This window comes from Algoriphagus sp. NF (assembly GCF_028823735.1).
GTDB classification, from domain to species: Bacteria; Bacteroidota; Bacteroidia; order Cytophagales; family Cyclobacteriaceae; genus Algoriphagus; species Algoriphagus marincola.
Genome location: NZ_JAPEIB010000027.1, coordinates 1 through 56,024, shown reverse-complemented (window position 1 = coordinate 56,024; position 56,024 = coordinate 1). Strand labels below are relative to the sequence as shown.

The window sequence follows — 56,024 nt, the reverse complement described above, 5'->3', positions numbered from 1 at the left end:
CTAGAAAAGAAACTATAGCCGAAAATATAACGGCCATAGTTTCAACTGTTAAACGGTTCTTCTTCATTGAATTACAATTACTCTACCCTTGCCTCGGTAAATAGTTCCTAACTCATCGTGAGAATCTAGGCAAATATATTTGTCACCAGAAGGGCAAACAACCTGTTGTTGAGCTTTAGCGGTTTGGGATTTAATTGGAGCGATCAACAACATAGAAGCCCCATACACCATAAATAAAAGAATTAGAGGCTTTTTCATGGTGCTATAGTAACAATAGTTTTTCCTTTTCCTTTTCTTACATTTAACCCCTCAGCATTTGTATAGCAAAGGTATTTGTCTCCGTTAGGACATTCTACTGTAGTAGTAGGACCATCAACTTCGATTGCATTTACATTTTGAGATTGACCCAATAGAGCCAGGGTAGCGACAATACCCAATCCAAGAATTTTGCTTTTCATTTTTTCAAAGATTTAAAATTAAACGATTGATTAAAAAAGCTCTCAGCGCTGAAAACTTGAACTAAAAGTAGCGTCCCCACCATGAGAAAAACAAGAATTTACTAAATATTTTTTACTGATTTATCCAAATTTAGTTAATAATTTCTAAGTAGCACTGGTCTAAAGGAGTCTGCGCTTTCCTTTGATTCCCATATTCTAGGTTTATGGCTGAATTTCAGATCATGTGTCGGCTGCATTAACCTTTGGGGTTTTAGAAACCCCGAATGTTTTTGTCAATTTTTCCTTGTGCGGCTTCTGGAAAAGCAGCAAAGCAGCATACATTTTCTTTTGAATGGAAGAAGGTAGGAAATCGGAAAGGAATTAGTTAAAGTCAGTCTCAGAGGTACATTTTTGACCAAACACCTTGAAATCAAAGGTATAGCAGCTTCGAATAGTGGAGATAAAATCTGGATATCCGATTAATTCCTTTTATTTTGAACAAAACTTGCGTTTATGCGTGTTTTAGACGCTGATAAGCTCAATAGCCTGAAAATGAAAATAGGAATTGTTTGTTACCCTACCTTCGGTGGTAGTGGAGTCGTCGCAACAGAACTTGGCAAAGGGCTGGCGAAAGTCGGTCATGAAGTTCATTTTATCACCTATCGACAACCGACAAGACTGGATTTTTTTAGTGAAAATCTGTTTTATCACGAAGTAGATATCAAAAGCTATCCACTTTTTGAGCATGCGCCATACGAATTGGCATTAGCAAGCAAGATGGTCTCTGTAGTGAAATATGAAAACCTGGATCTCTTGCATGTTCACTATGCCATTCCGCACGCTTCTTCGGCCTACATGGCCAAGATGATCCTCGCCGAGCAGGGAATCCACATTCCGGTGGTGACGACCCTTCACGGTACGGACATTACCCTAGTAGGAAAAGACCCAAGCTATGAGCCGGTGGTCACTTTCAGTATCAATCACAGCGATGGCGTGACGGCAGTTTCCCAGGACCTAAAGGAGGAGACCTACGCTTATTTTGGTGTCAAGCGTGACATTGAGGTGATTCCCAACTTCATCGACCTGGAGCGGTTTAAAAAGCAGAAGAAAGAACATTTTAAACTTGCAATCTGTCCGGATGGTGAGAAGCTACTAGTACACACTTCCAACTTCCGAAAGGTAAAACGCGTTGAGGATGTGATTCGGGTATTCTACGAACTCCGAAAAGAAATCCCCGCCAAACTGCTTCTCGTAGGAGATGGCCCCGAGCGGGACAAAATGGAGCGGCTTTGCCGGGAATTGGGCACCTGTAATGACATCCGTTTCTTGGGCAAACTGGATGCAGTGGAAGAAGTTCTTTCAGTTTCGGACTTATTTATCATGCCTTCTGAAAAGGAAAGCTTTGGATTGGCTGCCCTGGAGGCTATGGCCTGCGAAGTACCTATTTTGACTTCCGACGCGGGAGGTATTCCTGAGCTAAACATTGACGGAAAAACAGGGTTTGTTTGTGCAGTGGGAGATATTCAGGATATGAAGGAGAAGGCTAAAATCATCTTAGATGACCAAAACCTCCAAACTTTCAAAGACAATGCGCTGGCAAGAGCCAAGGAATTTGACATTTCAAACATTCTCCCTCGATATGTAAAATACTATGAAGAAACCATCGAAAAGTCGATGGCGAAATCTCTCTAATTCAAGCAAAAAGAAAAAATCTGACAAAAATCAATAAGGTTTAGAATCATAATTAGTTAATTTTGCAAGCGATGAGACCAACTGTTGCAACCCATAGTCCCATGAAAAAGATAGGAAGACTGGATAGACCGGATAATAACGGTTCTGCCAAAATGTTTGAGAATCCGATCTTGGAACGAATTTCAAGAACCCATATCTCTATCCCCATTACCATGTTCCTTGTTTTTGCAGGGATATCCATTTATTATGGAATAACCACTACGGTGATTTCTTGGCCATTGGCTATCGGACTATTTTTTATTGGATATATCTCCTTCACTTTCGTGGAATACATGATGCATAAGCATTTCTTCCACATGGAGCCGGATACGCCCGTGAAGGACAAATTGCAGTATTCCATTCACGGAGTACATCATGACTACCCCAAAGACAAAGATCGATTGGCCATGCCTCCTTTTGTGAGTGCTGCTTATGCTGCGATTTTCTATTTGGTGTTCAAATTGATCATGGGCAATTTCGCCTTTTATTTCCTGCCCGGATTTTTATTTGGATATGCAAGTTATTTGGGTGTACACTATATCGTACATGCATTCAACCCTCCCAAAAACTTTCTAAAGATCCTTTGGGTCAACCATGCCATCCACCACTACAAGGACCCTGATGTGGCTTTCGGAGTAAGTACCCCACTTTGGGATTACATTCTGGGCACTCTCCCGAAAAAAGATTAGAATTAAGAGGCAATCTTAAAAGATTTCCGTCATTGCGAACGAAGTGAAGCAATCTTTCCTGATTTCAATAAATCAACTTTAAGATCCCTTCTCTCGACCTTTTCGAGATCGCGATGACGGAATTATATTTTTTCCAGACAGAGGTTTTTTTATTTTCACGTATGCAAAAAATATCCATTATCGGTTTGGGTTGGATCGGTTTGCCCTTAGCAAAAATCCTTCAGGAAAAAGGTCATCAGGTTATCGGCAGCACAACCACAGCCGAAAAAGCCAATCTGCTGCTAAAGGAAGGAATCAATGCCATCCAATTTTCACTCGACCCCTATCCCTCAGGTGTGGGCTTTCAGCAGCTATTCCAATCAGAAACTCTAGTGATCAATATCCCACCGAGAAGCCGCTATGATGGCGGAGAAAAATACTTGGAGCAATTAAAGTTTTTGAAAGACTTACTTTCAAGCTCAGCGATCAAAAAGGTGGTCTACGTGAGTTCGACAGGAGTTTATCCGGACGAAAATAATCAATCGGGATACACCGAAAATGATATTCTAAATGCTGAAAACTCCGGGAACCTCAACCTTTGGAAGGCAGAGAAATACCTACAAGAAAACCTCAGTCAAAAGCTGAGCATTATCCGCTTTGGGGGACTGTTGGGTGATGATCGAATCCCGGGGAAATATTTCTCAGGAAAGGAAAACGTAACAGGCCATACTGGGGTCAACTTCATCTACCGACTGGATGCGGCTCGCTTGATTGCCTATGTCATCGAAAAGGAACTCTGGGGAGAAACTTTCAATGGTGTAGCCCCAAAACATCCACTTCGCAAGGAAATCTATGAAAAGAATGCCCGAGAATTGGGGATCGATCCTCCACTTAGCTATGCCCCTGAAAAAGAGAATGATCAGCGAATCATTTCTGGTCAGAAAATCTTGGAAAAAGGCTTTGATTTTCTCTATCCGGGCCCGCTAGATTTTCCGTATTCTTATCCAAATCAGTAATTTCCTACCCTCAAACCAAAACCCAATGAAAAGTAGAATTACCCTTTGGGCTGCCATTATTTTAATTTCCGCTTGTAAGTCCGAACCAAAAAAAATCGATTATACCGATTGGTCGTATTACGGAGGCCCGAAAGATGGAAGCCGGTATTCTGCTTTGACTCAAATCACCCGAGAAAATGTGGATCAGCTTTCCGTAGCCTGGACCTACCAAACTGGCGATGCCACCGAGCGATCTCAGATCCAATGTCAACCTATCGTCAAAAATGGATTTCTTTACGCAACCACGCCCGGCTTGGATGTTTTTGCTTTGGACGCAGCCAGTGGAGAGGAAATTTGGCGTTTTGATCCCTTTGAGATTTTAGGAGGGGAAAACTCCTGGGCCGGAACCAACCGAGGTGTAAGCTATTGGGAAAAAGGAAAAGATAAACGGATCCTCGTTGGGGCAGGAAACTGGCTCATGGCGGTGGACGCACTGACAGGAGCACCTATTCAAAGCTTTGGAGATGGCGGAAAAATAGATCTACGAAAAGGACTGGATGATAAACGAGAGGATTTTTTGATCGTGGCCAATGCACCCGGCGTGGTTTTCGAAGATCTTTTAATCATCGGAATGCGACTATCCGAAGGCCTGGATGCTGCACCGGGACATATTCGGGCTTATCATATCCCTTCTGGGAAAATGGAGTGGATATTTCATACGATTCCTAAGGAAAATGAATTCGGCTTTGACACCTGGGATCCCAGCTATGTTTCCCAAATCGGTGGTGCCAATAATTGGGCAGGAATGGTGGTCGATTACCAGCGGGGAATGGTATTTATACCCACGGGGTCAGCCACTTATGACTTTTGGGGAGGCTACCGTCACGGAGACAATCTCTTCGCCAATTCACTTTTGGCTTTGGATGCCAAAACCGGGGAGCGAATCTGGCATTTTCAAGGAGTTCATCATGATGTTTGGGATCGGGATTTCCCCTCTCCTCCTACCCTTATTCGCGTGAATCATGATGGCAAATGGATCGATGCTGTCGCCCAAACTTCCAAGCAAGGTTTCACTTTTGTCTTCGATAGGGAAAGTGGAGAGCCCCTCTGGCCCATCGAAGAGCGAGCTGTCCCACAGAGCAGTTTACCAGGTGAGAAAAGCAGTTCCACTCAACCATTTCCGACGCTTCCTGAGCCTTTCATGAATTTGGTTTTTGAGGAAAAAGATATCCTAAACCTCAAACCCGAATGGGAGGCTGATATTCGCGATCAGCTTCAAAATGCACTTTATGGAGACATGTGGTACCCTCCAAATGCTGAAAAGCCTCTTGTACTTTTCCCAGGAATGGATGGCGGAGCAGAATGGGGTGGAGCAGCTTTTGATCCCGAGACACAGACATTCTATGTCAATGCCAATCAAATCCCATGGATGATTGAAATGACCCCTAATTCAGATTTTGAAAATGTAGGTAAATCAGTTTACACCAATTACTGTGGCAATTGCCATGGTCTAGAGCGAAAAGGCAACCTCCCGGCTATCCCTGCTCTATTGAATCTAGACGCGAAATACAGTCCTGATTCCCTCACTGCTTTGCTAAAAAAGGGACGAGGTGCCATGCCTGCCTTTGACTATCTCTCCGAAGAGCAGCGGGATGTTTTAGTCGATTATTTGCTGGGCAAAAGTCAGGAAGGAGACAAAAAGGAACTGGAAGCAGAAAATGCGGCCCTCAATCCTCGATACTACATGAATGGCTACAAAAAGCTCGTCACAAAAGATGGGCTCTATGGGTCCAACCCACCTTGGGGAGTTTTGACAGCCATCGATATGCAAACCGGACTGCGCAAATGGCAGATGCCTTTGGGAGAAATTGACTCTTTAAGTGAGCAAGGCTTTGCGCCAACAGGGACAGAAAATTACGGAGGACCAGTAGTCACAGCCGGAGGCTTGCTCTTCATTGCAGCGACAAAAGACGAGAAGATCCGTGCATTTGATAAGGAAACTGGCGAGCTTCTGTGGCAGGCTGAGCTCCCCGCTTCGGGTCATGCTACCCCGGCGATGTATGAGCAAAATGGAAGGCAGTTTTTGGTGATTGCATGCGGTGGAGGAAAGGGCACCAAAAGTGGGGATAGCTATGTGGCTTTTGCCTTGCCGGATTGATCAGAGCTTAGCCTCACCCGAATTTTTATCCAAAGACTTTATCTGAAGTCGGATCAGCTCCAATCGTTGATCCGTCTTCTTTTTTATTTTTTTCAAAATCGTACTGCTTTGATCCAAATTCCGTGAGCGCTGTATCTCTTCCTGCACCAGAATTTCCAAGTCCTCCAATCGCTTTTTTTGAATCCGCTTTTGCTTGGCATACTCGCGAATGAGCAAAAAGTGAAAGGCTGCCAGGACAAAGAAGATCAAAAAGATCAATACAGAAAGAGTCAGATCGGATAGAGGCATTGCGACAAAATCAGAGGAAAAGGCAATTCAGGCTTTTCTTCAAAATTAAATCGAAACACATCGCTTCGAAATACGACAAATCACCTATTTAACCTTGACAACACTACAGCAGGAGTAATAGGCTAATTTCTGTTCCTCGCCCGATTTCAGATTTCACAGATAGACTGGCCTCTATTTCCTCAGCTCTTTTTTGCATATTTCCTAAGCCATTCCCCGCTTTGACCTTTTCCAGATCAAAGCCCTTCCCATTATCGATGACCTGAAATTGAAGCTGATTTTCACCGAGAGAAAAAATTACTAGAATTTGACTTGCATCGGCGTATTTGACAGCATTTTGAACAGCTTCCTGCAAAATTCTTAAGATCTGAATACTATTCGCCGAGCTGATTTTCTTCGAAAGGTCCAGCCCCTCCTCCTGTACAAAATCGAGTTTGACATCTGTTGATTGTTTTCCCTGTTGAATGAAATTTTTGACCCTACCGACCAAATCTTCCAAAGTAACAGCCCCACTATTCATTGCCCAGATAGTATCCCGGAGTTCGCGGATCGTCTGCTTCGTGAAATTGGCAATCGACTCATAGCGCGGAGTCAGGGTTTCCTTGATGGGTTCAAAATATTTGAGGTTTTCGATCGACGAAATAATAAAGGTCAATTGCGCCCCAATATTATCATGCAAGTCGCGGGCGATCAAAAGCCTTTGTTCCTGCAGTTTATTTTGAGTCTCGATTTGAGCCAAAGCCTCCTTGAGTTCTACCTCCTGCTCCAATTGTCGGTTTTTCAGCTTTTGCTGCTTGTAAAGAAGGTAGCCCACCAGTCCGAGCACCAAGGCCATAAGAAGCGAACCATAAAGTTGAAAGTTTTTATTGCGGATTTGCAGTTGCTGCTCCGAAATTTGACTGTCCTTGAGGGCTGTTTGATATTTGGTCTCCAGTTCGGCAGTCAGTTCCTTTGCAGCTTTTTCTTCCTTGCTTCGCAGGGTGGATTGATAGAGGTTTACATAATACCTCGAACTGTCGGCATCTCCTAGTGCGGCAAAGCTTGTGATCAACTCCAAATAAGGCCCGAACACATCATCCTCGGCACCTTGGCTCACAAACTTTTCAGCTGCCGATTCTAGGTAGTCTTTCGCCTTTTTGTAGTTCTTTTTTGTGTTTTCGACCACTCCCAAAGCATACTCCATGGTAGCTTCCTCATAGAGTGCATTGACAGCTTTGGCAGCTTCGAGACCTTTTTGAGCAACCTCTTCTAGTCGACTCATGTCTCCTTTTTCTTGAAGAAAAAAGGCATACATCCGATAGGAAACCGCCAAATTGAGAGGATCATCTTCCCGAATTGCCAAGTCAATGGCTTTCTGAAAATATTCCTCAGCCAGTTCAAAATCACCCAGATACTTGTAAGCCGTCCCCAGATTGGCATAGCTCCCAATCAGATTCCTGAAATCCTTTTGAGCCTCTCGCATGACAGCAGCCCGTTCGTAAAACTCTATGGCCTTGGGATAATTGGACATGTTTTGGTAGATCACTCCGATATTATTCAGAATAGTAGCGGCATTGAGCAGCGCCCCTTCCTTCTCGAAAATGGGTAGGGCTTTCAAAAAATAAGTGATCGCAGAATCTGATTCGTACTTCCGCTGAAGGATAAAGCCCAAGGCATTGTAAACTTTTGCCATTCCGAGCGAATCCCGATTTGCCTCTCGAATTTCAAGGGATTTTAGATATACCTCACCTGCCTCCTGAAGCTGACCTTTTTGCAGGTATCCACTGCCCAAATCACTGTAAGATTGTGCCAAGAGCGTCTCATCTCCTGTTTTCTCAGACAGTTCGACCGCCAGTTGACCATAGTAGATCGCTGAATCCAAATTAATAGCGGCATAGGTCCAGCCCAATTCCCCATAGATCGCAGCGAGAGTTTCATCAGTGTTTTCCTGCTGTGCGCTATTCAGCAAACTGTCGACAATCTGTCGAGGAGATTGTCCAAATACGTATGAACTAAGTACTAAAAAAAGGAGAAAGCTAGACCAAACTCGAAGTTTCATATGATTATAATTTTTTATAAGGCCAGATAGCTTGTCCCGAGAATCGGGAGAATCTCTGCTGTAGGCAGGCTCGATTTCATGACAGTAGATTTTTTTAGGAAGGTAATAGACAAATAAAAACCCAAGCAGAGCAATATTTCATAGCAATTAAATAATAAAAAGAGATTTTTTGTAGAAAAAAAAGTATCCTTTTTGGAAAAGAACACAATCTTCTATGGAATTGGACGATTTGCTTGAACCAAACTTATTCTGAATCTTAGGGTTTGATATACAGCATATAAACCCAAAGAATACCATGAATTTCAACATGAATGAGAATCAACGGATGATTGCCGAGATGATCCAGGATTTCGGAGCGAAAGAAATCACCCCTTTTCGCAAAGAATGGGATGATAAGCAGCATTTCCCCTTAGAACTTTTCAAAAAACTTGGAGAATTAGGACTGATGGGCGTATTGGTCCCTACCGAATACGGAGGTTCCGGATTTGGCTATTTTGAATACGTCACAGCCATCGCAGAACTTTCTAAATTAGACCCTTCCGTAGGTCTATCAATGGCCGCCCACAATTCCCTTTGTACCGGACATATCATGATGTTTGGTAATGAGGAGCAAAAGAAAAAGTACCTGCCCAAACTCGCTACCTGCGAATGGTTGGGCGCTTGGGGGTTGACTGAACCAAATACCGGTTCGGATGCCGGAAATATGCGAACTGTCGCCAAAAAAGAAGGAGAATATTACATCATCAATGGAGCGAAAAACTTCATTACCCATGGTGTTTCGGGAGATGTGGCCGTTGTCATTGCCCGAACAGGTGAAGTTGGGGATTCACATGGAATGACTGCTTTTGTGGTCGAAAAAGGCACTCCTGGATTCAAAGGAGGCAGAAAAGAAGACAAACTCGGTATGCGGGCTTCTGAGACTGCAGAGATGATTTTTGAGGATTGTAAGGTTCACGAAAGTCAAATCTTGGGAGAAGTCGGGGAAGGCTTTATTCAATCCATGAAAATTCTGGATGGAGGTAGAATTTCCATTGCAGCATTATCTTTAGGCATAGCTCAGGGAGCGCTTGAGGCTTCTATCCAATACTCCCAAGAAAGACAGCAATTCAATCAGCCGATCAGTAGATTCCAGGGCATTTCTTTTAAACTAGCCGATATGGCTACCCAAGTGGAAGCGGCCAGCTTATTGACTTTTAAAGCCGCAGACTTGAAAAACAAGGGTGAGAAAGTAACGCTTGCCGGAGCTCAGGCCAAATATTATGCTTCTGAGGTGGCTGTATCCGTATCCAATGAGGCGGTTCAGATTTTCGGAGGCTATGGATTTACCAAGGACTATCCTGTGGAGAAATATTACCGAGACTCCAAGCTCTGCACCATTGGTGAGGGAACATCTGAAATTCAGAAGTTGGTGATTTCGAGAGAGGTGTTAAAGAAATGATGCTTTAAGTCCGGTGTCGGATGTCCGATGAACTTAAATTTTCATCTGGATTCTAAACTTCCCTGGGGATTTTCTCGGGGATTTTTTTATTTCAATCAGTCCCTAACTATCCTGATTTATTGTTTTATGTACAATTGGTGAATACAATCACCGATTATGCGTTTTTCTGATTTCTCGGATGAAAGTCCGTCAGTACTTGCCTCAGGTAATCCCGGTCTAAATGAGTGTAAATTTCAGTGGTGGTGATACTTTCATGACCCAACATTTCCTGAACTGCACGTAGGTCAGCGCCACCCTCTATCAAATGTGTAGCAAAGGAATGCCGAAAAGTATGAGGGCTGACATTTTTTTGAATGCCCACCCGCGCTACCGCCTCCTTGATGATCATAAATACCATCACTCTACTCAATTTTTTACCCCGTCGGTTGAGAAAAACATACTCCTCATGACCGCGGGCGATTGTCTGGTGATTACGTACTTCCTTTTGGTATATTTTCAGGTATTTTAGCGCATCCTTTCCAAAGGGAACCAATCGCTCCTTATTGCCCTTTCCCACGATTCGCAAAAAGCCGATATCTTCGAAAATCTGCCCCTTTTTTAAGTTAATCAATTCCGAAACACGCAAACCACTGCTGTAGAGCAACTCCAACATTGCCCGATTACGATGACCTTGGGCCTCTCCTAAAGGAATCCCTTCCAAGATTTGATTAATTTCTTCGAAGCTCAAGGTATCTGGTAATTTTCTCCCCAATCGAGGTGTTTCCAGCAGCTGAGCAGGATCTTTTTTGACCAAATCCTCATAAACCAGAAAGCGATAAAAAGCTTTAATACCCGAGATCATCCGGGCCTGTGTAAATTCGGAAAGCTCAAGCTCCCCTATCGTTCTTACAAAAGCCTGAAGCTCTTTGGAGCTAAGTTCCAAGGGACTCAAGCCCTGAAAATCCAAATCCACAAACTCTGCCAATCGCTGCACATCCCGGCAATAGGCCTCGATGGAATTATCACTTAGCGAGCGCTCGATTTTCAGGTAATGCCGAAACTGCTTGATATAGGAATGCCAGGGTTTGGACATGAATTAAAATTTATGGGAGAAGATCAAAAATGGCGCCATGAATAAATGAAATACACTTCGTGAAATACAATAGAAATAAACCTCGCTTCGCTCGGTGAAATATTTCGAGACTAGACCAAGTATTTCGCTCCGATTTATCGGAGCTTATTTCCATCGTAATTCTAAATTAAACCCTCCACTTAAAACTTTTCTCATCCATCGCCCGCATCGTACAGAGCACTCCGTCGAGATGATCGTATTCATGCTGAATCAATTCTGAAAGAGCACCGTCCACAGTCCAGGATTGCGCTTCCCAGTTTTCATCCAGGTATTCCAGAGTCAAGCTTTGATGCCGCTCTACTTTTACAAATAGATTGGGGAAAGACATGCAATCATCCCAGAGTTCGAATTTCTCATCGCTCAAATTTTTAAGCACTGGATTAATCACCACATAAGGCCGGTCGAGATTGAGGTAAAATAGCCGCTTCATGATCCCCAATTGAGGAGCCGCTATTCCCCTTCCAAATCCATAAACCCGTCGGATATCTTCCATGGCTTCATGGAGCTGCTGTGTCCATTCGGAAACTTGGGGAAGTTCAGATTGAAGTACTGGCTCGCAAGATTGATACAATCTCGGATCACCGAGCTTGAGGATATCATGAATGGTTTTCATAAAGGTAAATCGGTTTAGGTACTTCGAAGATAGCTTAGCGAGCTGCCATTTGAAAAGAATTAGCCTGAATGAAAAAAATCTCATGGGATCAGATTGTTTTGGTTTCATTGGAATCAAAAGAAAACATTAAATCTTTCAATTAAGCCTTTTTTTTGCTGAAAACCTCTTAGTTTTAAGCATGAGTTATTTCAAAAGTTTTTGCCTTTTTTCACTCCTATTTGTCCTGTTCATCACATTTGCATGCAGGGAATCCACAAAGCATAGTGAAAGCATTAAGTTCGAGGCCAGCGGAGAAATCCTCCGCATACCCATCGACAGTCTGACCGCCAATATCAGTACCGGCTTAGTTCGATACGAAGACTATTTGGTCAATGTCAACTGGAATACCAATGCACTGCAGTTTTATGCCTTAAATGCTGAAAAACTCAGCAAAGAAATATTTTACCAATATGAAGGACCACAGGGAGTGGGAAGTATTTTTGGAATATATATCCACAGCCTTGACAGCATTTTTCTATTTACACAAATGGTCCCTGTCATTACCCTAACCGATACCACTGGAATCATCAAAAACCGAATCCAATACAACAAACCAGAAGGCCACACGAATGCCTTTGTGCACAATGCCTATTTTGGGAGTGCTCCCAATTTGCAAAATGGAAAAATGCTTGTTAAAACACTTGCAGAGGGGAATTACAGACAAATGACAGAAGAGCGTCTCCATAAATCCTTACTTGCTTATGGAATTAATCTTGAGAATGGATCCTTTCAATCTACAGAACTAACCTACCCTGAAGGCTATTTAAATTCAGGATTAAAATTTTTCGAGCCAAGCCTCGTTTTTCAGCCAGAATACACCGTTTACTCTCTCTTTGGCGACCATAGACTTTACAAACAAATTCGCTTTGGGGAATTAGAAATTTTTGACGGTAAAAGCCAATACTTGGATGAAACACTCCCCTATTTTCCGGTAGATGGGGAGCGCTTTGACACCCAAAAATACCTGACCGCTTCCTCCCGCTATGAGACCCTAGTTTACGATGAATATCGGGAAGTATATTATCGCTTTGCCTACCCCACTTTGGCCATTGAAAAAGAAGAAGAGTTACTCGCTTTGCGGGAAAATCCAGGACCTTTTGTGATTCAGGTATTTAATGAAGATCTCACCTTGATCACCGAAAGCTATTTTGAAGGCGGAATTTATTTCCCCAACAATCATTTTATCACCGAAAAAGGCCTTTATATCTCTGCAAACAACCCTGAAAACCCCGAGGCAGAGGAGGATGCATTTCGGTTTGAGTTGATTAAATTGGTTGATTGAGCATTAAATGCCTGATTCCCGAGAAGCTCTAATGGATAAAAGTTGGATTTGCTTTTTCCTAGGTTGATATCGATAAACTACCACGGTGTATTTATTTAAAGGGCCTCTATAAAGATTTTTTTGTGAGGAACTTTTGGGTAGTAATTCAGGATGCACTTTAATCATTTCAAAAAATCTAGATGCATCATTTAGAAATCGTTTCTTTTCCTTGTCTGAAAAATGGATTTCCAAATAATTGAGAATCCTTTCAAAACCCTTGATGGCTTGAGGGGTCCATAAAATTTCTAAGTCCATTTTTGATACTTGCTCATTACATCTTTATGTTTGGTTAGGTCGCCTCCTTCGGCTTGATTCATTCCAATTTCAATTTCCTCCCGTTCTTCATTCGATAGATTCTCCCACCAATCCTGTCCAGAATTCTCTTTTAAAGCAATCAATTCTTTCAAAATCCTGACATCTTCAAGGCCTGCAAGCCATTCGATCAATTTTATTTTTTCCAATGCGATATCCATAGTCAAAATTATATTAATCTAAATTAGCTATTCTGGATCACAGATTCAAGCATCTCTTTTTCCAATCAATTTAACCAAGAAATTTTCGGCTCAATTCCAATCAACTTGGTGTTGATACGGCTCATCATACGTAATAAATGAGCCGTATTTCTAAACTTTTTGAGCCGAATCAAATCTGTTTCCATACTATGTCACCCGACGAAGGAGGGTGTGTTTTATTGTATTTCCACAGTGTTTCAGCCTCCGAACGATGCCCTATTTCTATTGTACTTCCATCGTATTTCCCCAGTATTTTCCCGTACTTTTGCCCCATGAATTACCTTTCAGTTGAGAATCTCAGCAAAGCCTTTGGCGAGCGTAAGCTTTTTTCCAATATATCATTCGGTATCTCCCAGGGACAAAAAATAGCTCTAGTCGGCATCAACGGAGCTGGCAAATCCACCCTGATGAAAATCATCATGGGATTGGAAATCCCGGATACCGGACAAGTGGCGCTCAACAATGCCGTCAAAATCGCCTATGTGCATCAAAACCCTGTTTTCGATTCGAATCTGAGCATTTATCAAACGATTTTTGATCAAAGCAATTCGGAAGTACTTCGGGTTATCGAAGAGTATCACAAAGCCATGTTGGACTCAGAGCGCGGGATAGACAATTCCGATAAAATGGCTAAGCTTTTTGAGCAGATGGATGCGCTGCAGGCTTGGGATTTTGAATATCAAGTGAAAGAAGTTTTGGGCAAACTCGGCCTTCACGACACGGATTTGCCCGTGGGAAACCTCTCAGGAGGTCAGCGAAAGCGGGTAGCTTTGGCGAAAGCCATTCTCGAAAAACCGGATTTGCTACTGCTCGACGAACCCACCAACCATCTGGACCTGGAAACCATAGAATGGCTTGAAGATTACCTAGCCAAAGCCAATCTAGCCATCTTTATGGTAACTCACGACCGCTATTTTTTGGAAAAAGTCACCAATGAAATCCTCGAACTCGATCAGGGCAAAATCCATCGATACCAAGGCAATTATGGTTACTTTCTGGACAAGAAAGCGGAGCGAATGCAGATCGAGGACATCGAGATCGAAAAAGCCAAAAGTTTATACAAAAAGGAACTGGACTGGATCCGCCGACAACCCAAAGCACGTGGAACCAAATCCAAGTATCGTGTGGATGCTTTCGAAGAGACGAAGGAAAAGGCATTTACCAAGCGGGAAGAGCGGGATATTGAGTTGTCCGTATCTACGCAACGCTTGGGTAATAAAATCCTTGAAATCGATAAAATCAGCAAGTCTTATGGAGAGAAGAAACTGATTGAAGATTTCTCTTACATCTTCAAGAAAAAGGACCGTATTGGGATAGTAGGCCCCAATGGAGCCGGAAAGACGACATTTCTGCAGATGATTACAGGGCTTATCGAACCCGATCAGGGGAAAGTTACTCAAGGGCAAACCACCTTATTTGGCTACTACAGACAGGAAGAGGACCGATTTGATGAGGAAAAACGACTCATTGACGTGGTGAAGGAAGTGGCCGAAGTAGTCACGCTTAACAAAGGACAAACTATCACCGTCGGACAGTTTCTAAATCAATTCGGCTTTCCTCCCAAACAGCAGTTTACACCCATCGGGAAAATGAGCGGAGGGGAACGTCGAAGACTGCAATTGCTGATGATTCTGATCAAGAATCCCAACTTCCTGATACTGGATGAGCCTACCAATGATTTGGATCTGATGACCTTGAATATTCTGGAGGAGTTTTTGGATACTTTTCCGGGCTGCCTGATCATCGTTTCGCATGATCGATACTTTATGGACAGATTGGTGGAGCACCTCTTTGTGTTTGAGGGAGAAGGGGTGATTCGAGATTTTCCGGGGAATTATACGGATTATAGAGAGTATCTAGAATCAAGTAGCAAAACGCTAGAAGCGAGAGATAAGAGACAAGAGACAAGGGAAGAAAATAAAGTTGAGGAGACTGAGAAGTCTGTATCAAAAATCAAGGCGAGCTTTAAGCAAAAGCAGGAGTTCAAAAAGACGAATGAGCAGATTGCAAAGCTAGAGGGCGAGAAGGAAATAATCACCACGCAAATCGCAGCTGGAATTGAGGAGCATGAGGAACTTTTGAAGCTTTCGAATCGGATTGCTGAAATTGACTCCCAACTGGAAGAATTGGAAATGACTTGGTTGGAATTGAGTGAATTGGAGGGGATTGAAGACTAAAGTCTTGAAATATGGTGGATATACTTCTCGATAAATCGGGACGGAACAAGACTCCCTTCGGTCGCCGAAATATTAGAAAACTCTATTTCTCTCGCTTTAAAAGCCTATTTCTTCGAGCATAGCGAGATATATTTCAATTGTATTTCCACCATATTTCTAAATCCTGCCCTTCAAAAAATCCTGCCTCAATTCTTCCGGAAACTTCTCAATGGCATAGCGTAAGGCTGTTCGAGGCAGGGATTGGTAGTGCTTTTTCAAAAATCCCATTTCCACATCAAAATCCTGGTTTCCAATTTCCCGAAGCATCCAACCCACAGCTTTGTGCATCAGGTCATGGGGATGATTTTTAAGCTGCTCCGCCAAAGCCAAAGCATCCTTGAAATCACCTCGCTTGATCCAATGATAAGAACTAATCATCGCCACTCGCTGCCTCCAGAGTTGATCTGAGTTTGCTAAATCATAAAACAGATTTTTTTCTCTTTTGAGATAGTATGCTCCCAAAATATGATGGCAACTTGTATCTACTAGATCCCAGTTGTTCACATAGTCCAAATGAGCCAAATAAAAGTCAACCAGCTCCTTTTTTCCAGGTTCTGTTTTAGTCTTTTCATAGCGATACACCAATGCCAAAAGCCCGGTCAGTCTCATTTCGTGATAAGGGTTCTGGACCAATTCGGATAACTCTTTCAGACTAATTTCTTTGAAAAACTGCTTGGCTATCTTTCGCTGATCAGGCACCTTCACACCCAAAAACAAATCACCTTCTCCATATCCTCCCGGAAAGGCCTTGAAAAACTTGGGAAAAAATGCGGCTTTCTCGGGAATTGACTTTTCTCGCAGGGCAAGTTCAATCTGTTCGGTCAACTGACTCATGCCTCAATTTATCAGATTTTTCCAAAAAGAAACAATAGCAACATAAAGGCCTCTTATTCGGATCATTATGTATATTTGAGCTATGCCCTTTCGATATTTTTACTCTATTGTTTTAGGATTGGCCTTTTTTAACAGCTCTGCTTTCGGTTTTCAGAAGCAGGAAAATCCCCCGACCGCTGAGCAGGCTGAAAACTGGACCCGAATAATCAAAGAAAAGGATACTCCTGACAGCGTAAAAACCCAGCTCTATCTTCAATTGATCAATTTCTATGAAAGCTCAGAGGAGTATGAGAATATGGCAAGGCAAGCCATTGATTTCTTTCACTATCCTACCTTTTTGGATAGTTCGAATTGGGTCAAAAAATCTTTCCTCGAGAAAGCGCTCTCCTATCGGAATCAAATCGAGGACTCGCTTTTGCTCGGAAATCTCGAGCTAAAAATTGCGGGTGCCTGGTTCAATCTACAGGAATTTGACTCAGCTATTTCTCATTATACCCGGGCTTTGGAGCATTTGGACGAAAATGATTCACTTTACATCGCAGACACCTATTTTTTCAGAGGTCAAGCGGAGGATTATCAAGGCAATATGCTTGAAGCCATGCAAGACTATCAGATTGCAAGAGACATTTATGAATCCCAAGGTGATGAAGATTTTGCCAATTACACCAAAGGTGGTATGGCTATCCTTTTCAGTAAATATGGCATCTACGATCCTGCACAGGGTATCAGAGAGGAATTGGTGGAGTTTTATAAAACCCGAGAAATTGAAGGTGACCTAGGGGTACAGCTCTATAATATGGCTGAGACCTATCGAAAAATGGGGGAAGAAACTCTTCAGCTTCAAAAACTCAAAGAACTGGAGGCTCTCATTCCATTTGAGCCGGAGGATTTTTACTTGGAAGCCATGACCTATTTTTCGCTTTCTAGGCATTATGGGGAGAAAAATGAACTTGAATCTCAAAGGAAATACTTCCAAAAAGGTGAAGAAGTAAAAGACAAAGTACCCCAAAACTGGAATGAAAATGGAGCCTACCTGATCACCAAAGGCCTTCTTGAAATAAAGTCGGGAAACCTCGTTCAAGGCAAAGCAATTGCTCAGCAGCTTCTCGATCTATCAGCTAGCAAGGAAAACATGGATCACCGAATAGGAGCTTTGGAGCTTTTGGAAGAAGCTTATGAAAAATCAGGCCAAACTGATGAGGCGCTCAATGCTCTCCGTCAGCTTACGAGTTATAAGGACTCCATTTTTGAAGCGAATCAGGCAACATCCTTTGCTTACTACCAGACACTCTACGAGACAGAGAAAAAGGAAAGAGAAATCCTTCGGAAAAATCTTGAACTTGAAGACTTACAAACTGAAACCAGATTTCGCATTCAAGTATTCCTGGGAGTTATTCTTGTTCTAATCGTTGGGGGTATTATCTTTTTCCTATCATTGAATCTGAAAAACACCCGAAAGGCAAAGAAGCTTCAGGAGGAATTTTCGCAGGAACTACTTAAAATTCAAGAAGAGGAACGAAAGCGAATTTCAAAGGACTTACACGACGGCTTAGGTCAAAGCCTCTTACTCATCAAAAACAAAGTTGCCCTCAATCAGCCGGAAAATGCAGGCGAAATGCTCGATACCGCAATCAGCGAATTGCGATCCATCGCCAGGTCACTCCATCCCATGCAACTGGAAAAACTGGGATTAGCTCAGGCATTGATTCATCTTTTGGATCAAATAGATTCGGAAACAGATATTTTCGTTTCGCATGAAATAGAACCCTTGCCCCAAACATTAGACAAAAATGTGGAGTTGCAGCTATATCGAATCGCACAAGAAAGCATCAACAATATCCTGAAGCATTCGGAGGCCAAAGCCATGCGCGTGCTTCTTGAACAACGAGAAAATCATATCGAGTTGAGCATTGAGGATAATGGAAAAGGATTTGATTTTTCGGAGAAATACCAAGACTTTCATAGTCTAGGCCTCAAAACTCTCAAAGAACGTACAGGATCTATCAAAGGCACCATGAAGGTAAACAGTGAGAAGGGAAAGGGAACCAAACTAAGTTTTTTTATCTATGGATAATCAGCGTCATCAGGTAATCATTGCAGACGATCATCCGATACTTCTGAAGGGACTTCATGAATTTTTGGCAGATCTTGGACTTGAAGTGATTGGAGCCTTCCATAATGGTAAGGATGCATTAGATGCCATCGTAGACAGTCAGCCTCCGCTTGCTATTCTCGACTTGGAAATGCCCGAAATGACCGGTCTGGAAGTAGCAGCGGATTGCAAAAAATTAGGCTTAAAAACCCGAGTAATTCTACTGACCCTTCACAAAGAATTGAAATTTTATCAGCAAGCGAAGGAACTCAACATCAGCGGATATATCCTTAAGGAATTTGCTCTCAATGACCTTCGAAAAGCCATTGACACCGTTCTATCTGGACAGGAGTTTTTCAGTGAAAAACTATTTGAAGGTCTGAAAAAGGAAGATTGTCTCTCTGACCATTCTTTGACCCCTTCTGAACTCAAAATTCTCCGCTTGATCGCAGATGGTCATTCGACCAAAGAAATTGCCGAGCAGCTTTTTATTTCTGAGCGAACGGTTGACAAGCATCGTTCAAATATTATTTCCAAGCTTAATCTGGAGAAAAAGCACAACTCCTTATTGATCTGGGCACAAAACAACAAGGATAACCTGTACTAAGCATAGCGCTTATATTTTATTTTTTAAAACAGTTTTCTGACTCTCAAAAGCAGTTTCTACGCTGTAAGACTGAAAAATAGGTATTTCTACGTATTGTTAGATGTACGGTGATTTCATAAGTTTGAATATCATTAATCATTTTTAAGCTATGAAAATTTCAAGTCAACTTGGAAATTTTAAGATAATTCAAACTATCAAGGATAGAGACGAATTATTGATTTTGGGTAGTTGGGCGGACTTGGTCAAACTCTTTGATAGCAAACGAACCTTTCGAGTTAATGAGAATCAAAACTTGTTTGGTATATATGTTTGCAAGCAAGAGTGTGCTGAGTTTTTGACTAGGATTTTACAAGACATTGATTACCACGAATGGGAAGATTTTCAATTGGAAAAATCTTCCCTCTCTCGTCGGTATCTCGCGTAAGGGTGATCACTTTTTAAGCAACGAATAATTCTAAGGCTGTGTGGATCAACGTATCCACGGTTTTTGCAGCGTTTTTATCAAATTCATTTTTGGGACGATTCGCTACGATAGCATTCAGGCTTAGCATCTCATGTCCAAGAAGTCTTCCCATGGCATAATAGCCCGCCGTTTCCATTTCAAAATTGGTTAAGCGCTTACCCTTTGATTCGATAGATGACAAGCTTGAAATCATATCTTCAAATCGAGGTTTTAATCGAACTTCCCTTCCCTGGGGAGCATAAAATCCGGGACAAGTCAGCGTGACACCTCTAAAAAATCGTTTATCGAGCTTACCAAGCAAATCTGATGAAGCCGATGCCTGATAAGGCAAAAAACCAAGCCCCAACTCCTGTCTAATCAGCTCTGCTATGGATTGATCATCAGCTAAAGATGGGTAAAACTGCATCAGGGTATCCATTCCTATCCCTATTTCAGAGGCTAGAAGACTTCCTACCGGGATATCCGCCTGCATACTACCTGATGTTCCTAAACGGACGATTTTCAAAGCAGTCTTTTCATCCTTGACTATTCGATTATCAAGGTCTACATTGACTAAAGCATCCAATTCTGTCATGAGAATTTCGATATTATCTGTACCCATTCCTGTACTCATGACTGTCACCCGCTGCCCCCGGAGATAACCCGTATGCGTCACAAATTCGCGCTTTTGCTTTTTGATTTCTATCCGGTCAAAATACTGGGAAACCTGAGCAACCCGATCCGGATCGCCCACTGTAAAAACAAGTGAAGCCAGGTCTTCTGGCTTCAAATGCAAATGATAAATACTTCCATCCGGATTGATAATCAACTCAGATGCAGGAATCCTGTGTTTCTCCATGTAGTTTTAAGATCTGATCCTTATTTGGCTTTCGGTGAAGTCCTTTGTAAGGATTGTAACCGTTGGTATTTTTTTGATAGTATCCTGTACCATCATAGGGACGCTTCTCGGGATGCTCTTTGCACTCAGGAGAGCAAGCACCTTCCAATTCCCATCCGCATGATTCACAGATAGGCACATGGATATTGCAGACCGAGTTGGCACAATTGACCATGCGGTCGGAGGGAGTACCACAGACATGACACTTGGATACGATGGTCGGATTCACTTTGTTGACATCTACAGCGATCCGATTGTCAAAGACATAGCATTTACCTTCGAAATCCTCTCCGCCAGCTTCCATTCCGTATTTGATAATGCCACCATGAAGCTGGTAGACATCTTCAAAACCCTGCTCCAAAAGAAATGCGGATGCCTTTTCACACTTGATTCCTCCAGTGCAATAGGTCAGGACTTTCTTGTTTTTCAAATGCTCCAGTTCCTTCACTTTTTCTGGGAAATCCCTGAAATTGTCAATATCCAAAGTGAGTGCATTTTTGAAGTGCCCTAACTCATGCTCGTAGTTTGAGCGGACATCCAAAATGACCACGTCTTCCTGATCTTTGAGCTTTTTAAACTCTTCCGGCTCCAAATGCTTACCGGTTCGGACATTGGGATCCAAATGTCGAAGGGAAGAGTGCACAATCTCCGGCTTATACCTTACGTGGATTTTGGCAAAAGCATGCTTATCATGATTATCTATCTTGAACTCAGTCTTGGCAAATCGAGGATCGGCATGGACATAAGCCATGTACTTTTCACAATCCTCTTTCAGCCCGGAGACCGTTCCGTTCAATCCCTCATCTGAAATGATGATTCGACCCCGGATGTTGTTTTCCACGCAAAATAGGTGGTGCTGCTCCCTGTACTCTTCGGGGTTTTCGATTTTTGCATAGCAATAGTACAGGAGAATTTGGTATTCGTTGTTTTGTTCCATAACTGAAGCCCTGTTTCGGCAGGGTGTTTGGTTTTTGTTTGATGTCCGATGCCGGATGTCCAATCATTCACTTCATTGTTCAGTATTCGACATTCAGCATTCGATTTTTATTTCCTCTTAAATTTCCTCGACAAGGGAAATGGCCTAGGTCCTTTCTTACTTAATTTTTGCTGCTGGATTTCCAAAGACCGTCTCATTGGCTCCTACTGAGCTAATTACAACCGAACCGGCTCCAATTCGGGCATTTTTTCCAATTGTCACACCTGATACAATGGTTGCGCCAGAACCGATAAAGGCACCTTCTTCGATCGTTACCTCCGAATTGATAATGCTTCCTGCACCTACTTGTACGTAGTCACCCATCTTCACATGATGATCTATGATCGCTCCGGTTTGCAAAATACAATGCTGGCCGATTTCAGTACCAGTTCCTAAAGTAACGCGAGCATTGATGAAATTACCATGGCCAATCGCGGCATCACTGGAAATAAATGCTGTGCTATGAATCGCATTGACCGGCTGTACCTTGCGTCGCTCATTCAAAAGCTCCACAATAAACTTCCGGTACTTGGCATCGTCGACCGCGACAAAAGCCTCGGTTTTCTTTCCAATCAGTTTCAGAAACCCATCATCTTCCGGATGTCCCAAGACAGGAACGGTATTGATTTCAGAGCCATGCAACTTTTCATCCTCCTCGAGAAAGCCATAGACCACCGCTTCATTGCTATTGAAAATCTCCAAAGCTGGCTGAGCTATCCCTTTTGCTCCAAATATGATGATTGGTTTATCCATTTTTCTTGATTTTGGATTGCAAAAGTACAGCAATTCATCACGACCGCCAAAAAATCAGCCCTTTGTCGACTTGATCAAACTTTGGGCGATTTTGCATTGGAGGCATTTCTTAGGCGAACAATAGGTCCGGAAAAGTCCTATCATCCCTTGGGAATCGAAGGCATTACTCGCTTTCCAGTCAGCTGACTCAAACTTTCGAATGATAAAATTCCGCTCAGCAGGTATCTCTTGAAGGAGATCAAAACATCGCTCTTGCCAGTCTGGATTTTGGAAATAGCGACCATAAGCAAACCACAGCGGCATCACAAAATTGATCGTAAGCAGCTGCAAAACTGTGCCTGAGATGCCTCTAGAGGCCATTTTTTCGGAAGACTTCCCAAAGGTGTAATGATATAACCAATAGTCTGAAGTCTGGACTTGCAGTAGTTTTTTGAAGGAAGCAAAGTCACGGGAATCTTCCATCACAGCCTGAAGTAAATTGGGAGCTTTGGCTAAGATTGCTGCGAGTTGGGCGATTCGGAGAGTAGGGAAATTACTGGGCCGCACCCCCATGAAGTTCCAGTGCTGCCGGAGCAGCTGACCTTCCCAACCGAACTTTTTCTGATAAAAATCATACTCCCGAATCAGGTGCTGCACGTAGGGTTCTTCCGTTTTTTCAGGCAATAGTCCCGCCAAACCAAAAAGCATGGCTTCCACTGCTGACAATTGGTTTCTGTGCTTTTGAAGTGTCTTATAGGGTAATAAGCCCGCCAATTGCGACATGGGCTCTGCGTTGGTTTTGAATCCAAAGCATTGAAACAACCAACGATAGGCTGTCTCTTCCCAGTCTCCTTTGGTTTGATCCAGAATTTGTAAAATCTGTTCTGATTTTTGATGCAAGCGTTCTACCAGAGCCTTTTCCAAAGCTGAAAATCGGATGATTTCGGGCACTTGGGATAAAGCATGTCCGCATGGCAAATCCTGATCATAATGCAGCAACTGCTCGTAATTCCGCCAGATTTCCAGAAAGATCCTTCCGTCGAGTTCCAAGGTTGGTATCGATGTGCCGTCTTTTCGTAGTGCAGGCTTATCATCTTTCCAGACCACATGGAGGATAACCGAATTGTAGGCTGAATCTCCATCATGTGCATGCTGCTTCCACTCTGAAGCCAATCGATGGACCTCCACGTGCCCATGGAATGTCACACCGTCTAATACTACCGTGGCATCTTTAAAATCCGGCCCTTCTCCTAGATTGTGAATTCCTACGTTCAGAATTTGGACCGATTGTCCATCTGTGGTTTGGAGGCCTTTCCGGTCAAAGTATTGATACTTCCAGACGAGTTGTAAAAAATCTTCTTTAAAATTCATAAGCCTGAGGGCTAAAAGCTTTTGAAAATAAATATTTCAAACTAAAGACGCAAATATTCCTTTTAGAAAGTGCTTATGCTGCTGTGAGTGTCCGCACTCACAGCTAGTCAAAATGATCAAGATAAGACCACAAAGCATCTATTTCAGCCTTTTAAAAAACGTGAGTAATGACACTCACGTTGGCAAGGAATTTTTGGGACCGGCAAATTTATAGGTACTGCTCTAACAAACTCTTCATTTCTACATGAAGCTTTTTTGCTTCCCTTCGTGCTGCTTGCGCAAAGTCCTTTTCAACGGAAGCGTAGATAATTCCCCGACTGGAATTGACCAAAAGTCCACAGGAGGAATTCATTCCGTATTTGGCAACTTCAGAAAGACTTCCACCTTGAGCACCTACGCCCGGTACCAGAAAGAAATGCTCGGGTGCTGATTTGCGGACCTCGCCAATCAGCTCGCCACGAGTTGCCCCGACCACAAACATGAGGTTTTCCGGGCTTCCCCAATCCTGGCTTTTTTCTAAGACGGATTGATAAAGTGGCTTTCCAGCCATGTCTTCGATCAACTGAAAATCCATCGAACCGGCATTGGAAGTCAAGGCGAGCAAGATTACCCACTTATTATCAAACTCCAGAAATGGCGAAACTGAGTCTTTTCCCATGTAAGGTGCTACTGTGACAGAGTCAAAATCCATGGACTCAAAAAAGGCCTTAGCATAAAGTTTTGATGTATTCCCGATATCCCCACGCTTGGCGTCAGCAATGGTAAAAATATCATCTGGGATCAATTCTTCTACCCTGGCTAGCGTATCCCAACCCTTTGCCCCTAGCGCTTCAAAGAAGGCAATATTTGGCTTGTAAGCCACTGCAAAATCAGCTGTCTCCTCAATAATTGCTTGGCAAAAACTAAAAATCGGATCAGGCTCAGCAAGTAAATGACGAGGAATCTTCTCCAAATCCGGATCAAGACCTACACAGAGAAAGGAAGATTTTTGCTGGATTTGGGCGAATAATTCGGATCGGGTCATGGTGCTATTTAGGATTTGGACAAAAGTAAGGAATCCGAGCGAGTTCGAAAACCCCCGAAAAATACCCACTTTTGGGTATTGACTTTTAAAAAAACAGTTTTTATAGAACTAATTTTTGGATAATAATAATAATAATAATAATATGTTGTGTTGTCTTTAGTTGTCAGGAAGGTCCTGAGGATGAGAGATAACCTTGGCCAGGGTGTTACATTTAAACTGAAACATCATGAAAAAAACAATTTTAATTTTCGGTCTTGCATTGGTTGGCTCAATCCCCATTTCCAATGGACAATCTTGTAACGTAACTCCCATAGCAGGGAAAACTTATGTTGCAGGGTTTTGTATAGAATTAATCAATCAATGTATTCAGCTACCTGCACCTCCTCCAGGCGAGGAAGGACTGCCTGGAGACTGCTTCGTTGAAGTGGAAACACCATCTATAGGTGGATAATTAATTGTAATTGTTCCTCCCTGTTCTTGGGAGGAACTTACCTATTAAATATGAAATTCAAATCACTTAGTCTCTTTCTTTATTTCGTATTAGCTGCTAGTATTCTTTCGTGTCAAACAGATAAATCCAATGAAAGCAAGCTTGCCGAGTCAGAAAAATTACAAATACGCCTTGAAAAGACGATTTCATTAGATATTTCCGGCGGGTTCCCTAAGCTGCAAGGAAACCCGATTTTTTTTTCTGACGAGAATGGGTCCTACTTCTATATTCAGACCAATGATGGAATAGGCACATTTGATCTTAGCAAGGGAGGATTACCTGTATCTAATCTTAAATTAGAGGAACTAGAAGATTATAGAGGAGATAGAACAACTGGTCAAAACAGCTTTATTCCTTACGAGAAAAACAGCTTTCTCTATTTTGACAAAAAGGCAAGAGAAATTTCAATTTTCGAAGAGGGAAAATTTACCAAGAGCCAAAAGCTAGCTCGAATTGCAATGGAAAGCCCGAATCCCCTTATAGGTGTTCTCCGCTTTGCTTTGAAAACAGACAAAATCGTATCCGCACTCAATATGCTCGAGCTATATGGAAAGCCTCCTTTCGAATATTCTAAATCGGAAAACACGATTGGTGTATTTTCAAAAAATCTAGATGAATTCCAATCAGCTCTTCCTTTACCCGAAGAATATTTGGGAAAGAAAGTTAATGCCTATGACTTATTGATTTCGATGGACTTTGACCCAAGAGCAGGTGAGTACATCCTGAATTTTCCAATTTTGGATGACTTAATCATTACAAAAGATTTTGAGAATTATCGAAAACTAAATGCTAGCCCAAAAGAGAACTTTGTGAGCTTAACCAATCGATCTGGGATAAACTTTGGAGAATGGAAAAAGGAATACTATACAGAAAACAGTTTCTTTACAACTTATTTTGATCCTTTTAGAGATCTTTATATTCGGCATTATCGGGAAGGGTTGTCAGAGGAAGATTATGAATCTTTGGCTGCAAACTCCTATAAAATGTTTGACCCAAAGAATAAAAACTTTCTTTTGTTTATCGACAAGAACGGGCAGCATTTGCATAAAATGGATGTTTCGGAATACAATCATTTGTATATTCATTTTGGAAAAGAAGGAATGTATATCTTAAATGATACTGAATTAGAAAATGAAGATTCGCTTACCTTTAGCCTTTTTACTATTGAAAAGATTTAGTTAATTCTTTTTGTCAAGTCTTTGACTTCACTTTTTTCAAAAATTCAGACAACCCTACAGCAAAAGTTCCCTCTGAAATAGGAAACGAGTCTTGGCCTGCATAGATAAAAAACCTATGGGTAGCCTTAATATCCGCAGCTGCTGTAGAAAAGCCTTTGGATAATTTCGGGCTTAGCGTTCGCTTGATTTCAATAGCCCAAAGCTCACTACCTAGCTGAATGACCAAGTCCAACTCCGCTCCTGCTGATGTACGATAGAAACCATAGTCCGCATTTTTGGGCAAAACGGATAGAATATGCTCAATCACAAAACCCTCCCAACTAAAACCCAGTACCGGATGGCCGAGCAGGCTATCTAAGGTATTGATTTGAAGAAGTGTATGGGTAATGCCTGAATCCCGTATATACACTTTTGGAGTTTTCACCAAGCGCTTTCGCACATTTGCAGTCCAAGGACGCAAGGACCTGACTAATAGTAGATCTTCTAAAAGCTCCACATAGGACTTGACCGTGGGCGAACTGAGATCTAGACTTGCCCCAAACTTAGAGAAGTTGATCAGCTGTCCCTGCTCATGTGCGAGCATGGTCCAGAGCCTTCTCAGACGATTGGTAGGAACAAACCGGGCAATCTGAGGAATATCTCTTTCCAGATAAGTAGTGATGAAATTTTGTCTCCAAGTCATACTGGACTTGTCCGAACTCGCCAAAAACGAGTCAGGAAACCCTCCCCGAAGCCAGAGCTTTTCTAAATTACCTTCATCACTTCCCACTTCTAAGATGGAGAAGCCAGCTAACTCTTCATATGCTATTCGTCCTGCTAGGCTCTCAGATGATTGTCGAATCAGCTCGAGAGAAGCCGATCCTAGAATCAGGAATTGGCAAGAGCGCAAGCCCTCTTTTCTATTTCGATCAATAACTCCTCTCAAAACTTGGAATAGATCCGGCATACGCTGAATTTCATCTAGGATGATGAGTTTGCCATCATTCAACTCAAAGTATTGCTCTGGTTCTGCCAGTTTGGCTCGGTCACTTGGACTTTCCAGGTCAAGGTAAATGGACTCCTGACCAAAGTTTTCAGCCAAAGCTTGTGCAAGCGTAGTCTTTCCCACTTGGCGCGATCCTAAGATGGCAATGGCCGGGAAATCCGGCATTAATTCTTCGAGTCTTTGGTAAAGCAATCGTTTTATCATCCTTGCAAATTTAAAATATGATTTTAAATTTGCAAGGATGATAAATTTATATCTATATAAATATCAATTATTTATGATTATTCTCCCAAATCCATCTTCACGAAAGCCCCCACCAAAGAAACCCCGGCCGTAATCAGAAAAAAGATCAGACTGAAAGCCACTGCTGTGGCCTCCTCGATTCCTGCATACTGATGGGCATAGACAAAGACCAATTCACGGGCTCCTACACCCCCAATCGTCAGCGGAAGAACCGCCACGATGGAAGAAAGCAAAAAGACCAATTGGTAAGCCAGAATCTTCTCATCGATCCCCAAAGCCATCAAAATAAACCAAGCACAAATCAACTGGGTGATTTGTCCTGCAAAGGACCATAGATTAGCTGACCAAAAAGAAGGAAGAAAATCCTTGAATCCCAGCTTCTGCACCAACCAAAACACTGGAATAGTCAAAATCAATCCTGCGATCATCAGGCCATTCCAGAGCCCACTTTCCAAAAAATCCAATTTCACATCAACAAGCAGAAAGAACCCAAAAAGTAAAAAAACAATGGCTACCAAGCCTCCCAATCGATCCAAGAGCGCGGCCTGCACGAGCTTTTTGATAGATACCTGATAGTGCTTATTCAGTAAATAAACCTTATATCCATCCCCTCCGATTCCTCCCGGCAGAAATAAATTGTAAAACATCCCGATCAGGTACAAGCGGAAGTTTAACTTTTCCGAGAGATACAAACCGATATTCTTGAAATACTGATTCAACCGAACAGCTGTGGCAACCTTACTTAAGACGAATAACAAAAGGGCGGGAATCAACCAAGGCCATTGAAGGGTCTTGAGAATCTCAAAAAGTTGCTGCGTGTCAATCTTTCGAAAAACCAGATACAAAGCCAATCCGGTGAGGATGAGTTTGAGGAGTGTTTTCAGCTGGTTTTTGTATTGTTGCAACGTATATTGGATTATTTCGTCACTGCGAACCCCGAAGGGTGAAGCCCGCCTACCGGAGGACAAGTAGTCTCATTGGTTTTCTTTTTACAAAAAAGATTGCTTCGTCGTACCTCCTCGCAATGACGCTCTTCTATAATCATCTATTTTTCCAGAAGCAGGATCAAAAAGTTCTTCACCTTTCACTTCCTGCTTTTTCCCTTCAAAAACCGACCTCACCGTGTAGGTCTTCTTATCCTGGGATTCGAAATAGGTTCTTACAATAATCTCCGCGATGATCCCAGTCGTGATCAACTGAATTCCCCCCAAAATCAGAATAAAACCCAAAATCATGATCGGTCTGCCCCAGATATCCTCACCCAGTAGTTTCAACACCAAGAGATAAAAACTTATCATGGATCCAACCAAAAAGGACAAAAGGCCAATTCCTCCGAAAAGATGAATCGGGCGTTGAAGGTATTTTTGGAAAAAGAGCATCAGAATCAGATCTGACAATACCTTGAAAGTCCGACTCAATCCATATTTGGATGTTCCATGGATTCGTGGATGATGCTTGACGTCCATTTCCGTCATTCGAGCTCCCTGCTCCTTTGCTAGGACAGGAATGAAGCGGTGAAGCTCTCCATACAATCCCATATTTTGAGCGATCTCTGCCTTGTAAACGCGGAGTGTACAGCCGTAGTCACTCAGGTAAACCTTGGTAGAATTCCGGATGATCCAGTTGGCGATTTTGGATGGAATCTTTCTTAGGACAAATCCGTCCTTACGCTTGGCGCGAACTCCGGCCACTACATCCCAGTCCTCATCGATAGCTTTTTGGAGCATTGCAGGGATATCCGTCGGGTCATTCTGAAGATCCCCATCCATGGTGACAATGTACTCACCCTTGGCATGATCAATTCCTGCTGCCAAAGCTGTAGTTTGCCCAAAATTCCGGTTGAAGATGATCAGCTTGGTCCGTTCATTGGCATACTTTTTCACCTCCGAGATAGTCCCATCTGTAGAGCCATCCTCGACAAGGATCAATTCGTAATCCAAGTCTTGAAGTGCTCGGTAGCATTGGTCAAGAAGGGGTTGAATATTTTCTTCTTCATTGTAGACCGTCACGACTACGGACAAAAGTGGCTGGCTCATAGGATAAAATTTGGTCAAAAATACTCCAAAAAGCCTGCCTTGACAAAAAAGCCTTGTCCCAATTCCAATATCCAAAGAAAATTCTGAAACTGCTACGTTTGAAAACTTATCTTTGCGCATGCTTTTGTCCTCTTCCAGCGAGCTAAAAATCAACCCATGGATCCTGATGGTAGCCTATTGCCTGTTGATAGGTCCCTTTGTCCTGAATTTTCACATGCATTACCCAGATGAGATTTACTATCGGGATGCTGCGGTCAAAATGCTTCAAAACGGGGACTATCTGACGACCTATCTGGGAAGTGGAGAACTCCGATTCAAGAAGCCCATTCTTACTTATTGGGCGGTTTTTGCCGGGTTCAAGCTATTTGGGGTAAATGAGTTTGGATCTAGAATATTCTTCTTACTTGCCGGTGCAGGGACCGTGGGACTCACTTTCCTACTCTCAAAAATTCTTTTTGCTGACAGAAAGATCGCTGGACTCTCGGCCTTGATTATGGTTGCTAACCCGGTGTTGATTCTTTCCTCAGGACGATCGATTCCTGATGTATTGCTGGTTTTGACTATGACTTTGAGTGCTGTTGGCTTTGTAGGCTTACTTCGTGATGGGGAAAAAGCTCATTCAAAATTCATTTGGGCGATGTATTTGGGATTGGCTTTGGCCTTTGAGGTGAAAGGACTTCCTGCGGCCGCTTTAGGATTTCTTGGGATTCTCGTACTGCTATTCAATCCCTGGAACCGAGTATCATTGAAAAAGCTATTCCACCTGCCTGCTCTCCTACTAAGCATGGCGATCGCGCTTTTTTGGTTTGTCGCCATGTGGAAAATCCACGGCCCTACCTATCTGGACAGTTTCTTGGAGGACCAAGTAGGGATCCGCGTTGCTTCCCGCTTTCTCTTGATTTTACAAAATGGACTTTTAGCACTCCTGCTACTCCTGGTAATGTTTATTCCTTGGATCCTACTTATCGCTCCTAAGTTTAGACAAACAATCAAAAAGGCTTGGAAAGAAAACCCTCAGTTTTTCCTGTTTGCAATTGTGTGGGGCTTGGCGATTTTGGGAATGGGTGCTCTGACCAGTAAATTTTATGAAAGATACTTGCTTCCAGTAGCCCCAGTATTGGCTGTTTGGATTGCTTGGATTGGAATCAAAAGCGGGGTTTTGGAAAGAATAAAGTCGCTAAAGGTGGCTTCTGTATTTTTCTTGTTCATGATTTTAGTTTTGACAGGAGTCAGTCTTTGGATCAACTTCGGATTGGTGGGTAATTTTTGGCTTCGGCTTCAAGCAGGTCTTGGTGTTATTTTCTTGATTTATGCCATTTATACAGGCTTGAAAACCCCGGAGAAGCTTCCAAAAATTATTTCTTACACCCTCTTGATGATTTTTTTCCTATTGAGCTCAATCACCTATCATATCTCTCTCCCGCATCAAGGAACTCAAGCTGCAAGCCTAATCCAAGCTGAAAATATTCGAGAGCCAATTGCTTTTTATGGAAACCTCCATGCCGGAAGCAAAATCCGGATGAGTCTAGGCCCAGACTACCAATTGATCGATTTGCCCAGAGATCAGTGGCAAGAAAAAGCAAAAGATTACCAAATCCTTATCCTGGAAGATCGCTTGCTTGAAGAGATGGATTTGACAGTATACGAGGTAAAAACTGCCTCTCGGAATTGGGACTCCAAGGCTATCCCCAATCTACTTTCTCAGATCCACAAGGCTGAGTTTGAGGAATTGCTGGAAGCCAACAGTAAAAAGTATTATTTGCTGCGCAAAAAATAACCCCGGAGGGTGAATCCGGGGTTAGAGTTAAATCTGATTTTTGGGTTTATTGCTTGGCCAAGACTACTTTTTCCTTGTACTTCTTGATCTGTCTTCTCAAGCCTTCCACCGCCTCATCGGCAGCCGCTTCGAAAGAGTCTGTTTGATGCTTTGCAAAAAACTGCTTGCCAGGAACATTCAGTTTAATTTCAACGATTTTATTTTCATTTTTTTCGTTTTTGTCCAATCTCATGAATACTTCCCCGTCAATAATCCGGTCATAATAGGTGTCCAGTTTGTCAGCTTTTCTCTGGATAAAATCAATCAACTTCTGATCAGCATCGAAGTGAATAGAGTGCATTTGCAGTTTCATAGCTTTTAGCATTTTAGGTTGAACAAATGATTAATTATGCTTTAGGATGTGCCTGTTCAAACACAGCCTTCAGTTTTTCCATGGAGTTGTGGGTGTAGACTTGGGTAGCCGCCAAATTGGCATGTCCCAAAAGATCTTTCACCGCATTCAGATCTGCCCCCTTATTGAGCAGGTGTGTCGCAAATGTGTGTCTCAGCACGTGTGGGCTGCGTTTGCTAGTCTGAGCAAAGCGATCAAGATACTGCCGAACCGTGCGATAGACCATCATGGGATAGCTTTGTTTACCTGAATTTGTTATGATAAAATAGGGATTTTGGCCCAAATCCGGAAACCTTTCCTCAAATACTTTTCGGTAAGAAATAATATTCTGAATAAGGCCTTTAGAAAGCGGGATGACCCGTTCTTTCTTTCGTTTTCCGAGAACTCGGACTTGCATTTGCGGTAAATCCAAATCTGTCCATCGAAGGCCGATCAACTCAGATAATCTCACTCCGGTCAAGTACAGAAATTCCAAAATCATCTTGTCCCGCTGACCTTCAAATCCTGGCTCGTAAACGTCCGATTCTAAAACGTCCTGAATGCTGGATTCCTGTACAAATTCGGGTAGTTTTTTGGGGTTTTTAAGACTCTTTAAATTATAGGTAGGATCTTGACTGATGCGCTCCTGCCGAAGTAGAAATTTATAGAAAGAACGCAGGGTTGCTAACTTTCGATTGACTGAAGTGGTGCTAAGTCCCTGCTCCACCAAATCAATTATCCATGCCCGAATCTCCGAATGGCCTGCCAAACTCAAATCAGATTGCTCAAAGGAAAGTGAAAGGAATTCCTGAAACTGAAGTAGATCCCGCTCATAGGCCTCCACCGTATGGGCACTGCTACGTTTTTCGTATTGGAGGTAACTGATAAAAGAGTCGATCATCTGGCCTGGAATTGAATTTTAAGATAGCAGAAAAAAAGGAGACTATCTTCTGACAAAAGTCACAAATCGAAAAAGCATATTAGAAAGTGATAACCAAAAAAAACAGCTACCCAATGGATAGCTGTCTCTGTTTTTTATGATAAGGAATACAATTACTTGTTTGCTTCCTCCTGCATCCGCTGTTTGTAAGCAGCTTTGATGACTTGATCTCTTCTTTTGACGGAAGGTTTGGTGAAAGCCTGACGGGCTCTGAGTTCGCGAACCGCACCGGTCTTGTCAAACTTCTTTTTGAAGCGCTTCAGCGCTTTTTCGATGGATTCGTTTTCTTTTACGTTTACTATGATCATGTATATACACCCCCTTTCGTGGGGCAAAAGTAGGGAAATAATTTAAAATTTGAAAGATTTTTAAATTGAGACACAGTAAAAGTATTGGAAATCCCAAAACTATAGAAAAAATCGAGCTTAAATATTCTAACCACTCAAACTAAATTTTTACCCCCCCCATTATTTTCGACCGAGTATCATTTTTATTCAAAATTTTAACTGAATTAGTTTGTTTAACTAACACGTCTTTACTTACTTTTAGATCAAAGCTAGCTTTTTTAATTCTTTCTTTTCACTTCATAAACAATTAAAAAAATGAAGAAAATAATGATTTTAGCCCTCGCCGTACTAGGTATGGTCTTGGGCAGCTTTGCAGTGGTGCAACCCGTGATGGCAAATGATCCATGTACTCATTTTGAAGATGACTATGGGTGCGATGTAGCAGACTGTGGCGATTGTATCGCTTGGTCCTGTGACAATGAAGATCAATGTGCAGATGGTGATTGTAGTCCGACCATGGCTGTTTGCACCTAATTACTTACCAAAATGAAACAGTACTGTCTATTCGGAGCATTCTTTTTCGCTTTTTGGTCTTGTCAATCATCTGCGGAAAGGGATGCTCTTCCTACTTTACTAAACCTTGAAATGGTCGACTCCACTCTAGTCAAGGAAAAGGATTTTTTTATGAATGTACCCGCCAAGGTAGAATTAATCGGGGATAGTTTGTTGGCTGTTTCCTCAAATAGAACTCCCGCTGTAGGAATTATCCGAACAAATGGGGAACAAGTAGGAAACATCGCATCAGGAGATTTCCCCATAGGTGCTTTCATGCCATCATCCTTTGATGTCTCAGAATACCCTATGGTCCACATTATTGACAAAAGAAGCCAATCTGTGCTGAAATTCAATGTGGCCAGCCAAGAGTTTATCGAGAAGATCAGGCTAGATCTTCCAGAAGAAAAAATCATCAGAACAATAGGGGCAGAGTTTAAAAAAACTGAAAATGGCTTTCTGGTAGAACTATACGACCAAAAACATGACGCCTATCTACCTGACTTTTATCGCAATTCGGGTGATCTCCTTTATTTCTTTGACAATAATGGAAAAGTTCAAAAATCTATAATGGAATATCCAGAGGAATATAAAACCATGGAAGGTTCATTGAGCCCGACTAACTACTTAAAAATGAGTGATAATAACCAAACTATCCTGCTTTCCTTTCCTCATAGCAAAAAACTGTTCAGGTATTCAGAAAAGGGAGAAGAGATTGAACAAATAGATCTTCCCCCAAGTCGAATATTTGATTACCAACTGAGGGCTGCCGATCGAATCATTGATTTCAATAGCGTGATGGCGGGAGAAAAGCAAAGTACAAAGACTCCTGACAACCATTATTTTAATTCTATACACGAAGATGAAAAATCGATTTATATTGGGACTTGGATGAAAATCGGAGAAGGGGGAATCGAAAAGACACGATTTACACACCTGATGATTTACAATAAAAAAGAGGAAAAATGGTATGAAACCCAAAATCCGAAAGGCATACTTGACATCGGAATGCTTGCTGGCGTAGTGAGAGATACCTTATATTTCTACGAGGGAAGCATGATGAAATACGATGATAAATACATCAAACGAGCAGTACTAAGACCTGTAGAGGATTAAGCCAAATCGACCTTTTCCAAAGTTTTTACTTTGAAAAAGGTATCCTCAAAAACACAAAAAGTCCAACCCTTGCGAGTTGGACTTTTTTCTATCTAAACATAGCCGCTTAACCGATTATTTTTTCTGCCAAGACAACAATTACATTGTTTTTCACTTCTACCACACCACCATCTACGATCAGCGACTGCTTTCCTTCAGTTGTGGTAAAGGAAACAGTTCCTTTTGCCAAGGCAGAAACAATCGGTGCGTGACTATTCAATACCTGAAATGCACCCGATGCTCCGGGGAAGCTCGCTTCAGATACTTCTCCTTCGAAGACTTTCTTATCCGGTGTGACAATTTCTAACTGCATATCTTTTTCGTTTGATATAAACACGAAAAGTAATCGGAACAGATCTAAATTCTTACTGATTACTTTTCATCATTTGCAAATTCTTATTTGGTCTCAGCAAGCATTTTCTCACCCTTAGCGATTGCATCTTCGATGCTACCTACTAAGTTGAAGGCTGCTTCTGGAAGATGATCTAATTCACCATCCATGATCATGTTGAAGCCTTTGATGGTGTCCTTGATATCTACCAATACACCTTTCAGACCTGTAAACTGCTCAGCTACGTGGAATGGCTGAGAAAGGAAACGCTGAACTCGACGAGCTCTGTGTACGACTTGCTTATCTTCTTCAGAAAGTTCTTCCATACCCAAGATCGCAATGATATCCTGCAATTCTTTGTATCGCTGAAGAATCTCCTTCACACGCTGTGCACATCCGTAGTGCTCTTCTCCCAAAATATCTGGAGAAAGAATTCGCGACGTAGAATCCAAAGGATCCACCGCTGGATAGATACCCAACTCGGCAATCTTTCTTGACAATACCGTAGTAGCATCCAAGTGAGCGAAAGTCGTCGCCGGAGCCGGATCAGTCAAGTCATCCGCAGGTACGTAAACCGCCTGTACGGATGTAATTGAACCGTTCTTGGTAGAGGTAATTCTTTCCTGCATGGCACCCATCTCTGTTGCCAAAGTAGGCTGGTAACCTACCGCAGATGGCATACGACCCAAAAGTGCAGACACCTCGGAACCTGCTTGCGTAAATCGGAAGATGTTGTCGATAAAGAATAGGATATCCTTACCAGCTCCATCACCTTCACCATCACGATAATATTCTGCCAAGGTCAATCCAGTCAAGGCTACTCGGGCTCGTGCACCTGGAGGCTCATTCATCTGACCGAATACGAAGGTTGCTTTAGAATCTTCAAGTTTCTTCAAGTCAACTTTAGAAAGATCCCATCCACCTTCTTCTTCTAAGCTATGTACAAAGTCTTCACCGTAAGTCACGATGCCAGACTCTATCATTTCTCTCAAAAGGTCATTTCCTTCACGGGTTCTTTCACCCACACCGGCAAATACAGATAGACCTGAGTATGCTTTCGCGATGTTATTGATCAATTCCTGAATCAATACTGTCTTACCTACACCGGCACCACCAAACAAACCAATCTTACCACCTTTAGCATAAGGCTCAATCAAGTCGATTACTTTGATACCCGTATAAAGTACCTCGGTAGAAGTAGAAAGATCTTCGAATTTTGGCGCAGATCGGTGAATAGGAAGACGCTTGCCCGCAGGTACCTGAGGAAGACCGTCAATCGCTTCACCTACCACATTGAAAAGACGACCTTTGATCGCTTCTCCGGTAGGAACAGAGATAGGCTGACCCATATCTTTCACTTCCATGCCACGAACCATCCCTTCGGATGAGTCCATCGCGATCGTTCTTACTCGGTCCTCACCTAGGTGCTGCTGTACCTCCATGACGACCACTTGGCCGTTCTCTTTGGTCACTTCCAGCGCGTCTAGGATGTTTGGTAGCTTACCGCCTTCGAAGGAAACGTCCACTACGGGGCCGATTACCTGCGTTATCTTTCCAATATTTGCCATTTGATTTGATGAAATGTAAAAAGGATGTGCTTTTTGAATTCGTGCGCAAAATTAATCAATAAAGACTAATACCAAAGGATATTTGGAAAATTAATCCTTTCAAATTCAAAGACATTTAGAGCCACCGACTTTCGAGCCCCAAATGAAATTTCTTTTTATTTCGGACACATGATATAATAATAGTATCTATTGAATCTCTTACCCTCTTTTCGCTTAGATTTTTTCCTGTAAATGAATGCTTTCATCTAAAAGAAAAACCGATCCACTTGCAATACAGGCAAATGCATAAATAATTTTTGCTTTTCGATAAGGATATTCTATTATTTTTTATTTGGATTGAATCTAATTAGCAATTACTTTTGAGTCGTTATTTCAATTCAATCTAAATAAATGAGAAAGCTATTTGCTTCTTTAACCATCCTTCTAGCGGCTTTTGCCTGTGGCAGCCCTGAAAAATCTGTCGAGTCTATTGAGACTTCACTTCCCAAAATCATTACTGCCGGGGGGACTATCAGTGAAATTGTGGTTGGTCTGGGACTCGGTGACCAAATCATTGCGACAGATCGTACTTCTACGTATCCTGAATCGCTTCAAAGCCTGCCTAGCATTGGATACCGAAATCAAATCAAAGCAGAAGGGATTCTTTCCTTGGGCCCCGATATGATTCTGGTGGAAGAAGGCTACCTCAATGAAGAAGTAATCGCTCAGATTCAAAGTATCTCAACGATCAAACTGGAAGTCTTTCCTAAGACACAATCAAAAGAGGAAACCATTGCCCTGATCCAACAGATCGCCGCTTTTTTTGAGATGGAAGATCAAGGACAGGCAATGATTGCAGAACTCGAACAAGACCTACAAAACCTGAACGATTTTCTTTCCAATTCAAAACCAAATGGGAAAGCCGCCTTTGTAATGGCTAGAGGACCTGAGTCTTTATTCATCGCTGGTGATGGAAGTTTTTCTGAGTCCATCTTCGGAATCGCTGGCGTGGAGCAGGTAGAAACAAATTTTGAAGATTTTGTGCCACTTACTCCCGAGGCTTTAATCAGCCTAAATCCGGATTACTTAATCCTATTCGAATCAGGTCTCGAAAGCCTGGGAGGAAAATCCGGCTTGACCAAAATACCCGGAATCACCGAAACTACGGCTTTTCAAAAAGATCAAATCATCGCCATGGATGGACTTTACCTATCTGGTTTTGGTCCGAGAGTGGGAAAAGCAGCGCTTGAACTCGCAAAAGCAACAAGAACGCTAAAAAATTGATCGCTGGACTCTCCATATCGAAGAATTCCTATCAGGTACTAGTGCTTTCAGTTCTGGGAGGAGCATTGGTATTAATTATGCTGCTTTCTCTGTCACTTGGAGCCTATGCCATTCCTTTCTCCTCGGTTCTAAGCATTTTGGGAGAGCAATTTGGATTAAGCTTGGAAGAAGTAGACCGAAGTGCAGCTAACGTACTCCTGCAAATCAGACTTCCTCGCATTATCATCACCTTATTAATAGGTGGTGGATTGGGCATAGCCGGAGCAGCACTTCAGGGCTTGTTTAGAAATCCACTGGTAGAGCCTGGTTTAATCGGAGTCAGCAGTGGCAGTGCACTTTTTGCAGTGGTTTTCATTGTCTTGATCCCCGGTCTTGCGGGTAGCAGTAATTTGATTCAAAATCTAGGAATGCCGCTTTTCGCCTTCTTGGGTGGATTGACGCATGTTTGGGCTGTCTATCAATTGGCCAGAACTCAAGGAAGGACAGATACAGCAACTCTGATTTTAGCAGGTGTTGCCATTAATGCCCTTGCCGGTGCATTGATTGGCCTCACGCTATTCTTTGCTGATGATTCCGCATTGCGAAGCTTTACCTTCTGGAGTTTAGGAGATTTGGGAGCCTCCTCTTGGAGCAAATTCCCCGTAGCGATTTCCCTCATTGGCATTCCTTCGATCATGCTGATGCTGGAATATCGAAATCTGAATGCCCTTTCTCTCGGCGAGCGGGAAGCCTTTCACATGGGAATTTCCGTACAGCGTGTCAAAATAAAAATATTGATCCTCTCCGCACTGATCGTGGGCGTGGGAGTATCCCTTGCGGGTATGATCGGCTTCGTCGGGCTAGTCGTTCCGCATTTGATACGAATAGGATTTGGAGCTAATCACCGCTTGGTATTACCGGCCTCTTTTCTGCTGGGTGCCATTTTATTAAATGTAGCTGACCTGATGGCTAGAACAGTCGTCTCACCGGCTGAATTACCTATTGGGGTTTTGACGGCACTGATTGGTGCTCCTTTCTTTATTTATCTGATTTTCAAACTCAACAAAAACAACCAATAATGCTGCAAGCCGAGGACATCCATTTTTGTATTAGACAGCGGCCTATCGTCAAGAAGGCAAGCATATCCGTCAATCCAGGCGAAATTCTTGCAGTCTTAGGCCCCAATGGTGCAGGAAAATCTACCCTATTCAAAATCCTTGCAGGGGAAATCTCCTGCACCCGAGGCCAGGTAGATTACAATGGCCAAAACCTACGGGCTCTAAAAACCCAACAATTGGCCAGTGTTCGGGCAGTGATGCCGCAGCATTCTACGGTAAGCTTTCCATTCACCGCCCGAGAGGTGGTTGAGTTGGGCCTGCCGAAAGATTCCAAGAAGAATTCAGAGAAAAATATCCGTGAAGTCATGGAGCTGACAAAAGTCCAACACTTGGAAGACCGGCTCTATCAACAGCTTTCTGGAGGGGAAAAGCAGCGCGTGCAGCTGGCCAGAGTGCTAATCCAGATTTGGGAGAAAAAGCCCTTCCCACGTTACTTGCTTTTGGACGAACCAACCTCAAGCCTAGACATTTCCCAGCAGCACATTGTCTTGGATATTCTTAAAAAACTAAAATCTCAAAATATAGGCGTATTGATCGTACTGCATGACCTGAATCTAGCAGCACATTACGCAGATCGAATTGCCATTGTAAAAGATGGATTGATCGCCGGAGTAGGCAAAGTGGAGGAAGTCTATTCCGAAGCCCTCCTTTCTGAAGTCTTTGATCATCCGATCAGACTGGTCAAAGATCAAGAAACTCAGCAAATCCTCGTCAGTAGCAATTCCGCTTTTCATTCAGAATTAAAAATATCAAAACAAGCACAAGCATGAACACCGCAATCGAAACTTCCACTCTCAAGCAAGCTTGGGAAAACTTAAAAGAGCAAGAGCCAAAACTTCGAATTCGTGACGCTGCCAAAAAATTAGGCGTTTCTGAAGCCGAATTGTTAGCAACAGGAGTCGGTGAAAATGTGATCCGACTATCCGAAGACTTTGTGGAACAGCTTGAAAAATTTCCAAAACTGGGTCGGGTGATGTCCTTGACACGAAATGAAGGCTGTGTATTGGAGCATAAAGGCACTTTCCAAAAGATCGAGATACATCAAGCTGGCCCTCAGAAAATCGCTACGGTAATCGGACCAATTGAGCAGCGAGTATTCTTCGGAGGATGGAAATTTGGCTTTGCGGTAGTTTCAGATACTCCACGTGGCCCAATGTTTAGTCTTCAGTATTTTGACAAAGCAGGTGATGCCGTGATGAAGGTATTTTTGCAAGAGGATTCTGATTTTGACTTCTCTGAAGAATTGGTCAAAGCACATACCCACGCGAACCAGACCTCTGATTTGGTAACTGAGACTTTTGAAAAAGCAGAATACGTCAGCAAGGAAGACTTGGATTTTGAAAGCTTCAGTTCCGATTGGGAAAATATGAAAGACACCCATGATTTCTTCGGAATGCTTCGCAAATATAAATTGAACAGACTCAATGCAGTCGAATGGATCGATGATAAGTGGGCTTATGAAGTGGATCGGCTTTCTGTAAGAAAAGTGGTTGAAGTTGCTGCTGAAATCAAGTTACCTATCATGATTTTTGCTGGAAACAAAGGCAATATTCAAATCCACCAAGGAAAGGTAAAAACCATCAAGCAATTGGGAGATTGGCTCAATGTCATGGATCCGGAATTTAATATGCACCTCAATGAATCCGTTGTGGACCGTGCCTTCGTAGTTCATAAAAATACGACCGAAGGATTGGTCTCTGCTCTCGAGCTTTTTGATGTGGAAGGAGAAATGGTGGCTCAGTTCTTTGGATTGCGCAAACCTGGAATTCCTCAAAAGCCCGAATGGAAAGCAATTCTCGACAGTTTGAACTAAATCAAACAAGCGGAGCTACAACTCCGCTTAAATTTTAAACCTATGTTTAGAATTAATCTAATTAAAATAACAGCTATTTTTCTTCTAATTCCCCAACTTGTATTCGGGGCTTTTCAAGAGGGGGAAAAGATTATTCTGGATGAGAAGGGTAATCCAATTCCCTTCGCCCTAGTCAAAGTGGACGGCCAAAAGCCTTTGTCTGTGGATGAAAATGGGCAGGTAGATTCTCCTTCAAAAGGTGATCGAGTGGTGGTTTTTGCACTCGGCTATGAAACCCAGCAGCTCACTTGGGAAGAGTGGCTAGCATCCGAGAAAATTATTCTTCAAGAGAAAACAGGAAATCTTCAAGAAGTAGTAGTGGCAGCCACACGAACTGAGCGAAGTGTGGAAGACCTTCCCATGCCGGTGACTGTCTTGAATACAGAGAAAATTCAGGAAACAGGGGGAATGCGCCTTTCGGAAATTTTGCGTGAGCAAACTGGCCTCCAAATCGCCTCCGACCATGGCGCAGGACTGCAGATGCAAGGGCTCGACTCTGATTACATCCTGATTCTTTTAGATGGCGAACCATTGATCGGTCGTACAGCAGGCACCTTTGATTTAGACCGCATCTCCGTTTCCAATATTGAGCGAATCGAGATTCTTCGGGGCCCATCCAGTGCCTTGTATGGAAGTGAAGCCATGGCTGGCGTGGTCAATATCATCACCAAAAATAACTCGGGACAGCGCAAAGCAGATATCGCGCTACGCCATCGGTCTTTCAACAGTTGGAACCCATCGCTCGAACTCGGTACCGGAGGAGAAAAGTGGGATGCAAATGTATTTCTGGACCACTTCCAAACGGAGGGTTTTGACTTGACTCCAGAAACTATCGGACAAACTCAAAACCCCTACCAGGCTACTACCGCTCAGGTAAAAATCAATGGGGAGTTAGCTCCAAAATGGGATTTGAGTCTATTCGTCCGAGGCTATTCAGAAACTTCAGACGGTCTGATGCAAACAGGCGGCGAAGGCAATCCTGAGCTTTTGGAAATGGATAATGCTCGCCGGGACGTCAACCTCAACCCTACTCTTCGATTCAAGCCTAATGAAAAATGGCTATTTACTCTCCGCGGAATGAGTTCTTGGTTTAGCACGAATTCAACCACCCAATTTCAATCCAGCGGAGAAGTTTTCGACCTGCAGGACTTCCAGCAGTTATATCACCGAACCGAACTTCAGACAGACTATCAAATCAGAGCCAATCAGCTTTTGACACTAGGCTTGGGGCAATTGATCGAGACGGTAGAAGCGACTCGATACGATGATTTAAATCGCTTTGACGCAGGATATTTCTTCCTGCAGCATCAATGGGACCCCGGGCAGCGGGTAAACATCGTTTCTGGTTTGAGGGCTGACTTTCACAGTCAATATGGCAACCGACTCAGCCCAAAAGTTTCTGGACAGTACAAGATTTCTGAAAAACTCAGTTGGCAGGCATCTGTCGGGGCAGGCTTCAAAGCTCCTGATTTCCGCCAACTCCTCTTGAACTTTAACAATGCTGCTTCGGGATACTATGTCTTTGGAGCGACTTTAGCCCAAGAAGGAATTACAAGACTTCAAGAGCAAGGCCTGGTGGCCCAAATATTATTCGACCCATCTACCTTGGGGGATTTGCAGGCCGAGACTTCCTGGGCTTTCAATACAGGATTTAGATGGAAAGCTAGCGAAAGAGCCAACCTTCAGGTAAACGCCTTCAGAAATGCCATTGACAATCTGATTGAAACGGCGCCGATTGCCCAGCTAAACACGGGACAGAATGCATTCTCCTATTTCAATGTGCGGAGTGTCATCACCCAGGGAGTAGAAGTAGACGCCTCCTATCAAGTACTCGAAAACTTATCTCTGAGTGCAGGTTATGCCTTTTTGGATACTCGTGATTTGGATGTGGTGGACCGAATTGAGAATGGGGAAGTTTTCAAGCGAAATAGCCAAAATCAAACCAGAAGGGTCACGCTTGAAGATTACGGTGGCCTGTTCAACCGAAGTCGCCATAGCGGAAACTTCAAGATCAATTACCGAGAGTTGAACACCGGAATTGACTGGGCCTTGCGCGCCATTTACCGAGGAAAGTTTGGCTTTGCTGACCGCAATGGAAATCTCATCCTCGACGATGAGAGCGAGTATGCAGATGGTTGGGTTTCGGTCAATCTTACTGCCTCCAAAACCCTTTCGAACGGGATATTCTTCGAAGCCGGCGGAACCAATTTATTGAATACAGCCACGCCTGCACAACCCAATAATCCCGGCCGAGTGCTTTTCCTGGGGATTAAAATTCCAGTATTAAACCTTACAAACTAATAGATTAAATAAAACCAAGTAAAACAAATGAAAACTATCCAAAAACTCCTATTTACAGCAGCTATTTCAAGCTTCTTGTTTTCTTGCGACAGCAATGATGATCAACTACCCATTGTTCCTTTGGAAGCAACTTTGGTAGAGGATTTAGCTGCACCCAATGATGTCATTGACAGGACTACTGGAGAAGTGACTGAAGAGCGACCTTTCCAGTTTTTCAGCCTAGAACAGAATGCCCTAGTATCTGAAAACGAAGATTGGGATTTAGCATTCAAAGGAACGACCATTCGGGTTAACAGCAGTAAAAATGTAAGTGCAGCTGTGGTTAATGGTATCTTTGAAGAAATCACCGAAGTGCCTGCAAATGCCACCTTTGCTACCGATACAGAGAATAGTTTTGCGATCCCTACAGGAAGCGGAAGCGGTTGGTACAACTACAACCCAGCTACTTTCACCGTGACACCTATTCCAGGTCGAGTTATTTTGGTGCAAACCACAGCCGGCAACTACAGTAAAATCGAAATTCTCAGCTATTACAAAGGAAACCCACCTGCAGATCAGATCAACCCAATGACCACTCCGAGTGCTCATTATACCTTCCGGTATGTGTTGAGGCCTGATGGCACTACAAATCTTTAATTTTAATTCATGGGGCTATATACGAAAAAGGAGCGCTTCGGCGCTCTTTTTTATTCCAGCAATCTTCTTGCAAATAAAAAAGCCTTGTTCCAATAGCGATTGCTCAGATAATCCTCCGATACGCCGAGTGAAGTAGATGCATGGATAAAGCGAATATCTCCCTTATTCACTTCCGTGACGATTCCTGCGTGGGTCACTCTTTTTTTCCGCCTGCTTGTTGCAAAAAAAAGCACATCTCCGGGTTTTAAGTCTCTAGTATTGACTTTTACGCCTTGTTTGGCCTGATCTGCGGACATGCGAGGCAAATTGATCCCCACTGAATAAAATGAGTGGAAAAGTAAGGCCGAACAATCCATTCCTGCCCTTGTCGTCCCTCCAAACTTATAGGGGGTGCCGTAATAGGATTTTGCTGTACTGATGACCTTGAAAGCCGGGTCATCTTTTGCTACTTTTGAAGACTTGCAGGAGGCAAATACAAAAACGAATAAAAAAATTAAGGCCCAATTGATTCCGAGGCGATTCTGAATAGAAAAATTCCGATAGTTCATGGAACCAATTTTAAAGACTAATCCTTTGTGATGCAATGCTTTTTCAGAAATATTATCGAATAGAAATCGCAACCTGATTAGAAGGATGTTACGTGACATGCATCACCAAAACTGACTTTTGTCAGGTTTTACCTTTGTGGTATCAATTCAGAAAAAACTTATACAACATGAATATCCAACAATTTTATGACGAAGGCTTGGCACATGCCAGCTATGCCATTTTAAGTGAAGGAAAAGTAGCACTCGTAGATCCAGGGAGAAATCCTCAGCAGTACTACGATTTTGCGGAAGCAAATAATGCAAAAATCGTTGCGGTTATCGAAACGCACCCGCATGCTGACTTCGTAAGTTCTCACCTTGAATTTCATCAAAATGAGGATGCAACAATCTATGTTTCTAAGCTTGTAGGAGCAGAATACCCACATACAGGATTTGACGAGGGAGATTCTTTTCAAATGGGTAAGGTTACTTTCCACTCCATTCATACTCCAGGTCACTCTCCAGATTCTATCAGTATCTTATTGAAAGATGAAAATGGAAAAGACCATGCATTATTCTCTGGAGACACCCTTTTCATCGGAGACGTAGGACGACCTGACTTGCGTGAAAAAGCTGGTAACATGAAAGCTCAGCGTGAGGAATTGGCGAAAATGATGTTCCACACGGTACAAGACAAATTGAAGCCTTTGGCGGACGATGTCATTGTATATCCAGCACATGGTGCAGGTTCGCTTTGTGGTAAAAACCTCAGTGATGCCCGTCAGTCAACCATCGGTGAGCAGCGAGCAACTAACTGGGCATTTGGAGATGTAGACGAGCAGACTTTTGTGAGTTCTCTTCTAGAAGGACAGCCGCACATCCCAAAATACTTTGGCTACGATGTAGATATGAACAAAAAAGGTGCTCCTGCCTACCAGCGATCAATTTCTCAGGTGAGCATTTGGCCAGCAGGTTCTGCCATTCCAGAGGGAGCCTTGGTAATTGATAGCCGCGAGCAGGACATGTTCCGTGCAGGACATGTACCAGGAGCGATCAATATCATGAACGGAGGAAAATTTGAAACTTGGTTGGGATCCATCGTAGGACCTGAGGAGAAGTTTTTCTTGGTAGCAGATACAGAAGCTGAGTTGGAGATTTTGATCTTCAAAGCTGCAAAAATCGGCTACGAACAATTGATCAAAGGTGCAGTAGTCAATCCAGCAGGAATGACTGCCACCGGAGAAGAATTTGATGTAGAAGCATTCAAGATGAACCCAGATGCTTACACCATCGTGGATATCCGAAGTGCTGACGAGCACATAAACACTCCGATTTTCGAGTCTAGTATTAATATTCCTCTTCATGAATTGCGTGAGCGAGCAAATGAAATTCCAGCTGAAAAGCCAGTTTTGGTACACTGTGCAGGTGGATACCGCTCGGCTGCCGGATCAAGCATCGTATCAGGCGAAATGAATAATACGGAAGTATTGGACTTTAGTGAGGCTATCAAGGACTTCCAAGAAGCCGTACACTAAGTACAACTAAACCAACAATCAAAGCCCCAAGAAAACTATCTTGGGGCTTTTTGCTTTTGGAATATTTCACGGACTAATTCAAAAAATCACGCATTCCCCGAACCATTTTGATTAATTTGGAGTCAGAAGTAAAAACAAGTTCATGAGCCGAGAAGAATTCAGCGATATGCCTCTACACCAAAAGATCAAGACCCTCTACCTAGAGGGGACTTTTGTGGTGGCTATTCGCTATTACCGGCACAAGGTGAATCTGTATCTGTTGGAAAATGATTACGTAGAGGTTTTTTATAATCACAAGGAAGACAAGATTGATAAAATTGACTTTTTACCCCGGGACCACAGCCGGATGAAGTTTTATCTTGATCAGATTAAGTTGGCTTGATTTCTCGCGAAGGTGCCACGGCGCAAAGTGTTTTTCACAAAAAAACCGCAGAACTCAGGCCCTGCGGTTTTCTGTCTTTTTTTAAAATCAATTACAGTTTTCGCTTCAAGAAATCCGTCATTTGGGTGTACAAATGCCAAGTGGTATTGCCTCCGTAGATTCCGTGGTTTCGGTTTGGATAATAGAAGGTCTCAAACTGCTTATCCGCCGTAATTAAGGCATCAACCAAATCCACCGTGTTTTGGAAATGAACATTATCATCACCCGTACCATGAATCAGTAGAAAATTCCCTTTTAACTTGTTCACATGAGTGATCGGGCTATTGTCATCATAGCCTGCAGGATTGAGTTGCGGTGTCTGAAGATAGCGCTCAGTGTAAATCGTATCGTAGTATCTCCAAGTGGTTACCGGGGCAACGGCAATAGCTGCTTTAAACACATCATTACCGATCATTAAGGAAAGGGAAGACATGTATCCTCCATAAGACCAACCCCAGATGCCGATTCGGCCCGGATCTACGAAGGATTGCTTCGCAAAATATTTAGCTCCTTCTATCTGATCTATAGTTTCTAATTTCCCAAGATTCGCGTAGGTCGAATGCTTGAAGTCACGGCCACGGGCTCCTGTGCCACGGTTGTCTACACAAGCTACGATATAACCCTCAGCCACCAAAGCCTGATGCCAAAAGTCACGGGTACCACCCCAAGAGTTCAATACATTCTGAGACCCTGGACCTCCATAGACATACATCAATACTGGATATTTTTTATTCGGGTCAAAATCTGCCGGCTTGATCATATAGCCGTTCAGTGAAGTACCATCCACAGTAGGAAAAGTGAAAAACTCCTTCTTTCCAAGAGCATAATCTTTCAGGGTTTCCTCCAACTCGGCATTTTCTTCCAACGTTTTTACAGGCATACCGTTCGCCTCGCAAAGCACTACTTTTTGCGGAATCTCAGTAGTAGAGAAATAATCGATAAAGAAACGATGATCCGGACTCATATTGATTCGGTGCGTACCGGATAGTGGAGTTAGGGATTTTTTGTTTTTACCATTCAAATCTATCACGTAGAAGTTTCGCTCAAGCGGAGAAGCTTCAGTGGACACAAAGTAGATCTTCTTCCCTTTTTCATCCACTCCTACCAACTCGGTAACTTCCCAGTTACCTGTAGTAATTTGCTTAATCAAGCTTCCATCCATAGCATGATGATAGATATGCTTGAAGCCATCCTGCTCCGATGTTCGAATAAAGCTTTTCCCATCACTCAGATATTGGAGATTATCATTGTAATTCAAATCCACATAGGTCTCTGATTTCTCCGAAAGAATCAATTTACTTTCTCCAGTTCTGGCATTAGCATGAAAAAGATCCAATTGGTTTTGAAGACGGTTTAGCCGAATAAATGCCAATTGGTTGGGATCTTGTGTCCAGTAGATTCGGGGAAGGTAAATATCAGTCTCTGAACCAGCATCCATTTTCTGGATATTACCAGATGTCAAATCATAGACATGAATACTAACCTCCGCATTCTTTTCTCCTGCTTTGGGATATTTGAATCGGTAGTCGGCCGGATAGAGCGGCCCCCAGAGTTGCATATTAAACTCAGGAACACTGGTCTCATCAAAGCGGATAAATGCGATTTTCTTCCCATCTGGAGACCATTTGAAAGCCTGTGCCATAGAAAACTCCTCTTCATAGACCCAATCTGCAGCTCCGTTGATGATTTTGTTCCATTGGCCATCTTGAGTGATTTGGGTCATTTCATTGCTTGACAAATCGACCATGAATAGGTCATTATCCTTGACAAAAGCGACCTTGTTATTGTCAGGTGAAAGTGTTGCGTAAGAGATTTTCTCTCCATCTGCGAGTTGCTGCTTTTCGCCAGTAGCCATATCAACCACATAGAATATCCCCTTGCTCGATCTTCGGTAGATAGACTCCACATCAGATGCAATCAGCGCTTTGGACTCATCCGTATTGAAGGAATAGGAAGTAAATTTGACTCCAAGCGCCCTACCATCTAATAGGACTGCTTCTTCCTCTCCAGTTGCAAGATTGATCTTGACCACCATGGGAGAGCCAGCCCGATTCACCAAACTGCTGTAAAATTGCCCATCTTTCATCCAGTTGATGCCATAGACAGATTTTTGGGAGAAGGTGCCTTTTTTAAAAACATCCTCAAGCGTTACTTTTTTTAAAGCCTGTGCTTGTAGCAAGGAGGCTGTGCTGATCAAAACCAGTAAAAGCATACCGGTCTTTTTCAAACTTTTAATCATATCAGAATTAATTTGGGGTAAATGCGTGAATTAACAGGGACGAATATAAGAAAATAAGGCGCTGAAGGGGCATTATCTTTGGAGGGTTTGGATAAATTAAGCTACTTCGCATATTCATTTTACTCCAGCTATGAAGAAAAAAATCGCCCTCGTTACAGGCGGATTTACCGGTGAGTCGGTGATCTCCTTGAAAAGTGCAGCAGTCGTGGAAAAAACCATAGACCGAACTCGATACGATGTCTATAAAATCCTAATTTATCCGAGTGATTGGCATTTTATCTGCGATTCTGGAGAAAAGATTCCAGTAGACCTCAATGATTTTTCTATCACTATTGGCGATGAAAAAATCACCTTTGACGGGGTGTTCAACATTCTTCATGGTTCACCAGGAGAGGACGGAAAGCTTGCCGGATATTTTGACATGTTGGGAATTCCCTACACGACCTGCGACCAACTCACCTCTGCCATCACGATGAACAAGGGCTATACCAAAGCGATTGTAGACGATATTCCTGAGCTTCACATCGCCAAATCGCTTCAATTATTTGCGAATACTCCTGAAAACAAAAGACGAATCGAATCTGAATTGACTCTGCCGCTTTTTATCAAACCGAATAATGGAGGAAGTTCGATAGGGATGAGCAAGGTGAAAACTTGGGAGGAACTTCCACAGGCTTTGGAAAGTGCCTTTGCCGAAGACAAACAGGTCTTGGTGGAGGAATTTGTATCCGGCAGAGAATTCTCGATAGGAGTTTTTCGGGGAAAAGGTACAATCACGGTCCTTCCTGCCACCGAAATCGTCAGCAGCAAGGAGTATTTTGATTTTGAGGCCAAGTATACCGCAGGAGTCACGGAGGAAATCACTCCAGGTCGAATGAACGAAGAAGAGGCAACGCGTGTCAGCCGAATCGTCGAGAAGGTCTACGAAAAGCTCAACTGCAAAGGAGCCGTGCGGATTGATTACTTTTTAGAGAAAGAAAGCGGGAAATTTTACTTTATCGAAATCAATACTGTTCCCGGGCAAACAGAAACAAGTTTGATCTCCCAACAAGTCCGAGCCATAGGCATGGAAGTGAAAGACTTTTACACCCAATTGATTGAGGAAATGTTTGAGTGAGGGGGAGGGTGAGTTGGAAGATGGAAGATGGAAGTTGGAAGTTGGGAGCTCGAAGTGCAAAGTCGGGAGTAATAAGAAAATAGTGAGTGGTAAGCAGCAAGTAGTGGATTATGATCATGGGGCAGCTCAAAATATCTCGTGGAACTTATCTTACTGAACGAAGTGAAGCATATCTTGCAGCAGGCCTTTTTCAACGAGCGAAGCGATATTAATTCAACCGTATTTCAACAAAGCGATATTTCACCAAATACATATTTCCCACAAATTCCTTCCTCAATGAATCGGAATACTTAACTTTGTTTATTGGTAACCAATCCCAAATCTCCATGAACGAGCGCTATATGCAGCGCGGTGTTTCCGCCTCCAAAGAAGATGTGCATCAGGCCATCGCGAACCTTGACAAAGGCCTTTTTCCAAAAGCATTCTGCAAAATCGTCGAAGACACACTGGGCAATGACCCGGAATACTGCAATATCATGCATGCAGATGGCGCAGGTACCAAGTCTTCCCTTGCATATCTCTATTGGAAAGAAACAGGAGACTTAAGTGTCTGGAAAGGGATTGCTCAGGATGCCATCATCATGAATACCGACGATCTGCTTTGTGTGGGTGCGATCAATAATATTCTTGTCTCCTCTACGATCGGCAGAAATAAAAACCTAATCCCCGGAGAAGTCATTTCAGCCATTATCGAAGGCACAGAAGAAGTACTTCAAATGCTTCGTGACAAAGGAGTCAATGCGGTACTAACCGGAGGAGAAACCGCCGATGTGGGCGACTTGGTGCGTACCGTGATTGTGGACAGTACGGTCACATGTCGCATGCGAAGAGAGGATGTCATCTCCAATGACAAAATTCAGGCAGGAGACGTCATTGTTGGTTTAGCTTCTTTTGGCAAATCCAACTATGAAACTGAATACAATGGTGGAATGGGAAGTAATGGACTAACCTCTGCCAGACATGATGTTTTCAATAAACTTTTGAAGACGAAGTATCCGGAATCTTATGACCCTGCAGTACCGGAAGACTTGATTTACACAGGGAAATTCAACCTGACTGATCCAGCACCTGGAGCTCCCTTGGATATGGGCAAGCTCGTACTTTCCCCTACCCGAACTTACGCCCCCATCATGGTGGACGTACTCAATTATTTGAGACCACATATTCACGGTTTGGTCCATTGTTCTGGAGGCGCACAAACCAAAGTGCTTCACTTCATCGAAAATCTCCATGTGATCAAAGACAACCTCTTTGAGACTCCTCCTCTTTTCAGAATCATTCAGGAAGAAAGCGGCACGGACTGGAAAGAAATGTACAAGGTTTTCAATATGGGACACCGAATGGAAGTTTACCTAGACGAGCGCTATGCCGAAGAAATCATCGATATCGCAGAATCCCACGGCGTAGAAGCTCAAATCATTGGTCGGGTCGAGGCATCTACCGAGAAAAAGGTAACAATCCATAGCCCTTATGGGACTTATGAATACTAATTCATGAACTGGAAATCTATTTTTATCACTTTTGGAAAGGTCCTGCTAGGGATCTTTCTGTTTTTGTTGCTGGTAGCAATTTTCACCCTTACTCGTGTAGATCGATCGCCAATCGAGGAGCAAGAATTTTATCAAAAAACCCTCCAAAGCCTTCAAGACTTACCTATTAAATCTACCCAAGGAAACCTTTGGCTAGCAGGATGGGCCAAGGCAAATATGACGCCCGCTAAGCCGATTGACTTAGTAGGATATGCACCAAGAGGACCTTATGATTTTGTTCAGGATAGCAGCTTTGTCAAGAGTATCTTCCTCAGCAATGGAAAAAGCAGCATTGCTTGGCTAAACCTAGAGCTTCTGATTGTCCATCCTCATTTGGCAAAATCCATAGAAACTGCGGTCAAAAAAGAGTTCCCGGAGATTTCCCAAGTGATTTTCACTGCTACCCATACACACTCCGGAATGGGGGGCTACATGCCGGGACCTGCCGGCGAACTTGCTTTTGGGGGATTCAAGGAAGAGATCGTCCAAATGATGACTGAGAAAAGTTTAGAGGCAATTGCTAAGGCAAAAATGGAGGTGGATACGGTTTCTATCACTTACCGAAAGGCAAATGCCGAAGAGCTGCTTGCCAACCGATTCATCAAAGATGGCCCAACTGATCCCTTTACCAGACAGTTGATTTTCACCAAAAAATCCGGAGAAAAAGCCACGCTTATCACCTACTCTGCCCATGCCACTTGTCTCAGCTCCAAATTCATGGGGCTTTCTGGGGACTATCCTTTCTACCTCATGAAAAGCCTGGAAGAAAAGGAGTTTGACTTTGCGCTTTTTGCTTCCGGAACAGTTGGTTCTCACCGCCCGATTGCCCCGGGCAATCAAGTGGAGGACATCATGAGTTATGCCAGCCAACTGGACTCCATCAATCGTCTCAAAATGACCCGATATGCCACGATCCGAAATACCAGTCTGAAAAATACCCGGTTGGATATTCAACTTCGGGAACCGCACCTTCGAATTTCGGACAATTGGAGAATTCGTCCCTGGCTTTTTGACTGGCTGGTAGGAGATACCAATGCACATTTCGATATCACACAAATCGGGAATACCTTAATGATCTCTTCTAGCGGTGAAATATCTGGGGTATTCTATGAAAAATGGGAAAAACTTGCCGAATCAAAAGGGCTAAACTTGATAATTACCACCTTCAACGGCGGCTATATCGGATACATTACGCCCGATGAACTCTACGACAAACACTTTCACGAAGTGCGGGAAATGAATTGGTATGGACCCGGAAATGGAAAGTACTTTGATGATATGATCACTAAAATCATCGAACAAAGCGGTATTTAAGCCTTTACCCAAACTTGCGCCCGAATCCAGCCATTTTTCCAAACTTTTTCTTCTTTCAAAATCCAGCCCTGAGCATTCAGCCAGGATGTGTGATCCGGAAGATCCTTTCGAGAATGTCCTGCTACCAGTCGAAAAAAAGCAATCATCAAAGCTGTGATAATAGACTGCCGGAATGAATTTGTTTTGAAAAAATCAGATAGGATCACTATTCCTCCGGACCTAAGATTTTGACCCACTTTATGAAGAAATTTGGGAATTTGATCATCTGTAATCGTGTCCAAAACAAAAGGCAGTAGAACTAGGTCAAAGGGTTCAGAACTTGGGAAATTACCCAAATGAAAAGAAAGCTTGCTGGATTGAAGGTTTTCTTTTGCCTTATTCAACATGGCTTCAGAAAGCTCCCAGTATTCACCAGAAAGTCGATCTTGAAGTTCCCGGTAGTCAAACCCTTCACCTCCACCAATTATTAGTGTTTTCCCAGAAAGATATTGACTCAAAAAATGGGCATTTGCATGAGATAGTTTCTTCCCAAAAACCAATCTTGAAAGAGGTCTGTAAATCCTTCCCACCAAACGGTATTGATCCTTCATCCCGCTAGAGTAAAATGAGCAATAAGAGCGGAAGTGAAAAAGCCCATTCCATACTTAGCCGCTTTTCTTCCAAAGTCCACTGAGATTTACGGAAAGTCAGCCAATGAATCAAAGTCATCGCTAAAAGAAAAACTCCAAAAATTTTGAAAAACGATGGGGCAAATAGCATGGTCAGAAAATTTCCTCCCAGAAGAACCGCACTGATAGCATAGGTGATCTTTTCTAAGCGATCAGCTCCGAAAGACCTTGCGGCAGAAAAAAAGCCAGCCTGCTGATCTTCTTCCAGATCCAAAAAAGACAAAATAAACAAGTTGTAAATAGCTAAGAGTAAATAGAGCGTGAAAAACACCCAAAACCAAAGCGTCCTATCTAAGGCATTCGCAGTCAGTAAGGGTAAAAATGAAATCCCCAATACGTAAAAGAATGCAATAGAGACCTCTTTCATCCATCCCCTCCCAAACTTCCAAATCACCATCCGAGCAAACAAAATAATAAGACCAAGTGCCAAGACCGACTTCATTACACTCCCCCAGCCAAACCACCAAAACCCTCCGATAAGACCTATAAAACCAATAAACAAAACTCCGAATATCAATACTTTTTTAGCCTTTTGATGAAAAAACCTTCTTGAAGAAAATAGTCGGTTTTCCTGTGCGTCGAGTACATGATCTAGATTATAGATGCTCCAAACGGCCATTCCCAAAAGAATGTAAGCGGGGAGTTCTATGGATACATGCAAGAGCTCCGAAAAAAACAGCATTCCAGCCATGGCGCCGGAAACCACATCCAAGGAAAGCCATGAAATCCACAAGAGCACTTTATTGAAAAATTGCATTCCGTAAAAATACAGGGACAAAGACCAGAAACAAGGAATTTTGATTGGCCAAAATTTCCTATTTTTCAAAAACCAAACCCATTAAACCTTATGATGAAATTAGTTTTATTCTTTCTATCCTTTGCCTTCTCAAGTGCTCTTCTTGCTCAAGAGCCAATCAAAATCGCCTGCGTGGGCAACTCTATCACACAAGGACCTGGTAGAGATCATCCGGACAGTTATCCCCTTCAAATGCAGGCTATTCTTGGTGATACCTATGAAGTCAAAAACTTTGGAGTCAGCGGAAGAACGCTTCTTCGAAAGGGCGACTTCCCTTATTGGAACGAACCGCAATTTCAGGAGGTAAAGGACTTTTCTCCGGACATTCTGGTGATCATGCTAGGCACCAATGATTCCAAGCCTCAAAATTGGGCTCACAGCTCAGAGTTTAAACAGGATTATTTGGATATGATCGCAGAATTCAAGGCCCATATGCCGAAAGACGGAAAAGTCTACGTGATCATGCCCGTGCCTGTGACTAAGGATAATTTTGGAATTACAGCAGATATCATGAACAATGAACAGCGAATGATGATCATCGATATCGTCAAGTCCAGCGGTTCTGAAATGATCGATTTGTACACTCCTTTGATGGATAAGGCAGATTTACTTCCAGATGGAGTCCATCCAAATACAGAAGGTTTGGGCATTATGGCAGCCACCGTCGCCAGAGCGATTAGACTATAAAATTCTTGAGAAAAAAGCCGGGAAATTTGAAACCTTCGCCGGCTTTTTTACTTTTACGTTTTTAGTATTTATTCTTCTAACTATTATTTAAATGAAGGTATATCCAATCTTACTTCTAGCTGTAATAATCGGTATTTCTTCCTGCAGTTCAAATTCTGAAAACGAACCAACCGACGAATTTCCAACTTTCGAAATCAATGATAGAATAATCCAGAGTCCAGAAGAAGCTTTGGGTGAAGTGGAATTTATCCCACTGAAAATACCGGAAGGGACACCGATCCAGTTTTTCGGCTTTGATCCGAATATGGCTGTCTCTGAAGATCGGATATTCTTGAATACCGATCCTTACATGAACCCCTCCATTCATGAATTTGACCTGGAAGGCAATCACATCCAATCAATCGCCAGAAAAGGTGGAGGACCAAATGAATATGAGAGTATAGACAAATTAGGATTAAATGCCGAGGGGAACTTAATGGTGGTTTCCAGGGCTTCGCTTTTGGAGTTTGATGAGAAACTAGATATTCAAAAAAGATTCAATCTCCGTCAAGTCGGCTCCTATTTCCTAATTGATTTTCATCCTCTCGATGAAAAAAAGTGGCTCGTTGCTTTAAGAGGAACAGACCCAGAGGAGGACGGCTTTTTCAAAAATTTTGCAGTTTTTATTAGTGACTCATTGTCCTATGACTTCCTAGACCTGAAATCCTACCCAGCTTCAGGAAGTGGAGAAGCGGGTTCACTGGTACCCTATGAAGAAGGGTTTTTGTTGAATTTCGGTGCTTCTGACACAATATTTTATTATTCAAAAGGTGACATTAAGCCAATCTTAAGTTTCAATTCGGGAGATAGGAGTATGCCACATGAAAGCCGGCTTCAACCAGAAGACAAGGCAGATGAAGAACTGGAGCGAATGATTGCCACGCAGACTTATGATTTTTACTTCGGCAATGTGGAAGTAGCCGGAGAGACCATCAATACGCAAGTTTTTGGAATTACACCAAAGCCATTAAGTCCTTCTGAACTGGAGGAAATGGAAGAAATACCGGCAGATTTTCCGGTTTATGAGCTTTTTTTCCATCCAAAAAAGCAGCAAATCAAAGCTTCGAAGATAGTCTCTGGTCTGGGAGGGATGCCCACTTCAGATGGAGAGTACTTCTACCGACTGCTCTACACTGAAACTTGGAATTCAATGCTGGAGTCAAAACATTTAGGAGAGAAACACACGCAGGCACTTCAGCTTGCTTCAGAGCAACTCGCCGACATGGAAGATCCAATTGTGATCCGATATAAAATCAAATGGGACTAAGCATTTTGAGGTGAAAAAGTATGAATATATGGAATCTTGCCAGTACCCAATTTACTTTGCTGATTTTGCTGGAAGCCGGAAGAATGAAGATCGAAGTAGCCGGAAGCGAAACCTTATGGCTTATTTCACTCCGTATTCTGTAATGTTTTCATATGTCTATAATTGATTTTCAAAGGTCATATGGAATCTCGCGGGGTTGATAGTGATACCAGTGTGTGATGCCCACATCATGCCTGCCTGTATTCTAAGGTTTAGGCAAGAAGAATTTCAGTTTTTTTTACGCGGC

At 42.8% G+C, this 56,024-nt stretch carries 54 protein-coding genes; 29 read left to right on the top strand and 25 right to left on the bottom strand.

Annotated elements, in window-relative coordinates; genetic code table 11:
• Positions 1 to 254: 254 nt before the first annotated feature.
• A complete protein-coding gene (locus tag OU792_RS13230; RefSeq protein ID WP_134201506.1) occupies positions 255 to 458 on the bottom strand; it encodes a hypothetical protein in 204 nt (67 codons plus the stop codon).
• Between the two features lie 531 nt (positions 459 to 989).
• Between OU792_RS13230 and bshA the strand changes: the two genes are divergently transcribed.
• The 4 genes from bshA (at position 990) to OU792_RS13210 (ending at position 5,989) form a co-directional block, all read left to right on the top strand.
• Positions 990 to 2,129, top strand: coding sequence for an N-acetyl-alpha-D-glucosaminyl L-malate synthase BshA (bshA, locus tag OU792_RS13225; protein ID WP_026945166.1), 1,140 nt, complete (start codon positions 990 to 992; stop codon positions 2,127 to 2,129).
• 101 nt (positions 2,130 to 2,230) lie between these two features.
• On the top strand, positions 2,231 to 2,857 hold the full coding sequence (locus OU792_RS13220) for a sterol desaturase family protein (RefSeq protein WP_222584619.1): 627 nt from the start codon (positions 2,231 to 2,233) through the stop codon (positions 2,855 to 2,857).
• 161 nt (positions 2,858 to 3,018) lie between these two features.
• Entirely contained in the window at positions 3,019 to 3,852 is an 834-nt protein-coding gene (locus OU792_RS13215; RefSeq protein WP_274670417.1) for an NAD(P)-binding domain-containing protein, read from the top strand.
• Positions 3,853 to 3,877: 25 nt separating this feature from the next.
• Complete coding sequence (locus OU792_RS13210) at positions 3,878 to 5,989, top strand: outer membrane protein assembly factor BamB family protein (protein WP_274670416.1); 2,112 nt, start codon at positions 3,878 to 3,880, stop codon at positions 5,987 to 5,989.
• Here the strand turns inward: OU792_RS13210 and OU792_RS13205 are convergent, their stop codons facing one another.
• The gene (locus tag OU792_RS13205; protein WP_026945162.1) at positions 5,990 to 6,277 is read right to left on the bottom strand and encodes a hypothetical protein; all 288 of its coding nucleotides are present in this window, start codon (positions 6,275 to 6,277) and stop codon (positions 5,990 to 5,992) included.
• Positions 6,278 to 6,380: 103 nt separating this feature from the next.
• Entirely contained in the window at positions 6,381 to 8,312 is a 1,932-nt protein-coding gene (locus OU792_RS13200) for a tetratricopeptide repeat-containing sensor histidine kinase (RefSeq protein ID WP_274670415.1), read from the bottom strand.
• Between the two features lie 295 nt (positions 8,313 to 8,607).
• Here OU792_RS13200 and OU792_RS13195 point away from each other — a divergent pair, with 295 nt between their 5' ends.
• On the top strand, positions 8,608 to 9,750 hold the full coding sequence (locus OU792_RS13195; protein ID WP_026945160.1) for an acyl-CoA dehydrogenase family protein: 1,143 nt from the start codon (positions 8,608 to 8,610) through the stop codon (positions 9,748 to 9,750).
• Between the two features lie 154 nt (positions 9,751 to 9,904).
• Here OU792_RS13195 and xerD read toward each other — a convergent pair whose 3' ends face one another.
• Together xerD and OU792_RS13185 are read right to left on the bottom strand one after the other, a co-directional pair.
• A complete protein-coding gene (gene xerD / locus OU792_RS13190) occupies positions 9,905 to 10,822 on the bottom strand; it encodes a site-specific tyrosine recombinase XerD (RefSeq protein ID WP_134201500.1) in 918 nt (305 codons plus the stop codon).
• Positions 10,823 to 10,988: 166 nt separating this feature from the next.
• Positions 10,989 to 11,474 (bottom strand): peptide deformylase, encoded by a 486-nt coding sequence (locus OU792_RS13185; protein WP_134201499.1) that lies wholly within the window; start codon positions 11,472 to 11,474, stop codon positions 10,989 to 10,991.
• A gap of 178 nt (positions 11,475 to 11,652) precedes the next feature.
• Here OU792_RS13185 and OU792_RS13180 point away from each other — a divergent pair, with 178 nt between their 5' ends.
• The gene (locus OU792_RS13180) at positions 11,653 to 12,795 is read left to right on the top strand and encodes a DUF4221 family protein (protein ID WP_274670414.1); all 1,143 of its coding nucleotides are present in this window, start codon (positions 11,653 to 11,655) and stop codon (positions 12,793 to 12,795) included.
• A 3-nt stretch (positions 12,796 to 12,798) separates the two neighbouring features.
• Here OU792_RS13180 and OU792_RS18690 read toward each other — a convergent pair whose 3' ends face one another.
• On the bottom strand, positions 12,799 to 13,089 hold the full coding sequence (locus tag OU792_RS18690) for a type II toxin-antitoxin system RelE/ParE family toxin (RefSeq protein WP_446698900.1): 291 nt from the start codon (positions 13,087 to 13,089) through the stop codon (positions 12,799 to 12,801).
• Positions 13,080 to 13,307 carry a hypothetical protein gene (locus OU792_RS13175; RefSeq protein ID WP_026945155.1) on the bottom strand — a complete coding sequence of 76 codons (228 nt, stop codon included), beginning with the start codon at positions 13,305 to 13,307 and terminating at the stop codon, positions 13,080 to 13,082. Before OU792_RS13175 ends, OU792_RS18690 begins: the two co-directional genes overlap by 10 nt.
• 311 nt (positions 13,308 to 13,618) lie before the next feature.
• Between OU792_RS13175 and OU792_RS13170 the strand changes: the two genes are divergently transcribed.
• The gene (locus tag OU792_RS13170; protein ID WP_274670419.1) at positions 13,619 to 15,523 is read left to right on the top strand and encodes an ABC-F family ATP-binding cassette domain-containing protein; all 1,905 of its coding nucleotides are present in this window, start codon (positions 13,619 to 13,621) and stop codon (positions 15,521 to 15,523) included.
• Between the two features lie 156 nt (positions 15,524 to 15,679).
• Here OU792_RS13170 and OU792_RS13165 read toward each other — a convergent pair whose 3' ends face one another.
• Positions 15,680 to 16,396, bottom strand: coding sequence for a DNA alkylation repair protein (locus tag OU792_RS13165; RefSeq protein ID WP_274670413.1), 717 nt, complete (start codon positions 16,394 to 16,396; stop codon positions 15,680 to 15,682).
• A gap of 82 nt (positions 16,397 to 16,478) precedes the next feature.
• On the opposite strand from OU792_RS13165, the gene OU792_RS13160 reads away from it, so the two are divergent.
• The 3 genes from OU792_RS13160 to OU792_RS13150 all read left to right on the top strand — a co-directional run bounded on the left by OU792_RS13160 (position 16,479) and on the right by OU792_RS13150 (position 19,519).
• Positions 16,479 to 18,470, top strand: coding sequence for a tetratricopeptide repeat-containing sensor histidine kinase (locus OU792_RS13160; RefSeq protein WP_274670412.1), 1,992 nt, complete (start codon positions 16,479 to 16,481; stop codon positions 18,468 to 18,470).
• The gene (locus OU792_RS13155; RefSeq protein ID WP_026948039.1) at positions 18,463 to 19,095 is read left to right on the top strand and encodes a response regulator; all 633 of its coding nucleotides are present in this window, start codon (positions 18,463 to 18,465) and stop codon (positions 19,093 to 19,095) included. The genes OU792_RS13160 and OU792_RS13155 overlap by 8 nt, the downstream gene beginning before the upstream one ends.
• Before the next feature lie 148 nt (positions 19,096 to 19,243).
• Positions 19,244 to 19,519, top strand: a complete 276-nt coding sequence (locus tag OU792_RS13150; RefSeq protein WP_026948038.1) for a hypothetical protein — start codon at positions 19,244 to 19,246, stop codon at positions 19,517 to 19,519.
• A gap of 13 nt (positions 19,520 to 19,532) precedes the next feature.
• Here the strand turns inward: OU792_RS13150 and OU792_RS13145 are convergent, their stop codons facing one another.
• The 5 genes from OU792_RS13145 to pyrF form a co-directional block, all read right to left on the bottom strand.
• Positions 19,533 to 20,396, bottom strand: coding sequence for a nucleoside phosphorylase (locus OU792_RS13145; RefSeq protein WP_134201493.1), 864 nt, complete (start codon positions 20,394 to 20,396; stop codon positions 19,533 to 19,535).
• Positions 20,368 to 21,372: an oxygen-dependent tRNA uridine(34) hydroxylase TrhO gene (trhO, locus tag OU792_RS13140; protein ID WP_134201492.1), complete on the bottom strand. Its 1,005-nt coding sequence runs from the start codon at positions 21,370 to 21,372 to the stop codon at positions 20,368 to 20,370. Before trhO ends, OU792_RS13145 begins: the two co-directional genes overlap by 29 nt.
• A 156-nt stretch (positions 21,373 to 21,528) precedes the next feature.
• Positions 21,529 to 22,164, bottom strand: coding sequence for an acetyltransferase (locus OU792_RS13135; protein ID WP_134201491.1), 636 nt, complete (start codon positions 22,162 to 22,164; stop codon positions 21,529 to 21,531).
• Positions 22,165 to 22,218: 54 nt separating this feature from the next.
• Positions 22,219 to 23,514, bottom strand: a complete 1,296-nt coding sequence (locus OU792_RS13130) for a DUF2851 family protein (RefSeq protein WP_274670411.1) — start codon at positions 23,512 to 23,514, stop codon at positions 22,219 to 22,221.
• Positions 23,515 to 23,722: 208 nt separating this feature from the next.
• Positions 23,723 to 24,538, bottom strand: a complete 816-nt coding sequence (gene pyrF, locus OU792_RS13125; protein WP_134201489.1) for an orotidine-5'-phosphate decarboxylase — start codon at positions 24,536 to 24,538, stop codon at positions 23,723 to 23,725.
• Between the two features lie 226 nt (positions 24,539 to 24,764).
• Here pyrF and OU792_RS13120 point away from each other — a divergent pair, with 226 nt between their 5' ends.
• Positions 24,765 to 24,989: a hypothetical protein gene (locus OU792_RS13120; protein WP_026948032.1), complete on the top strand. Its 225-nt coding sequence runs from the start codon at positions 24,765 to 24,767 to the stop codon at positions 24,987 to 24,989.
• Between the two features lie 50 nt (positions 24,990 to 25,039).
• Positions 25,040 to 26,206 (top strand): hypothetical protein, encoded by a 1,167-nt coding sequence (locus tag OU792_RS13115; protein WP_134201488.1) that lies wholly within the window; start codon positions 25,040 to 25,042, stop codon positions 26,204 to 26,206.
• Positions 26,207 to 26,219: 13 nt separating this feature from the next.
• On the opposite strand, the gene OU792_RS13110 is transcribed toward OU792_RS13115, so the two are convergent.
• The 3 genes from OU792_RS13110 to OU792_RS13100 all read right to left on the bottom strand — a co-directional run bounded on the left by OU792_RS13110 (position 26,220) and on the right by OU792_RS13100 (position 29,470).
• Entirely contained in the window at positions 26,220 to 27,395 is a 1,176-nt protein-coding gene (locus tag OU792_RS13110) for an ATP-binding protein (protein WP_134201487.1), read from the bottom strand.
• 77 nt (positions 27,396 to 27,472) lie between these two features.
• The gene (locus OU792_RS13105; RefSeq protein ID WP_166669391.1) at positions 27,473 to 28,339 is read right to left on the bottom strand and encodes a lysylphosphatidylglycerol synthase transmembrane domain-containing protein; all 867 of its coding nucleotides are present in this window, start codon (positions 28,337 to 28,339) and stop codon (positions 27,473 to 27,475) included.
• A gap of 84 nt (positions 28,340 to 28,423) precedes the next feature.
• Positions 28,424 to 29,470, bottom strand: a complete 1,047-nt coding sequence (locus tag OU792_RS13100; protein ID WP_134201486.1) for a glycosyltransferase family 2 protein — start codon at positions 29,468 to 29,470, stop codon at positions 28,424 to 28,426.
• A gap of 118 nt (positions 29,471 to 29,588) precedes the next feature.
• Here OU792_RS13100 and OU792_RS13095 point away from each other — a divergent pair, with 118 nt between their 5' ends.
• Positions 29,589 to 31,247, top strand: a complete 1,659-nt coding sequence (locus OU792_RS13095) for an ArnT family glycosyltransferase (RefSeq protein ID WP_274670410.1) — start codon at positions 29,589 to 29,591, stop codon at positions 31,245 to 31,247.
• Positions 31,248 to 31,293: 46 nt separating this feature from the next.
• Here OU792_RS13095 and hpf read toward each other — a convergent pair whose 3' ends face one another.
• From hpf to rpsU, 3 genes are all read right to left on the bottom strand, one after another.
• Complete coding sequence (gene hpf, locus OU792_RS13090) at positions 31,294 to 31,599, bottom strand: ribosome hibernation-promoting factor, HPF/YfiA family (RefSeq protein WP_024284692.1); 306 nt, start codon at positions 31,597 to 31,599, stop codon at positions 31,294 to 31,296.
• Positions 31,600 to 31,633: 34 nt separating this feature from the next.
• Positions 31,634 to 32,518: a tyrosine-type recombinase/integrase gene (locus OU792_RS13085; RefSeq protein WP_274670409.1), complete on the bottom strand. Its 885-nt coding sequence runs from the start codon at positions 32,516 to 32,518 to the stop codon at positions 31,634 to 31,636.
• A 152-nt stretch (positions 32,519 to 32,670) separates the two neighbouring features.
• Positions 32,671 to 32,865: a 30S ribosomal protein S21 gene (gene rpsU, locus OU792_RS13080; protein ID WP_024284690.1), complete on the bottom strand. Its 195-nt coding sequence runs from the start codon at positions 32,863 to 32,865 to the stop codon at positions 32,671 to 32,673.
• 294 nt (positions 32,866 to 33,159) lie between these two features.
• On the opposite strand from rpsU, the gene OU792_RS13075 reads away from it, so the two are divergent.
• Together OU792_RS13075 and OU792_RS13070 are read left to right on the top strand one after the other, a co-directional pair.
• The gene (locus tag OU792_RS13075; RefSeq protein ID WP_274670408.1) at positions 33,160 to 33,378 is read left to right on the top strand and encodes a hypothetical protein; all 219 of its coding nucleotides are present in this window, start codon (positions 33,160 to 33,162) and stop codon (positions 33,376 to 33,378) included.
• A gap of 12 nt (positions 33,379 to 33,390) precedes the next feature.
• Positions 33,391 to 34,512 (top strand): hypothetical protein, encoded by a 1,122-nt coding sequence (locus OU792_RS13070; protein ID WP_134201482.1) that lies wholly within the window; start codon positions 33,391 to 33,393, stop codon positions 34,510 to 34,512.
• 106 nt (positions 34,513 to 34,618) lie between these two features.
• Here OU792_RS13070 and atpC read toward each other — a convergent pair whose 3' ends face one another.
• Positions 34,619 to 34,864 (bottom strand): ATP synthase F1 subunit epsilon, encoded by a 246-nt coding sequence (atpC, locus tag OU792_RS13065; RefSeq protein WP_274670407.1) that lies wholly within the window; start codon positions 34,862 to 34,864, stop codon positions 34,619 to 34,621.
• 83 nt (positions 34,865 to 34,947) lie between these two features.
• A complete protein-coding gene (atpD, locus tag OU792_RS13060; protein ID WP_024284686.1) occupies positions 34,948 to 36,450 on the bottom strand; it encodes a F0F1 ATP synthase subunit beta in 1,503 nt (500 codons plus the stop codon).
• Positions 36,451 to 36,840: 390 nt separating this feature from the next.
• Here atpD and OU792_RS13055 point away from each other — a divergent pair, with 390 nt between their 5' ends.
• From OU792_RS13055 to OU792_RS13030, 6 genes are read left to right on the top strand one after another with little or no spacing between them, the layout of a single operon-like run.
• On the top strand, positions 36,841 to 37,713 hold the full coding sequence (locus OU792_RS13055; protein ID WP_274670406.1) for a heme/hemin ABC transporter substrate-binding protein: 873 nt from the start codon (positions 36,841 to 36,843) through the stop codon (positions 37,711 to 37,713).
• Complete coding sequence (locus OU792_RS13050; RefSeq protein WP_274670405.1) at positions 37,710 to 38,771, top strand: FecCD family ABC transporter permease; 1,062 nt, start codon at positions 37,710 to 37,712, stop codon at positions 38,769 to 38,771. Before OU792_RS13055 ends, OU792_RS13050 begins: the two co-directional genes overlap by 4 nt.
• Complete coding sequence (locus OU792_RS13045) at positions 38,771 to 39,580, top strand: heme ABC transporter ATP-binding protein (RefSeq protein ID WP_274670404.1); 810 nt, start codon at positions 38,771 to 38,773, stop codon at positions 39,578 to 39,580. Before OU792_RS13050 ends, OU792_RS13045 begins: the two co-directional genes overlap by 1 nt.
• Entirely contained in the window at positions 39,577 to 40,623 is a 1,047-nt protein-coding gene (locus OU792_RS13040; RefSeq protein ID WP_274670403.1) for a hemin-degrading factor, read from the top strand. The genes OU792_RS13045 and OU792_RS13040 overlap by 4 nt, the downstream gene beginning before the upstream one ends.
• 42 nt (positions 40,624 to 40,665) lie before the next feature.
• Positions 40,666 to 42,963: a TonB-dependent receptor gene (locus OU792_RS13035; RefSeq protein WP_274670402.1), complete on the top strand. Its 2,298-nt coding sequence runs from the start codon at positions 40,666 to 40,668 to the stop codon at positions 42,961 to 42,963.
• A gap of 27 nt (positions 42,964 to 42,990) precedes the next feature.
• On the top strand, positions 42,991 to 43,599 hold the full coding sequence (locus tag OU792_RS13030; protein WP_274670401.1) for an HmuY family protein: 609 nt from the start codon (positions 42,991 to 42,993) through the stop codon (positions 43,597 to 43,599).
• A gap of 50 nt (positions 43,600 to 43,649) precedes the next feature.
• Here OU792_RS13030 and OU792_RS13025 read toward each other — a convergent pair whose 3' ends face one another.
• Positions 43,650 to 44,246 (bottom strand): C40 family peptidase, encoded by a 597-nt coding sequence (locus OU792_RS13025; protein WP_342453737.1) that lies wholly within the window; start codon positions 44,244 to 44,246, stop codon positions 43,650 to 43,652.
• 68 nt (positions 44,247 to 44,314) lie between these two features.
• Between OU792_RS13025 and OU792_RS13020 the strand changes: the two genes are divergently transcribed.
• Together OU792_RS13020 and OU792_RS13015 are read left to right on the top strand one after the other, a co-directional pair.
• Positions 44,315 to 45,661, top strand: a complete 1,347-nt coding sequence (locus tag OU792_RS13020; protein WP_274670400.1) for an MBL fold metallo-hydrolase — start codon at positions 44,315 to 44,317, stop codon at positions 45,659 to 45,661.
• 142 nt (positions 45,662 to 45,803) lie between these two features.
• The gene (locus OU792_RS13015; RefSeq protein ID WP_026948017.1) at positions 45,804 to 46,043 is read left to right on the top strand and encodes a hypothetical protein; all 240 of its coding nucleotides are present in this window, start codon (positions 45,804 to 45,806) and stop codon (positions 46,041 to 46,043) included.
• Positions 46,044 to 46,134: 91 nt separating this feature from the next.
• Here the strand turns inward: OU792_RS13015 and OU792_RS13010 are convergent, their stop codons facing one another.
• A complete protein-coding gene (locus OU792_RS13010) occupies positions 46,135 to 48,294 on the bottom strand; it encodes a S9 family peptidase (RefSeq protein ID WP_446698901.1) in 2,160 nt (719 codons plus the stop codon).
• Positions 48,295 to 48,451: 157 nt separating this feature from the next.
• On the opposite strand from OU792_RS13010, the gene OU792_RS13005 reads away from it, so the two are divergent.
• The 3 genes from OU792_RS13005 to OU792_RS12995 all read left to right on the top strand — a co-directional run bounded on the left by OU792_RS13005 (position 48,452) and on the right by OU792_RS12995 (position 52,281).
• Positions 48,452 to 49,438 (top strand): D-alanine--D-alanine ligase, encoded by a 987-nt coding sequence (locus OU792_RS13005; protein ID WP_274670398.1) that lies wholly within the window; start codon positions 48,452 to 48,454, stop codon positions 49,436 to 49,438.
• Positions 49,439 to 49,764: 326 nt separating this feature from the next.
• The gene (locus OU792_RS13000) at positions 49,765 to 50,928 is read left to right on the top strand and encodes an AIR synthase related protein (RefSeq protein ID WP_134201471.1); all 1,164 of its coding nucleotides are present in this window, start codon (positions 49,765 to 49,767) and stop codon (positions 50,926 to 50,928) included.
• Between the two features lie 3 nt (positions 50,929 to 50,931).
• Positions 50,932 to 52,281, top strand: a complete 1,350-nt coding sequence (locus OU792_RS12995; RefSeq protein WP_274670397.1) for a neutral/alkaline non-lysosomal ceramidase N-terminal domain-containing protein — start codon at positions 50,932 to 50,934, stop codon at positions 52,279 to 52,281.
• Here the strand turns inward: OU792_RS12995 and OU792_RS12990 are convergent.
• Together OU792_RS12990 and OU792_RS12985 are read right to left on the bottom strand one after the other, a co-directional pair.
• A complete protein-coding gene (locus OU792_RS12990) occupies positions 52,278 to 52,871 on the bottom strand; it encodes a class I SAM-dependent methyltransferase (protein WP_274670396.1) in 594 nt (197 codons plus the stop codon). The genes OU792_RS12995 and OU792_RS12990 overlap by 4 nt on opposite strands.
• Positions 52,872 to 52,875: 4 nt before the next feature.
• Positions 52,876 to 53,706 carry a hypothetical protein gene (locus tag OU792_RS12985; protein ID WP_274670395.1) on the bottom strand — a complete coding sequence of 277 codons (831 nt, stop codon included), beginning with the start codon at positions 53,704 to 53,706 and terminating at the stop codon, positions 52,876 to 52,878.
• A gap of 90 nt (positions 53,707 to 53,796) precedes the next feature.
• Here OU792_RS12985 and OU792_RS12980 point away from each other — a divergent pair, with 90 nt between their 5' ends.
• The 3 genes from OU792_RS12980 to OU792_RS12970 all read left to right on the top strand — a co-directional run bounded on the left by OU792_RS12980 (position 53,797) and on the right by OU792_RS12970 (position 55,881).
• Positions 53,797 to 54,432, top strand: coding sequence for a GDSL-type esterase/lipase family protein (locus OU792_RS12980; protein WP_274670394.1), 636 nt, complete (start codon positions 53,797 to 53,799; stop codon positions 54,430 to 54,432).
• 91 nt (positions 54,433 to 54,523) lie between these two features.
• Entirely contained in the window at positions 54,524 to 55,738 is a 1,215-nt protein-coding gene (locus tag OU792_RS12975; RefSeq protein ID WP_274670393.1) for a 6-bladed beta-propeller, read from the top strand.
• Between the two features lie 20 nt (positions 55,739 to 55,758).
• Positions 55,759 to 55,881, top strand: coding sequence for a hypothetical protein (locus OU792_RS12970; protein ID WP_262900077.1), 123 nt, complete (start codon positions 55,759 to 55,761; stop codon positions 55,879 to 55,881).
• Positions 55,882 to 56,024: the final 143 nt, after the last annotated feature.

What these genes read in the sequence shown, in the direction of transcription:
- OU792_RS13230 (WP_134201506.1), bottom strand. Translation starts at nt 458, where the DNA reads ATGAAAAGCAAAATTCTTGGATTGGGTATTGTCGCTACCCTGGCTCTA.
- bshA (WP_026945166.1), top strand. Translation starts at nt 990, where the DNA reads ATGAAAATAGGAATTGTTTGTTACCCTACCTTCGGTGGTAGTGGAGTC.
- OU792_RS13220 (WP_222584619.1), top strand. Translation starts at nt 2,231, where the DNA reads ATGAAAAAGATAGGAAGACTGGATAGACCGGATAATAACGGTTCTGCC.
- OU792_RS13215 (WP_274670417.1), top strand. Translation starts at nt 3,019, where the DNA reads ATGCAAAAAATATCCATTATCGGTTTGGGTTGGATCGGTTTGCCCTTA.
- OU792_RS13210 (WP_274670416.1), top strand. Translation starts at nt 3,878, where the DNA reads ATGAAAAGTAGAATTACCCTTTGGGCTGCCATTATTTTAATTTCCGCT.
- OU792_RS13205 (WP_026945162.1), bottom strand. Translation starts at nt 6,277, where the DNA reads ATGCCTCTATCCGATCTGACTCTTTCTGTATTGATCTTTTTGATCTTC.
- OU792_RS13200 (WP_274670415.1), bottom strand. Translation starts at nt 8,312, where the DNA reads ATGAAACTTCGAGTTTGGTCTAGCTTTCTCCTTTTTTTAGTACTTAGT.
- OU792_RS13195 (WP_026945160.1), top strand. Translation starts at nt 8,608, where the DNA reads ATGAATTTCAACATGAATGAGAATCAACGGATGATTGCCGAGATGATC.
- xerD (WP_134201500.1), bottom strand. Translation starts at nt 10,822, where the DNA reads ATGTCCAAACCCTGGCATTCCTATATCAAGCAGTTTCGGCATTACCTG.
- OU792_RS13185 (WP_134201499.1), bottom strand. Translation starts at nt 11,474, where the DNA reads ATGAAAACCATTCATGATATCCTCAAGCTCGGTGATCCGAGATTGTAT.
- OU792_RS13180 (WP_274670414.1), top strand. Translation starts at nt 11,653, where the DNA reads ATGAGTTATTTCAAAAGTTTTTGCCTTTTTTCACTCCTATTTGTCCTG.
- OU792_RS18690 (WP_446698900.1), bottom strand. Translation starts at nt 13,089, where the DNA reads ATGGACTTAGAAATTTTATGGACCCCTCAAGCCATCAAGGGTTTTGAA.
- OU792_RS13175 (WP_026945155.1), bottom strand. Translation starts at nt 13,307, where the DNA reads ATGGATATCGCATTGGAAAAAATAAAATTGATCGAATGGCTTGCAGGC.
- OU792_RS13170 (WP_274670419.1), top strand. Translation starts at nt 13,619, where the DNA reads ATGAATTACCTTTCAGTTGAGAATCTCAGCAAAGCCTTTGGCGAGCGT.
- OU792_RS13165 (WP_274670413.1), bottom strand. Translation starts at nt 16,396, where the DNA reads ATGAGTCAGTTGACCGAACAGATTGAACTTGCCCTGCGAGAAAAGTCA.
- OU792_RS13160 (WP_274670412.1), top strand. Translation starts at nt 16,479, where the DNA reads ATGCCCTTTCGATATTTTTACTCTATTGTTTTAGGATTGGCCTTTTTT.
- OU792_RS13155 (WP_026948039.1), top strand. Translation starts at nt 18,463, where the DNA reads ATGGATAATCAGCGTCATCAGGTAATCATTGCAGACGATCATCCGATA.
- OU792_RS13150 (WP_026948038.1), top strand. Translation starts at nt 19,244, where the DNA reads ATGAAAATTTCAAGTCAACTTGGAAATTTTAAGATAATTCAAACTATC.
- OU792_RS13145 (WP_134201493.1), bottom strand. Translation starts at nt 20,396, where the DNA reads ATGGAGAAACACAGGATTCCTGCATCTGAGTTGATTATCAATCCGGAT.
- trhO (WP_134201492.1), bottom strand. Translation starts at nt 21,372, where the DNA reads ATGGAACAAAACAACGAATACCAAATTCTCCTGTACTATTGCTATGCA.
- OU792_RS13135 (WP_134201491.1), bottom strand. Translation starts at nt 22,164, where the DNA reads ATGGATAAACCAATCATCATATTTGGAGCAAAAGGGATAGCTCAGCCA.
- OU792_RS13130 (WP_274670411.1), bottom strand. Translation starts at nt 23,514, where the DNA reads ATGAATTTTAAAGAAGATTTTTTACAACTCGTCTGGAAGTATCAATAC.
- pyrF (WP_134201489.1), bottom strand. Translation starts at nt 24,538, where the DNA reads ATGACCCGATCCGAATTATTCGCCCAAATCCAGCAAAAATCTTCCTTT.
- OU792_RS13120 (WP_026948032.1), top strand. Translation starts at nt 24,765, where the DNA reads ATGAAAAAAACAATTTTAATTTTCGGTCTTGCATTGGTTGGCTCAATC.
- OU792_RS13115 (WP_134201488.1), top strand. Translation starts at nt 25,040, where the DNA reads ATGAAATTCAAATCACTTAGTCTCTTTCTTTATTTCGTATTAGCTGCT.
- OU792_RS13110 (WP_134201487.1), bottom strand. Translation starts at nt 27,395, where the DNA reads ATGATAAAACGATTGCTTTACCAAAGACTCGAAGAATTAATGCCGGAT.
- OU792_RS13100 (WP_134201486.1), bottom strand. Translation starts at nt 29,470, where the DNA reads ATGAGCCAGCCACTTTTGTCCGTAGTCGTGACGGTCTACAATGAAGAA.
- OU792_RS13095 (WP_274670410.1), top strand. Translation starts at nt 29,589, where the DNA reads ATGCTTTTGTCCTCTTCCAGCGAGCTAAAAATCAACCCATGGATCCTG.
- hpf (WP_024284692.1), bottom strand. Translation starts at nt 31,599, where the DNA reads ATGAAACTGCAAATGCACTCTATTCACTTCGATGCTGATCAGAAGTTG.
- OU792_RS13085 (WP_274670409.1), bottom strand. Translation starts at nt 32,518, where the DNA reads ATGATCGACTCTTTTATCAGTTACCTCCAATACGAAAAACGTAGCAGT.
- rpsU (WP_024284690.1), bottom strand. Translation starts at nt 32,865, where the DNA reads ATGATCATAGTAAACGTAAAAGAAAACGAATCCATCGAAAAAGCGCTG.
- OU792_RS13075 (WP_274670408.1), top strand. Translation starts at nt 33,160, where the DNA reads ATGAAGAAAATAATGATTTTAGCCCTCGCCGTACTAGGTATGGTCTTG.
- OU792_RS13070 (WP_134201482.1), top strand. Translation starts at nt 33,391, where the DNA reads ATGAAACAGTACTGTCTATTCGGAGCATTCTTTTTCGCTTTTTGGTCT.
- atpC (WP_274670407.1), bottom strand. Translation starts at nt 34,864, where the DNA reads ATGCAGTTAGAAATTGTCACACCGGATAAGAAAGTCTTCGAAGGAGAA.
- atpD (WP_024284686.1), bottom strand. Translation starts at nt 36,450, where the DNA reads ATGGCAAATATTGGAAAGATAACGCAGGTAATCGGCCCCGTAGTGGAC.
- OU792_RS13055 (WP_274670406.1), top strand. Translation starts at nt 36,841, where the DNA reads ATGAGAAAGCTATTTGCTTCTTTAACCATCCTTCTAGCGGCTTTTGCC.
- OU792_RS13045 (WP_274670404.1), top strand. Translation starts at nt 38,771, where the DNA reads ATGCTGCAAGCCGAGGACATCCATTTTTGTATTAGACAGCGGCCTATC.
- OU792_RS13040 (WP_274670403.1), top strand. Translation starts at nt 39,577, where the DNA reads ATGAACACCGCAATCGAAACTTCCACTCTCAAGCAAGCTTGGGAAAAC.
- OU792_RS13035 (WP_274670402.1), top strand. Translation starts at nt 40,666, where the DNA reads ATGTTTAGAATTAATCTAATTAAAATAACAGCTATTTTTCTTCTAATT.
- OU792_RS13030 (WP_274670401.1), top strand. Translation starts at nt 42,991, where the DNA reads ATGAAAACTATCCAAAAACTCCTATTTACAGCAGCTATTTCAAGCTTC.
- OU792_RS13025 (WP_342453737.1), bottom strand. Translation starts at nt 44,246, where the DNA reads ATGTCACGTAACATCCTTCTAATCAGGTTGCGATTTCTATTCGATAAT.
- OU792_RS13020 (WP_274670400.1), top strand. Translation starts at nt 44,315, where the DNA reads ATGAATATCCAACAATTTTATGACGAAGGCTTGGCACATGCCAGCTAT.
- OU792_RS13015 (WP_026948017.1), top strand. Translation starts at nt 45,804, where the DNA reads ATGAGCCGAGAAGAATTCAGCGATATGCCTCTACACCAAAAGATCAAG.
- OU792_RS13010 (WP_446698901.1), bottom strand. Translation starts at nt 48,294, where the DNA reads ATGCTTTTACTGGTTTTGATCAGCACAGCCTCCTTGCTACAAGCACAG.
- OU792_RS13005 (WP_274670398.1), top strand. Translation starts at nt 48,452, where the DNA reads ATGAAGAAAAAAATCGCCCTCGTTACAGGCGGATTTACCGGTGAGTCG.
- OU792_RS13000 (WP_134201471.1), top strand. Translation starts at nt 49,765, where the DNA reads ATGAACGAGCGCTATATGCAGCGCGGTGTTTCCGCCTCCAAAGAAGAT.
- OU792_RS12995 (WP_274670397.1), top strand. Translation starts at nt 50,932, where the DNA reads ATGAACTGGAAATCTATTTTTATCACTTTTGGAAAGGTCCTGCTAGGG.
- OU792_RS12990 (WP_274670396.1), bottom strand. Translation starts at nt 52,871, where the DNA reads ATGAAGGATCAATACCGTTTGGTGGGAAGGATTTACAGACCTCTTTCA.
- OU792_RS12985 (WP_274670395.1), bottom strand. Translation starts at nt 53,706, where the DNA reads ATGCAATTTTTCAATAAAGTGCTCTTGTGGATTTCATGGCTTTCCTTG.
- OU792_RS12980 (WP_274670394.1), top strand. Translation starts at nt 53,797, where the DNA reads ATGATGAAATTAGTTTTATTCTTTCTATCCTTTGCCTTCTCAAGTGCT.
- OU792_RS12975 (WP_274670393.1), top strand. Translation starts at nt 54,524, where the DNA reads ATGAAGGTATATCCAATCTTACTTCTAGCTGTAATAATCGGTATTTCT.
- OU792_RS12970 (WP_262900077.1), top strand. Translation starts at nt 55,759, where the DNA reads ATGAATATATGGAATCTTGCCAGTACCCAATTTACTTTGCTGATTTTG.